Genomic DNA, 57,671 nt, shown 5'->3' on the forward strand with positions numbered 1-57,671 from the left:
GCGATGATACTTTCAGCAAATTTTAAAAACTGAGCGTTATCGCGCATTTTTATCTGTTTTATGATGATTAAATTGTCATTTGGCTCATTTTTTAGAAATTTAGCCAAAACTTCAAGCCTACGAGGCAAGCCGCCGCTTGCCTCTGGCACGTCAAAAATGTGAAATTTAAGCCTGCTCCACGCCTTTTCATCTGGGAATTTATCCATCACGCTTGCTTGGATTTCTTCAAATTTAAGCTCCTTTGCATAAAGCTCACCGTCAAGTGCAAATTTAGGGAAATTTTTAGTAAAACTTAGCGGTGCATTTAGCTTTTTGCCCTGCCTTGAGAGCAAATTCTCTCCGTTCCAGTAGGCACGCACGCCATCAAGCTTCTCGCTAGCTAGCCAACCACTGACGTTTTGATCTTTAAATTCGCTAAGGCGTAATAGTTCAAGAGAAAATGCAAAATTTAAAAGCACCAAAAGTGCAAAAATTATTCTAATCAAGCCTTGCACTTACAAAAACAATAGTCCATATGATCATCCACCACGCCCACGCTTTGCAAAAAGGCATAGGTGCTAACAGAGCCTAGAAATTTAAACCCTCGCTTTTTTAGCTCCTTTGCCACAAAGTCAGACATTGGCGTGGTTGCTGGCACTTGCTTGATATTTTGATAGTGATTGATGATCTGTTTGCCGTCAAATTTGGGGTCAAATTTCTTTAGCAAATGTCCCCACAAATAGTCATAAAAGCTGCCAAATTCTTGTGTTACTGATAAAAATGCAAGGGCATTTGTGGCAAGCGATTTTAATTTTAGTCTATTGCGTATCAACCCTTCGTTTTGCATAAATTTAGCTATCTCAGCCTCGCCATAGAGTTTGATCTTTTCAGGATCAAAGCCGTCAAACGCCGCTCTCATAGCCTCTCTTTTTTGAAGCACTCCATGCCACGAAAGACCCGCTTGAAAGCCCTCTAAAACTATCATTTCAAAAAATTTTCTATCATCTTTTATGACTTTGCCCCACTCATTATCGTGGTAGGCTATATCAAGCTCGCCCTTGGCCCACTCGCAACGTCTCATTTAAATTTTGATCCCGTAAAACTCGCTATACCACTCGACAAATTTAGCCACGCCGTCGTTTACTTTTGTGTTTGGCTTGTAGTCAAAGTCAGCCACCAAATCACTCACGTCTGCAAATGTCGCTGGGACGTCTCCTGCTTGAAGTGGGAGAAAATTTTTCTTGATCTCACGGCCGATCTTTATCTCAACTGCCTTGATGTAGTCCATGAGCTCAACTGGGCTGTTGTTGCCGATGTTATAGACCTTAAATGGCGCTTTTGAGGTGGCAGGGTCTGGGTGCTTTGCGTCCCAAGCTGGGTTTGGCTTAGCAGGGTTGTCGATGCATTTAATTATGCCCTTTACGATGTCGTCTACGTAGGTAAAGTCGCGCTTCATCTTGCCGTAGTTAAAGACGTCGATGGTTTTATCTTTAAGCGCAGCATCAACAAACAAAAATAGCGCCATATCAGGGCGTCCCCATGGTCCGTAAACCGTAAAAAAGCGAAGTCCAGTCGTTGGCACGTTAAATAGGTGGCTATAAGTGTGCGCCATCATCTCGTTGCTCTTTTTGGTCGCTGCGTAGAGGCTTATAGGGTGATTGACCCCCTCGTGCGTAGAAAATGGCATGTTTTCATTTAAGCCATAAACCGAGCTAGAGCTTGCATAGACTAAATTTTTGATCTCATTGTGGCGGCAGCACTCTAGGATATTCATAAAGCCTGTGATGTTGCTGTCGATGTAGGCTTTTGGATTTATGAGCGAGTAGCGAACGCCAGCTTGTGCGGCTAAATTTACCACTACGTCAAATTTCTCTTTAGCAAAAAGCTCTTTCATCGTCTTTTCATCAGCAAGGTCTGCTTTTATAAATTTTAAATTTGCATGCGTTTTTGAGGTGATAAGTTTGCCATAGTCTATCTCGCTCACGTCAAAACCAGCCGTTTTTAGGCGTGCAAGCTTTAAATTTACGTCGTAATAGTCATTTATCACGTCATATCCAACGACCTCATCTCCGCGTGCCACAAGGGCATTTGCAAGGTGAAATCCTATAAATCCAGCTGTTCCAGTTACTAAAATTTTCATATTTTTCCTTTCATTTTGACTTATTCGTCGTCTAAATTTATCTCAGGCACTTTCTCTTCAAAAAGTGTCTTGCTCTTTGGCTCTTTTGGCTTTAGATCGCTTGCTTTTTTAAGCAGACCGCCCAGCATATCGCGATTTAGCTCCTCTTTGCTAATCGGCCTTACATCATCAAATTCGCTAAATTCCAAAGCCTCTTTATCTACCTTTATCTCGTAGTCTAGCTGTCCGCTAAGCCTTGCTAGCTCGTCGCTTATCGCAGAGCAAAAGACCTCAGCGTATCCCCTGTGAGCGCAGTTTTTAGCTAGAAATTCACTCATCACATTTAGGTGATTTACATAGTCATCTTGCAAGATATTTGCCTGCAAAAGCTCAAATTTTAAAAATAGCCAGTAGGTGTTAAGTACGTCGCTTTCGCAGTATTCGTTTATCTTATCAAGCTCGCCTGCGTAGTAGAGCTCAAGCACCTGATCGCCGTGCACGTCGTATTTGCCAGGTAAATTTAAGCTAGCACAAAGCGTATCGAGCTTTAGCCCTCTTACGCTTCCAAAATCGCTTATAAAATCAAGCAGGTCAAGGTGAAATTTAGGCGAATACCTCGCTCTATAATTTTCCCATTTGTTTTTGTTTAGCTCTTTGTTCTCGCTCTCGTAATATGCCGCCGCGTTTAGGTTGTAGCGCATTGCACGCACCATTATCATTGGCAGGTCAAAACCACGGCCGTTAAAGCTAACAAGCCTTGGGTTATAATCATTTATAAATTTTAAAAATTTAGCGATGATCTCGCGCTCGTCCTTGCCCTCCATCGTGCTGACTTTTAAAAATTTGCCGTACTCATCGGCCATCACCGCAGAGATCGCCACAACTCTATGAAACATCACAGGCAAAAACTCACTCCCACTGGCCTCTTTTTGCAAGGCCATAGCCTGCACGCTCACATCTTCGTCGCTTCCGTCGATGCCGTAAATTTTTCTTATCAAATTTGCATCAGGTATCGTCTCGCAGTCAAAGACGCAGATGTAACTTTTCGCCATTTTAGCCCTTTTTTAAGCATTTTTTTTTAAAATCATACCAAAAATTTATATTTAAAGTAGCCAATGCAAGATAAAAATCAACTAAAAATAGCCATAGTAAAGCTTTCGGCACTTGGGGACATCGTCCATGCAGCCATCGTGCTTCAGTTTATCAAAAAGCACTGCCCAAATGCTCACATCACATGGCTAGTTGATGCCCGTTTTGCAAGCCTTTTAAAAGACCATCCCCTAATCGACGAACTAGTCATTTTGCCGCTTAAAGAGAGCTTTAAAAAGAGCTACAAGATCATAAAAACACTTGGCAAATTTGACAAGATCATCGACCTGCAAGGACTTTTCAAATCAGCCGTCGTCGCAAAACTACTTGGCAAAGAAATTTATGGCTTTAGCAGAGAGAGCGTCAAAGAAAAGATCGCAGCCAGGCTTTATAGGCATAAATTTAAGATCGACTACAACGAAAATATCATAGTTAGAAACCTAAGCCTCGTTGGATATGCCTTAAATTTTAGCTTTGATAGAGATGAAATTTTAAAAAAGTCACCCTGCTTTGAAATTTGCAAAAAATTTAAAAATGAAAGCGGTAAAAAACGCGTTTTAATCGCTGCCTTTGCAAGCGAAGAGAGCAAAATTTATGACAAATTTAAAGATGTGATCAGGTTACTTGATGGTTGTGAAATTTACCTTTGCTACGGGAGTGAGAGCGAAAAAGCAAGGGCTGAGGCGATCATTTCAGGCACCTTTGCAAAACTGCTTGAAAAACTAAGCATAAAAGATATGATAGATTTTATCGCAAGCTGCGATCTGGTAATCGGCAACGATAGCGGTCTAACGCACCTTGCATGGGCTGTAAATAGGCCTTCTATCACGCTTTTTGGCAACCGCCCAAGCCACCGCAATGCCTACGTCACGGACAAAAATCTTGTCGTTGATATGGGCAAGGAGATAGATGCTAGAAGTATCGATAAAAACGACTTTTGCATAAGAGAAATTTACCCTGAAACGGTTGCAAATTTCGCAAAAAGGCTGCTAAATGGATAGGCTCTATCTAGCTGGCTTTTATACATTAAAATTTCTTATATTTATATTGCCAAGCTCGCTTCAAAATATGCTTGCTAAATTTTTAGCATTTGCCTTTATGAAGCTTAAAAAAAAGCGTTTTCATGTCGTTATGACAAATTTAGACCTTGCATTTGGCGAGACAAAGAGCAAAGAAGAGAAGCTAGAAATCGCTAAAAAATGCTACTACAACTTCGCAAAATATCTTGGCATAAATTTCATCCTCAACCAAAACACGACAAAACAAAAGATACTTGAACAAGTTGTTTTTAAAAATGAGCACTTTTTGCTTGATGCGATAAAATCTGGCAGACCCATCATCGTCACAACGGCGCACTTTGGGCAATGGGAGATATTTGGCCTAGCTGTCGCGGCTCGCTTTGGAGCTTCTTCAGCGCTTGGCAGAAAGCTTGATAGCAGCGTCATGGATAAAATTTTAAGAGCAAACAGAGCGCAGTTTGACGTGGAGCTAATCGACAAAGATGGCGGCGCAAAAGATATCTTAAAAGCACTAAAAGCTAGACGCTTAGTAGGAATTTTAGTCGATCAAAACACCGCGCCAAAAGATGGCATAAAGGTGCAGTTTTTTGGCAAAGATGTGCTTCACACGCCAGCTGCAAGCGTGCTAGCGCAAAAGACAAATGCCCTTATCATAAACGCATTTATCTACCAAAAAGGTGAAAATTTAAATGAAATTTGCTTTGAAGAGCCAATAGACATAAGCACGTTTGACAAAGAAGATGCCGTGCAAAAAGCGACGCAGATGCAGTGCAGTGCGTGCGAAGAGATGGTTAGAGCAAGACCAGAAGAGTACTTTTGGTTTCACCAAAGATTTAAGAGATTTTATGAAAATGAGTACAAATGCTAAGCGTTGTCATTTTGACTTTTAATAGCGAAAAGTACCTAAAAGAGGTGCTAGAAAGCGCTAAATTTGCTGATGAGATCATCGTGGTTGATAGTGGCTCAAAAGATAGCACAAGGCAAATTTGTGATGGCTTTAGAAACGTGAAATTTCACGAGCAAGCTTGGCTTGGATTTGGCGCGCAAAAGCAAAAGGGTGTGGATCTAGCCAAAAACGAGTGGGTCTTTGTGCTTGATAGCGACGAGATGATAACAGACGAGCTTAAAAACGAGATCATTAACACGCTAAAAGAGCCTAAATTTAGTGCTTACAACGTTGCTAGGCTAAATTTTTTCTTTGGCAAAGCGATAAAAAATATGGGGCTATATCCAGACTACACGGTGAGGCTTTTTAATAAAAATTTTGCCAAATTTGATGGCAGAGCTGTACATGAAAAGGTCGTTTTAAATGACGGCTCGAAAAGGCTTGGAGCGCTTAAAAATCACTTCTTGCACTACGCGTATGAGAGCATCGAGCAGTTTATCGCCAAGCAAAATCGCTACTCAAGCATGGGCGCAAAAAGAAATTTGCTAAAGGCGCTTACAAGCCCTGCTTGGACATTTTTTAAACTTTACGTGCTAAAAGGTGGCTTTAAAGAGGGCTTTGCTGGCTACGTTATCGCTAGACTTTACGCCCAGTACACATTTTGGAAATATATAAAATGAAAATACTTGTGATTAAATTTAGGAACATCGGCGACGTGCTTTTGACAACGCCACTCATTGAAAACCTGCACCACTACTACCCAGATGCGACCATCGACTTTGCCCTAAACAAAGGGACAGAAGCGATGATAGAAGGCAACCCTTACATAAATAAAATCCACATTTACGATAGGCAAAGTGCAAATTCTGGCTTTTTTAAAAAGCTAATGACCGAGCTAAAATTTATAAGAGCGATCAAAAAAGAGAAGTACGATATGGCGGTGCAAACGACCACTGGAGACCGCGGCGTCATCATCTCAAAGTACGCTAAGATAAAAAAGATAGTTGGTTTTTTAGGCAAGCATAAGGCGATAAACAAGCTTTTAAGCGTAAAGGCAAAATACTACGAAAATTTCTCCCACACGGTTGATCTAAATTTAAACGCGTTAAGAGCTTTGGGCTTTGAGCCAGTGAGTAAAAAGGTGAGCGTTTTTTCAGATGAGAGCGTGGAGGATTTAAATTTACCAAAACGCTTTGTGCACGTGCATCTAACAAGCCGCTGGATGTTTAAATGCGCAAACGACAAGAGCATGGCGGAGCTCATCGACTACTGCGAAAACGAGCTAAACGCAAAAGTCGTGCTAACAAGTGATAACAAAGAAAATGAGCTAAATAAGCTTGCAAATGTGCTAAAAATTTGCAAAAGTGAGCCTATAAATTTAGGCGGCAAGCTAAGCCTCAAACAAACGATCGCCCTCTCAAAGCGCTCAAGTCTCTTTATCGGCGTAGATACTGCCATCATGCACATAGCTGCAGCAAACGACGTACCAGTGATCGCCTTTTTTGGCCCAAGTAACGCTTTTGAGTGGGGACCTTGGGATAATAGCTTGATGCAAAATGGCTACACAGCGCAAAATGGCATCCAAAGCATGGGCAAACACATCGTCTATCAAAAGGACTGGGACTTTGTGCCTTGCGACAAAGAGGGCATAAAAGAACACGGCATTGAGAATACTTTAATGGACTTTAACGATGAAATGGGACAGATAAAGGCGAAAATAAGATCAAATTTGGAGCTAGCGCAATGAACATCCTCCACACGCAAACGCTTTTTAACTGGGGTGGCGAGCAAAACAAGACGCTAAACGAGATGCGCTTTATGCGTGAAATGGGTCATGAAGTGATGCTATTTTGCAACCCAAATTCGCAGATCGAAAGCATCGCAAAAGAAGATGGATTTAAGATCATCACACACGAGATGAATAAGAAAAATTTTCACAAAAGCGTGCCAGCACTTTGCGAAGTGATAAGATCAAATAAGATAGATGTCGTGATCACACATGGCTCGACTGATAGCTGGGTCGGCGCCATAGCTGGGCTAAAATACCGCAAAAAAGGCGTTAAATTTTATAAAGAAAGACATAATCTCTTTCCGATAAAGGGGCTGGTTTCTAAATTTATGCATAAAAAGCTTTTTGACAAAATTTTATACATCTCAGGTAGCGTCAAAGAGTATCTCCTAAGCATCGGCGTTAGCGAAGATAGGCTCTTTTTTATGCCAAGCACGGTTGATGTCGAAAAGATTGATAGCACAAAAAGCACTTTTAGAGATGAGTTTCATATCGCCAAAGATGAGCTAGTCATCGGTACTTTCACCTCACTTTACCGCAAGAAAGGGGTCTTTGACTTTGCAAGTGCCGCAAAAGAAATTTTAAAGACAAAGGATGCGACTATTGTATTTTCTGGCAACATTAGTGATGGCACAAAAGAGCAGATCGCCTCTATGTTTGATGAAAAAGACAAGATCATCTTCACTGGCTTTAGAAATGACGCGGCAAATGTTATAAAAAGCTTTGATATCTACGTATTTGCCTCGCACTCTGAGGGGCTTGGTACGGTCTTGCTTGAGGCGATGAGCTCAAAGGTGCCAGTCGTGGTCTATGATAACGCGCCGATGAACGTGCTGGTTAAAGATAAAGAGCGTGGGCTTTGTGCTAGAAATTTAGATGAAATTTCACTAAAAGAGTGCATTTTAGAGCTGATAAATGAGCCTGAAAAAGCCAAAATTTACTCTCAAAACGCCTTTAAATTTGTGGATGAAAACTTTAGCCACAAGGCGCTAAAAGAGGCTATAAGAAATTTACTGGAGCAAAAATGAACTACCCAGTTTGCGTGCTAACGATGCACCACTGCAATAACAATGAAAATGACTTTGCTATAAGGCCTGAGCTATTTAAAAAAGCGCTTCTTATGGCAATTGACGAGGGCTATAAATTTATAAAATATGACCAGTTTAAAGATATCGTTGCTGGCAGGTCAAAAGCCTCCAAAAAGAGCATTTTGCTAACTTTTGATGATGGATATTTTGACAATTATAAATTTGCATATCCCATCTTAAAAGAGCTAAATATCCCAGCCGTTTGTTTTTTGATAACAGATAAGATCAAGGATTTTAAAAGGCAGGATTATGATTTTTCGTTTAAAAAACACAAAGAGATCGACTACGACAAAGATATAGAGTATTTTTTAAATTTAGATGAGATCAGGCAGATGCAAGAGAGTGGGCTCTTTGAATTTGATAGTCACACAGCGAGTCACTTTTCTTGCAGAAGCGACGATGAGACAAGGCTAAGAGAGGAATTTTCTAGCTCACTTGCTAAGATAAAAGAGCTTTCCCCAGAAAAAAAAGAATTTGGCTTTTGCTTTCCAAAAGGGCATTTTAACGAGCTTTCGCAAAGGATGGTTAAAGAGTATTACAGCTTTGCTTTTAGCGTGATAGATGGTGGATTTTGCGCGGGAGATGATAAATTTAAGATAAGACGTATCGATATCTCAAACAACGCAAAGAGTGAAAGCGACTACATTTTTAGGATTAAAAAGAAGCTTTTTATCTATTCAACGCCAATAATAGGAAATTTATATTCAAATTTTAGGAATAGAGGCTATAAATAATGCTAGAAACGTTAAATTCAGCTTGCAAAGAGATATTAAAAGTAAAAAAACGGGTGCTTATCGCTCTTACTGGGCTTCATGGTAGCGGCAAAAGCACACTTGGTAAAGAGCTAAGACGCAAAGGCTTTGGCGACTTTAAGCCATATCAGATCGCCGTAATAGATGATGGAGTAATGAGTATAAATCACCCAAGAGTAAAAATCAAGAGTGATCAAAGAGATGAGTTGAGGCCATTTTTTAAATTTATCATGCCATTTTAAAGGTTGTGATATATGCAAGCGCCAATCCTCTTTCGCATATCAGAAAATGCGATATACTCTATATTTTGAGCATGGACGAAGAAGATAGGATTGCTGAAATTTACAAAAGAAACTCCAGTGAAGATCCAGACAACACTCAAAAGCATATAGATAAAAAGGAGCTTGATCTAACAGGCCTTGAGTATAAAATTAAATTAGAATTTAAATCACCAATAAAACGAAATATTTAAAATTGGAGTAAAAGTGAACTATCATCCTATATATGTCATATCACTAAAAAGAGATGAAGAGCGAAGGCTAAATTTACAAAAACAATTTAGCAGATATGATGAATTTAAAATAATTGACGCAGTTGATGCCAAAAATTTTAGTGCTAGCGAATACTATAAAGCAATGATCGATTGCTTATTAAAATCATGCGACGAAAAGTACAAATTTAAAATACCTCCATTAGTGGCGACTCCAGGAGAGCTAGCCTGCACAATGTCACACATAAAAGTCTATGAGGATTTTTTACAAAGCGGCGCAGAATTTACACTTATATTAGAAGATGATGTTATAGGTGATGATAGTTTGATAGAAAAAGCCTTTTTGCTGTGCCAAGATATAAGTAGTGACAGCATTTTGATATGTGGCGTGCAAGATGGACTTAGCAGTAGATTTCGTGCATTTGGTAAAAAAATAAAGCCAGATTTGTATCTAGTATCACCCTATTCGTATGCTAGCATTTATAGAACAGCAGCTTACATACTAACAAAAACCAGCGCAAAAGCTCTTTTGGAGTTTTATAAAGATGGCCTTTATGGAGCCGATAAATGGGAAGCTATCCTAAGAAATAGTGAGTTAAAAATGTACTTTAGCGATATCTTTTCTCATCCAGATGAGCTTGGCAACTCAGGTCTAGAAGAGCAAAGAAAGCAAAAAGAGAAGATAAATTCTCTTTTTAAAAAATGTAGTAAAAATCTCTCATATAAAATCTCTAGATCTTACGAAAAGCATCTAACAAAGAATGAGAAAATTTTTACTAAATAGCTTAGCCCACTAGGACCTTATAGCCGCGTAGATCGATCCCAAAAAGTCATTTTGGTAGATAAACATGGTCTTTTTAAGCCATTTTTCATCACGTTTTGTCACTATTCGTTTTATCTCTTCTAAGTTGCCATCGGCCTTGTTTATGCCACGCTTTGTCGTGAAAAACGCCTTGTAGCCATGCTTTTTGGCAGCACTTAGATACTCGTCATTATATTTGCCTCTTGGCCAGCAAAGTGCGTCATCTTCAAAGCCAAAATTTTTCTTCATAAACTCACGGCAAAGCCCAAATTCTTCATCCAAGCTAAGCTGCCCAAAATATCCATCAAAATGGCCGTGCGTATGCGAATGAAAATAAAAGCAGTCCTTCATCTTCTCGATCTGTTCTAAATTTAAGATCACATCTTGCGGCCTACTTGGAGCAAGCCTCTTGCACTCGTTGTGATCGACGTTTAAAAAGCTAGCGGACCTCAGCTCATGGGCCTTTTGCGCTGCCTCTATCCAGCCAGTTATTATAAATATATTTGCTTTTAGTCCAAATTCTTTCACGATAGGATAGGCATAGATGTAGTTATCCATCCAGCCATCGTCAAATGTTATGCAAACACTCTTTTTAGGCACCTTAAGCTCACCCTTTTTGTACGCGATAAATTCATTTATGCTTAGCGTTTTATAGCCATTTTCGGCTAGAAATTTCATGTGCGATCTAAACTCATCCACGCTACTAGCGATAAATCCGCTCTTTTCAAGCACGTGGTGATACATCAAAACTGGTACGCTCATTTTACAAGCTCCATATATAAATTTTGTGTGTTTTCTATCATTTTTTCGATACTAAATGTCTCTTTGACGTACTCTCTGCCAAATTCACCCATCTGCTTTCTTAAATTTTCATCTAAAATGAGCCTTTCAAGCACCTTTTTTAGCTCCTCTTTGTTGCCATTTTCAAACAAAAATCCGCTTTTGCCATTACTCACTGCCTCGCCAAGACCGCCTACATCGCTTCCGATGGTAGCTAGCTTGCACGAAGATGCCTCAAGTAGCGCCCCGCCGATAGCCTCCATGTCTGAAGGTAGCACGCAGATATCAAGCGAGCCCAAAAAGTCGCTCACGTCGGTTCTGTTGCCAAGCATGAAGATATTTTTCTTATCTTTTATATACTCGTGTAAATTTTTATTTTGAGGACCGTCGCCCACGATAAAAAGGGCTGATTTTTCTAAATTTAGCTCGCTAAATGAGTCGATTAAGAGCTTGTGATTTTTAGCAGCTCTTAGCACTGCCACGATACAAACGCCTACTACGTCGTCACTTAGGCCAAATTCTTTTTTCATATTTATCTTAAATTCTGGCGTGTATTTTTGCGTATCGATGCCAGTGTAGATTTTTAGCACCTTCTCTTTTTTTACACCTCTTTTGATAAGATCAGCGCAGACTGAGTTGCAAACGCCGACCACTTTGGTGCTTAGGTTATATGGCAAGGGCGATGTTATAGGTAGCTGCAAATGCCTAGTGCGAACCACATTAACGCCACAAATTTTGCCCACAAGCGCGCCTATGGTGCCGTCTTTGCCTGAGTGAGTTGAGATGATTTTTATATTATTTTGTTTTACAAATTTGCAAATTTTTAAAATTTCAAAGATATTAAAAGATTTTTTAAGGTTAAACTCGACAAATTCGCACTCTATCTGCTTTTCAAAGCTCTTTGAGCCAGGATTTAACCCATAAAAAACCTTAAATTTGATCTTATCTAGTCCATTTATCACACGCTGTGTGCGGTGCTCTTGCCCACCAAATCCTAAAGAGCTTTCAAGCTCAAGTATGTTTATCATTTTCTACTCTTTAAATTCTTTCATTTTTTTATTTGATAAAAAGCCATTTATTGTATTAAAGATTTTTAAAATTTTTGATACATTTTCGTATGATTTTACATTTTTTAGCATTTTTATCAAAATTCTATGTTTTAGTCTAAGCTTTAAAAAACCAGCTGAACTTATAATGCTATCAATATCCTCATAAAAAAGATCAAGTGCCTTTACGTAGCTACTATTTTTGAGATTTGGTATCGCCGAAATAGCTGGCATATAGACACTTTTGATCTTTCTAAACTCTAGATCAGGCACCATCTCAAGAGCTAAATTTTTATTTTTTAAAATTGAGATTATGTCCTCATAGACAAATTTATGATCTACCACAGCTTTTAGCTTTTCGAAGCCACCTGTATTATTTTCTCCAATATTGTAGTTATAAAATGTCCTATTTAGCTTTACAAGAGTCTTTGAAGCGATAACATTTCTCACCACAGTGTGAAAATCTTCAGCCTGTGTGATCCCGATTGGAAACAAATTTTCTTTTAAAATTTTAGTCTTTATTGCCTTGTTTGCAGCATTGTGTAAAACTTTGTTGTGTCTTGATGCTAAAAGCCTTTTTAGATACTCATCTTTATCGATAATGCCATCCTCTTTTGTCTCAAAATCTTTAAAGAATAGCTTTTTATCACCATAAATCTTACACATATTTGTTATAACTATATCGGCATCAAATTTTTCAGCGATATCGTAAACAGATGAAGCATAGTCTTTTTCTACGTAATCATCAGCGTCAATACAGATAGTGTATTTTCCTTTAGCTAGCAATATACCATCATTTCTGGCAGCACTTACACCTGCATTGCTCTTTGTTTTTAAAATTATTTTATCTTCATACTCTTTTAAAATTTGTGGTGTATTATCACTGCTTCCATCATCTACAACTATGATCTCAATATTATCCATATCTTGAGATATCAGCGAATTTAAACAATCTCTAATATGCTCCTCTTTGTTAAAAACAGGCACTATAAAGCTTATTTTCACGCCAGGCACGATACTTCCTTTTAACTTTTTATTTAATTGTATATTATTTTTAGTTCATCAATGATAAAATACAAGCTTAAATTTCAAAGGATACGCATGAAAAATGACATTATGTCAAAACTTTACAATCTTTTTTTAATTATTGTTTTGTTTACACTGCCAGTAACTGAGGGCTTAAAACAAATTTCACTCATACTTTTTGTTTTAGTTGGAATTTATATCTGTGTTAAAGAAAAAAAGCAATTTAAATTTGATGTTATCAACATATCACTTTTTATCTTTGTTTTGTCCGCTTTTATAAGCTGCCTTGTAAACGGGATTTCACCTTCAAGAGTGCTTGATCCATTAAGATGTATGTTATTTTTCTTTGTAGCTAGAACTGTTGGAACAGAAAAAATAAATTTTAAATTTATGTTTTATGCACTATTTGCTGGATTTATCGTCGCCTTTGTACCTGCTTGTATTAAAAAATTTACATCAAACGATCCAATGGCATTTTTTGAACTTAAATCAATAGGGCATGTAAATCATAGTGCTATCTTTATGCTACTAGTTTTTTGTGTGGCACTAATGTCAATGGCTAATTTTAAAAAACTATATGAAAAATACATAAGCATAGCAGTAGCTGGAATTTGTGTGCTTGGTATTATGATAGCTGGCTCTAGAGCCACCATGTATCTTTTACCTGTTATTGTTTTTGTAATTTTAATTTATCAAATTTCAAACAAGCAAACTAATATTAAAAAATCTCTTGGTTTAATAATTGTATTTAGCGCCATAGCTATTTTTTATACGTATATATCGACAAATATTACACAAGATGAAAGAATTTACAGCCAACTAACAAAGGGTGTAACAGGTTCAGAGACAAGGTATCCTATCTTTGCAAGTGCCTTTTATACTTGGCTAGAGCATCCATTTTTTGGCATAGGATCTGGAGAGTTTAAAGTTATTGATATAACAAAGTATTTTCCAGGCAACTACGAGGTTCATGTTAGCCATTCACATAATACCTTTTTAACATTTTTAACCGAAAAAGGCATCATCGCCCTGCTTGCATATTTAGTATTTCAACTATCGCTTTTTATTAAATTTATTAAAAACTTCAGGCAAAACAGCATAGTTTTTCTAGCGCTTTTGATGCTTGTTTTTCAAAACGTAATTTCACTTGTAAACACGACATTTCACCATGAAAACGCACTTTTGATGCTCTTGTTTTGGGCACTGGCTTTAGGAGTTATAGATGAAAAAAATAGTATTTTTAAGAACTAATCCAAACGCAGTTGGAGGTGCTGAAAGATACTTAAGAAGGCTTGTTAAGGCCATAAATGAGCTTGGTATCCAAACAGAAATTCGCTCATATCTTGGAGATGCTGGCATATCTTCTTGGAAAAAAGCTCTAAATTTTAACCGCCAAGTAAAACGCCAAAAAAAAGAGGACGAGTTTTATTTTAGCCTAGAGCGAGTAAGCTGCGCCGATATCTACAGGGCTGGAGACGGCGTGCACAAGGTTTATAGGGCGACAAAGAGCTTTTGGTGGCTAAACCCCCTAAATTTCGTCTATCCATACTTAGAGAAAAAGTGCTTTAAAAACTCCCAAAAGATCATAACAAACTCAAATTTCATCAAAGAGCAGATCATCGCAACTTACAGCATAGAGCCTGAAAAGATCACGACCATTTATAACGGCGTAAATTTACCCCAAAGGGTGCAAAAAGCTGAGGCAAAGCTCGCGCTTTGTGAGGAATTCGGACTTAAATTTGAGCTTGCGACCCTGCTTTTCGTGGGAAATGGCTTTAAAAGAAAGGGGCTAAAAGAGTTTTTACTCCTTGCTTCAAAGCTAAAAACGCCCGTAAATACGCTCATTGTCGGCAAAGACAAAAACATCTCAAGCTACAAACGCCTAGCTAAAAAACTTGGGCTAAACGCCTATTTTGTCGGCGAGCAAAAGAGCACGGCTAAATTTTATGAAGCAAGCGATATCTTTATCTTTCCAACGCACTATGAACCATTTTCAAATGTCGTGTTAGAGGCACTTAGCTTTAAAAACGTGGTCTTTACGACGGCTCAAAATGGAGCTAGCGAGATTTTAGAAGATAAATTTGTGCTTCAAAGCCCAAATGACGAGAGCGCGCTGGAGTTTATAGATGAAATTCTCACAAACCATGAGCTTTTAGCGAGCCTACAAGAGAAGGCTTACGAGCTTTCACTAAATTTTAGCATCGAAAAAAACGCCGCTCTTACGCTTGAAGTGATAAAAGACGCCTTAAAATGAGAGTTTTTATCGAGCTTCCAACCTGGCTTGGTGATAGCGTAATGGCAAGCGCTGCGATCGAAAATTTGGTGCAAAATGAGAAGAATTTACAAATCGTTTTTTTTGGCTCATTTGTAGCTTGCGAGCTTTACAAAAGCCACCCAAACTGCGAAAAAGTGGTCATTGATGAGAGCAAAAAGGCTAAATTTAGACTTTTATCTCTTGCAAAAAGTGCAAAAAGTCTTGGCAAATTTGATCTAGCACTTAGCTTTAGAAGCTCGTTTGCTAGTAAATTTTTGCTATTTTTTATAAACGCTAAGAAAAAAGCCATATTTAAAAAGAGCAAAACCGTCCTTCATCAGGTGCTAAAATATGCAAATTTTGTAAAAAATACCCTTGGCTTGGGCGAAATTTCTACTCAGCTAAAGCTACATTTTACACCTCAAATTTCAACCAAAAAAACACTAGCACTAAATCCAGGTGCGAGCTACGGAAGTGCGAAAAGATGGTACCCAGAGTATTTTGCGCAGGTGGCACTAAATTACAAAGATGAGTTTGAGATAGTCGTCTTTGGCGGCAAAGGCGAACAAGAAATTTGTGAAAAAATAGAGCAAATTTTAAAAGAAAACGGCGCAACTTGCCAAAATTTAGCTGGCAAGACCACTGTCAAAGAGCTTTGTGAGCGCATAGCTGGGCTTAGTAAAAATGGTATTTTCGTCACAAACGATAGCGGTCCCATGCATGTAGCTTCCGCCTTTCATGTGCCAACGATCGCTCTTTTTGGACCGACAAAATTTAGCGAAACCTCGCCATGGGGAAATGAATTTGCAAAGATAGTGCATCTAAATTTAGCTTGCATGCCCTGTATGAAGCGAGTTTGCCCGCTAAAAACACATGCTTGCATGAAAGATCTCAAGCCACAAATGGTAATAGATGAGATAAATTTACTAAGAAAAGAGAGTGGGATTTAGGTAAAAAATAAAACGAGGCAGTTGCCTGCCCCGCTAGTTAGCATTAAGCCGACTTTTCTTTGAGATATTTGTTTATAAGAGTTGTGATCTCTTCGCCGTGTGGGAACCTTGACTCATCGTTTCCGATGCGATCCTTTTTAGAAAAGATAACGTTTCCATCAACCTCGACGATGAAATTTCCACCATCTCCTACAACCAACTCGACTCTTGCATCACTAAAGTTCGCTTTTATTTCATCTTCTACACGAGAAGCTACCGGACGATAGTTTCAAGAGTTGCAGTAAATAATTTTTACTTGCATGCTCTGTCCTTTCTTGTGAAATAAGCTTTGATTATATAAAATTTATCCTAACAAACAGATAACACGAGAAAGGACGATTTTATGAAAAAGGTAGCCGTAATCCTAGCTGATGGTTTTGAGGAGATCGAGGCGCTAACCTCCGTCGATGTTTTACGTAGAGCAGGCGCGATAGCATCTATCGCTAACTTGAAGGACGTGCAGATCAGAGGTGCTCACAATATAAATGTAAAAGCTGATGTCACACTTCGTGAGGTGGAGGAGCTAGGCTATGATGCGATCGTGCTTCCAGGGGGTCTGCCTGGTGCAGAAAATCTTGCAAATGACGCCAAGCTAAGAGAAATTTTGCAAGAATTTGATAAAAAAGGTAAGCTAATTTGTGCCATTTGCGCCGCTCCTATGGTGCTTGAGCGAGCTCGTGTGCTTAAAGAGCATTTTGTCTGCTATCCTGGATTTGAAGAGAACGTAAGAAGCGACAAAAGAGGCTACGTGAGCGATAAAAACGTGCTAAAAGATCAAAACATCATCACTGGCAAGGGACCTGCTTTTTCTATGGAATTTGCACTTTTTATAGTGAAAAATTTGCTTGGCGAAGAGGCTTATCTTAAAGTAAAAAATGATTTACTTTATAAATAGTTTATAAAAAAATTGTAATTTTTTATTTAATTATTCTACTTAAACTTAAGGATAAATTTTGTTTAGTGATAGATATTATAATACCGTATTGTTGCGATTTGTTGCATTTAAGGATATTTTTTAAAAATTTGTAATATTTTTCTTGGTTTTTACATCTTTTTGACGGAAATAAGCTATTATTCCTCTAATCGATCAGATCGATAATTTTTTTAAGGAATAATCCTGTGAACATTTATGTAGGAAATTTGTCGTATAGAACGACAGAGGCAGAGTTGAAGGAAGCTTTTGCACAATTTGGTGAAGTAAGGCGCGCAAAAATCGTAAAAGATAGAGAGACAGACCGCTCAAAGGGCTTTGGCTTTGTTGAAATGGACGACGCGAACGAGGGCCAAAAGGCGATCGACGCACTAAATGAAAAAGAACTTGGCGGACGCACTTTAAGAGTAAATGAGGCTAGACCAAGGGATTAATGGCTATTTGCCACCATCTGGTGGCATAGTCTCTCGCATAGCTCCGACGCCAAGCGGCTACCTGCACGCTGGCAACGCCTACAACTTCATCTTGACTTATCTTTTGACGCGCTCACTGGGCGGCGTTTTACACTTAAGGATTGATGATTATGACCTTGGCAGATACCGGCGCGAATTTGTTCAAAATATCTTTGACGTGTTAGAATTTCTAGGGCTTTGCTATGACAAAGGCGCTACAAGCGTTAGCGACTTTGAGCAAAATTTTAGCTTCAAAACAAGAGCCAAAAGATATGAAAACGCACTTGAAAAGTTAGATGAAATTTACATTTGTGAGTGCACAAGAGCTACCAAAGATGCCTATGAAAACGGCATTTACACTAAAATTTGCAAAGATAAAAAGCTAAATTTTATAAAAGATAAAACCGCTATTAGACTAAGCGTGGATGAAAACGATGAGCTTGGTAGGCAAGTGGCAGCGCAGATGGGCGATTTTGTCATTTATAAAAAGGATTTTACCCCAGCTTACAACTTCGCAAGCGTCATAGACGATGAAGATATGGGGGTAAATTTGGTCGTTAGAGGCGAGGACTTGCTGCCTTGCACGCTAGCTCAAAGATACCTTGCAAAAAGGCTAAATTTTAGCTTTTTAAATGCTAAATTTATCCATCACAAGCTACTTTTAGACGGAGCTAAAAAGCTTTCTAAAAGCTCCAAGTCGCCGCCTATTTATCTAAGCCAAAATCCTCAAATTTATTACAAAATGCTAGCAAATGATCTTGGGCTAAATTTAAACTCAGCAGATAAAATTTCAAACCTATTTTATGAATTTAGGCTTAAAAATATGGCTGAATTATTGCTAAATCGCACCTGAAATATTTACAAGCCTATTAAGATCATCAAATTTAAAGCTAAGTTCATCTTTAAACTTAGCTACTATCTCATCTTTGTTTTCGCTAAATTTTATCTCGCTGCCCAGCAAAAGCCCTTTTACAAAAAGCCTGTGATCAAGCTCATAGGCGCTTATGCACTCATTTACTACGCTTACTACTTCGCTTGCAAAAACTGGCTCTTTAAAGATAGTCTCCGCCCTAAATGCCACGTACGCAGCACCTCCGTCGTAATCGATCCTATAATAGCTAAGCTCCTCGTCAAGCGCCACGCAAGCAACCATACTGAGCGTATGACCATTTATCTCTTCATCTAGCTCAAACTGCGTCGTGCTAAACGCTTCAAGCCCAAATTTCTCGCCAAACTCACGCGCCCTATTTGCAAGGCCAAGCAAGCGTTCATCAAAGCCATTTACATTTTCATAGCCCCAAAGCCAAGTGTTAGACGAAAAGCTCTCAGAGCCGATAAACTGCATATCAAACTCCTGCTTATCAAAGCAAATTTTGCCACTTTCAAAGTCAGCCTGCCACTTGCTAGCCTCAACCACTTGCTTAAAAAGCCGTTTTTGAAGCAGCATCGCTCTGCCAAGGCAAGCGCTAAAAAGCTCGCTCCAGTTACTTTTATCTATGCCAAGCTCATCTAAAAAATGGCTCTTTTTTCTAAAAATATCAAACATTTCTTGTCCTTAAATTTACGCTGATGCAGCGAGCTTTTCTATCTCTTCGCCCACATCGTCACTTATGATAAACTCAGTCTTATAGATGAAAATTTCGCCAGTTGCTTCATTTTTTATCTTCAAAATTAGCCGTTTTTGATTATTTGGAGCATTTTTGCTAAAAACTAGCGAGTAAATTTGCTCCAGCTTTTGCCTGCTAAGCTCACTAAGGCTTAAAAGCACCTCTAGCTCGGCATACTCTCTTACTTTTTGAGGGGTGCTCGCCTCTTCGTTTTTGCTAAATTTAGAGTTTTGCTTTAGCTTTCTTGTCTTAAAGTCTAAATTTTGCGCATCTTCTAGGCTATAAACCTCATTTAAATTTGTCCTTACAAACTGATCGTCGCGCGAGATATTTATCCTAAAAGCGTAAGGCAGATCGCGCTTTGCCTCGTCTTTTACGATATCTTCGATGTTGCCAAGCTCCCTTTCAAAGACGGCGATCTCGATATTGCCGTGAAAGTCCAGCACATTTATAGTGCCCATTTTTTTGCCGCTTTTTGTGATCCTTGTGTTAAAGTCCTCGATCTTGCCAACCACCAAAATTTCAGCACTTTGCGGCAAGGTCTCAAACTCCGAGCTTAGCGTGTATTTGATCTTATTTATCTCGTCTTTATAGTCATCAAGTGGGTGGCCTGAGAGGTAGATGCCAACGCTCTCTTGCTCAAATTTCAAGATCTGTTTGATGTCAAATTCATCATCTATAGTGACGAAATTTATCTTCACATCATTCATACTATCATCTTCGCCAAAGAGGCTCTCAGCCGCATTTTTACGTATCTGGGCTGCATTTTTGCAAGCTTCTACGATATTTTCTACATTTTGTAAAAGCATCTTGCGACTAAAGCCAAACTCATCGAAGCAGCCAGCTTTTATAAGGCTTTCAAAGACCTTTTTATTGACCTTAAATGGATCGATCCTTGAGACGAAGTCGTCCATGCTCTTAAACTCGCCCTTTGCGTCGCGCTCAGCGATGATGTTCTCAATTGCCGCTCCGCCAACGCCTTTAATCGCTCCAAGCCCAAATATAATGCCGTCGTGATCACCATTTTTAACGACGCTAAATTCTTTGGTTGATTTGTTGATAGATGGTGGCAAAGTATCGATGTTTATGCGTTTTATCTCATCGATGTAGCGAACGATCTTATCGACGTTGCTCTCCTCGCTTGTTAGAAGTGCCGCCATAAATTCAGCCGGATAGTAAGCCTTCAGATAAGCAGTTTGAAACGTGACATAAGCGTAGGCTGCGGAGTGAGACTTGTTAAAGCCATATCCTGCAAATTTAACGATCAGCTCGAAAAGATCGTCCGCTTTTTGACCATTTAGCCCCTTTGCCTCAGCGCCTTTTACAAACTCGCCCTTTAGCCTATCCATCTCCTCTTTGATCTTTTTACCCATCGCACGGCGCACAAGGTCCGCCCCACCAAGACTAAAGCCACCTATGGCTTGCACAATCTGCATGACTTGCTCTTGATAGACGATGACGCCGTATGTTGGCGCAAGGATCGGCTCAAGCTCCTTAAATGCGTATGTTATCTCCGCCTCGCCATGTTTTCTCTTGACGAAGTCATCAAGCATACCACTCTCCATCGGTCCTGGTCGGTAGAGCGCCAGCATCGCGACGATATCCTCAAAGCAGTCTGGGCGCAAGCTGGTTCCTAGCTTTCTCATGCCCTCGCCCTCTATCTGAAAGATGCCGATAGCTTGGCCACTTTGTATCATTTTATAAACGCCAGGGTCGTTTTTATCGACCTGCTCCCAGATGATGTCTCTGCCAGTGCGCTGTTTGACGAGCTTGATCGCATTGTCGATAACCGTTAGCGTCTTTAGACCAAGAAAGTCAAATTTTATTAAATCAACGTCTTCAAGATATTTGAGGCTATACTGAGTGACAAAGCGATCTTCTGGGCTGTTTGGCTGGCGAAATAGCGGGGTTTTGTTCCAAAGCTCTTCGTTTGAGATGACGACGCCTGCTGCGTGCTGACCGGCGTTTCTGTTTAGCCCCTCAAGATCAAGGGCAAATTTCCAAATTTTTGCCGCCTTTGGGTTTTGACTGATTAGCTCAGCTATCTTTGGCTCTTTCTCGTAGGCGTCTTTTAGCGTGATGTTAAGCTCATCAGGGATAAGCTTTGCCATCGCATCAGCCTCCGCGTAAGGCATATCACAAACCCTAGCGACATCTCTGATGACACCTTTTGCGAGCAATTTACCAAATGTAATGACGCCAGCAACGTTAAATTTGCCGTATTTTTGCGTGACGTAGTCGATGATCTCGCCGCGTCTGCTCTGGCAAAAATCCACGTCTATATCTGGCATGCTAACGCGCTCTGGGTTTAGAAATCTCTCAAAAAGCAGGTTGTATGGGATAGGATCAAGGTCGGTGATCTTTAGCGAGTAAGCGACCAAGCTACCAGCCGCAGAGCCACGTCCTGGGCCAACCGGCACGCCTCTGCGCTTGGCTTCATTTATGAAGTCCCAAACGATCATCATATATCCTGGGAAATTCATCTTATTGATGATGCCGATCTCTATCTCAAGGCGTTTTCTATACTCCTCATGTAAATTTTCAGGGACAAATTTCAGTCTCTCCTCAAGCCCCTTTCTACACTCATGCTCAAAAAAAACAGCGTCATTTTTGAAGCTATATCTGTTTTCTGGCTCTGGGAGGGTCAAATTTCTCTCCTTGGCGCACTCAAGAGTAAATTTAAAATTTGGCGGAGTTGGGTTGCCAAGCTTGATCTCAAGGTTGCACTTATCCACGATCTCTTGGGTATTTTCTATCACTTCAGGGATGTCTAAAAATAGCTCATTCATCTGCTCTTTGCTTTTGACAAAAAACTCATGGACGCTGTGGCGAAGTCGGTTTGGATCATCTAGAGTTTTGTTCATCGCGATGCACATGAAAACCTCGTGCGCAGCGGCTCTTTCTTTAAAAGTGTAGTGGGTGTCGTTTGTGGCGATGACCTTGATGCCAGTCTCTTTTGTGATACGCAAGATGTCATCGTCTATGCGCCTTTGATCGCCGATACCGTGGCGCATGATCTCAAGGTAAAAGTCATCGCCAAAAATTTCTTTATACTCAAGCGCGACCTCTTTTGCCCTCTCGTAGCCTTTAGCGCCAAATTTGACGTTACGCTCGCTTAAATTTAGATGCCAGCTCACCTCGCCCTGCAAGCAAGCAGAGCTGCAAACTAGGCCCTCGCTGTGCTCTTTTAAGATTTTTTTATTGATACGAGGATAGTAGTAAAAGCCCTCGATGTAGCTCATGGAGCTAAGATACATCAAATTTTTGTAGCCAGTCTCGTTTTTGGCAATTAATATGAGGTGAAAGCGCTGTTTGGTGCTCTTGTCGTCAAGCTGCTCGCCGTTATGCACGTATGCTTCGATGCCAATTAGCGGTTTTATCCCATTTTTTTTCATCTTTTTGTAAAAATCAATCGCGCCAAACATGTTGCCGTGATCCGTGATCGCTGCTGCCGTGTCGCCTCTGTCATGGAGCGTGTGAGCTAGCTCTTCTATCTTGTTTGCTCCGTCTAGTAGGGAGTATTCGGTGTGTAAATGTAGGTGTGTAAAGCCAGAATTTTCACTCATTTTTTATCCTTTTTAATGAGCGGATTTTACAAAATTTTGGCTAATAAGGCGCTTGATGAAAGCTTAACAATAGCTTTAAAATTTAGAGATTTTTTAGTCTGTGGCAAGAATAAAGCGCATGGTTAAGCTGTCACGCTGCGCTATTTAACGTTTGATAAATTTTAAAATTAGAGCTGGCAAATCACATTGTCAAATTTAACCTCGATAAAATTTTAAACTGCATGCGCTGCGCTAGCACAATCGCATGCAGTTAAAAAACTCTAGCAAATTTTAAAATTTCATGAGCGAGTAATTTCGGCTCTAAAATTTGAGCTAAGCTACAAGCGAAGCCAAATTTTAGTAGTCAATTCTTACGAGTGAATGGAATTTTAAAATTTGCTCTGCGATATAAATTTATCAAAAGGGAGACAAGGGGACTTGAATTACGAAGCCGTCCCCTTATCTCCCTTTATATCCCACAATCCCCTCGCACGTTAGAGGGGCATGCTTTAGTGCTACGCACTGCATGCGTTTTATTCAAAAAAGCCTCCATCAAATTTTAAAATTTATGAGTGAGTATATCACGCTTCTAAATTTAGTGGTGAGTTTTACGAAACCTAAATTTAGTAAGTTGCTAAGGCGAGTGAGTAAAGTTTTAAAATTTACAAAATAATAAATTAGATCGCGGGCTAAGCCGCAATCCATTATAGATAAACTGGGATATTTGTGTGTTCTAAGAAAAATCTTGATGTTCCGCCAAGGACCATCTCCATTAGTCCGTTTTCGCCGTATCTGCTAGCTACGATAAGGTCTGCGTTTCTATCATTTGCAGCTTTTAAAAGTGCCTCGCCAGGTATCGTTGTAGTTGCTATAACTTCAAAACTAGCACTGATATTATGAACCTTAAAGTACTCTTCAAGTTTTTTAAGATTTAGCTCAGCATTATCACCAAGGCTTGCTTTTGAAGTGATGCACTGAACTTTTTTAGCGCTCTTTAAAAGATCGATCGCGCCAGTTAGGGCTCTTGAGCTTTGAGTAGTGCCTGTCCAGCTTACAAGGATATTATCAGCTTTAAAATCACGCATCTTTCTAGGGATAACGATCGCATTTTTGCCGCTTTTTAAAACAGCTGACTCAAATGTGCCAGTGATCTTGCCATCAAGTGGCACTGCAGCTACGACTAGATCGCAAAATTTACTCTCTTGCTCAACTATGGCGCTTCTTTTTCCATTATGGATCGTGAAATTTGCAGTGCAGACATCTTCGATGACCTCGTCGCTCACTTTTATGCCTAGCTCTGCGCAAATTTTATTAAAAAGCTTTTCGTTCTCTTCGTGCTCAACCGCAAGCTCTGACTTGGCTGATTTTAAGAATTCCTCAAAAAGCACTCCACCACGAAGCGTCATTTTCATATTATAAACCACGCTTGGATCTAGTTGGCAAGTTAGTATCTCCATGTGAGCTTTAAACCATTGTGCAACCTTTAAGGCACCGTAAATTCTTGGTTCGATATCGTCCCCTGCTCCTATTGGAAAAAGCAACTTTTTGTATTTCATCATCTATCCTTTAAAAATTTATTCAACCAAAGAGAGCGAAATTTTATTTCCTTTTTGCTCGCTCACACACACTTTTACCTGATCGCCTACGTTTAATGGGCTCTTTATCTTTGAGATATGAAGCAAACCATCAACTCCGTCTTTTAGCTCGATAAATACTCCAAAATCAACCACGCTTTTTACGCTTCCAACAAACTCATCTCCGATATTAAATGTCGGTTTTACACGGTCTTTGTCGTGTTTAAATGGCTTTTTGCCAAATGAACGAGAGTTCTCTTTTGAAGTGATCGAGATGATGTAGTCTTTTGCCGCATCGACATTTTTTTTAGCGCCACCTGCGATTTTAACCTCGCCTTTTTCTCTATCAAGGTCGATTGAGACTTCAAATTTCTCGATGATCTCTTTTATAGTCTTGCCAGCTTGACCGATGATATCTACGATCTTGCTTGGATCAACGCTAAATAGCTCAAGCTTTGGAAGCACATCTTCGTTTATCTCTATATTTTTATCAGCCTGTGTCATTAGAGTAAGGATATGCTCTCTGCCGCGTTTTGCTTGATAAAGTGCCTCTTTTAGCACTTCTAAGCTGATGCCTCCAAGCTTGATGTCCATCTGAAGCGCTGTGATACCATCACTTGTGCCAGCAACCTTAAAGTCCATATCGCCGTCGTGGTCTTCAAGTCCCATGATGTCAGTTAAAACTGCGTGCTTATCGCCTTCAAATATAAGACCCATCGCAACACCTGCAACTAGTTTTTGGGTATTGACCCCAGCAGCTCTAAGTGCGAGCGAACCACCGCAAACGCTAGCCATAGAGCTTGAGCCGTTGCTCTCTAAAATTTCTGAAACGACTCTTATCGTATATGGAGAAGCTAGATCGATGCTTGGTGCAAGGGCACGTTTGGCTAAATTTCCATGTCCAAGCTCACGTCTGCCTGGAGCTTTAAGTGGGCTTGCTTCACCGACGCTAAAGCCTGGGAAGTTGTAGTTAAACATAAATTTCTCAACCAAAGGAGCTTTTTCAGTTAGGATGTCATACATCTGAGCATCGCTATCTGTGCCAAGAGTGGCGACAACTAGCGCTTGAGTTTGCCCTCTTGTAAAGAGGCATGAGCCGTGAGCGTTTGGAAGGACATTTGTCTCGATGCTAATAGGCCTAACCTCTTCAAGTCCGCGTCCATCGGCTCTAACGCCCTCGTTTATGATCTGCTCTCTTACTATTTTCTTTTTATATTTTCCAAGGACATTTGAGATGACAGCCTCGTCCCAGCCCTCTTTTTGAGCTACTTCATCGCTTGAAATTTGTTTAGCGATCTTGCCAAGCTCGCTAGCACGCTCACTCTTTGCCATTTGGTTGATCGCGTTTTTAACCTCTGCTTTATAAAATTTATCGATGTAAATAGCGATATTTTCGTTTTCTATCTCTGGTTTTAGCTCAAGTGCAGCATCCTCTTTTTTATGCTCTTTAAATGCCTCTTCATAAGCGCTGCTAGCTCTTAGTATAGCTTTGCCAGCAAAGTCGATCGCCTCAACCATCTTATCTTCACTAAATTCATTCATCACTTGCTTTTGTGCCATGCTATCGCTTAGGCTAGGATCTATCATCGGCTCGATCGCTACTATTGGTATGAGCTGCGTAGTTTGCTGAGGCAAGCTTCTCATCTCGATCATCAAAAGTTCATCTTTTGTACCAGCAACATATAGATCGATCGCGCTTTGTTTTAGCTCAGAGTTGCTTGGATTGATAACAAATTTATCATCTATATAGCCAACTCTCACACCGCAAACTGGGCGATTTACTGGGATGTCGCTAAGGTAAAGTGCAACTGAAGCCGCATTTAGGCTCACAACTTGCAAATCAACTTCAGGATCAGCTGAAAGCACCATGACAACGATCTGTGTTGGGTATGCGTAGCCTTTTGGGAAAAGTGGGCGAAGTGATCTATCAATGATGCGAGCCGTTAGTGTCTCAAAGTCGCCTGGCTTGGTCTCGCGCTTGACGTAACCGCCTGGTATTTTGCCAGCAGCGTAAGCTTTTTCGATGTATTGCACCGTTAGAGGCAAAAAGTCCTCTTCAACTTGCACATCTTCTCTTGCCACAGTTGCTAAAACTACGGTGTTTTTCACCCTTAAAAGCACTGCCCCACTAGCTTGTTTAGCTACTTTATTAAGGTCAAAAATTTCGACCTGATTATTGACTTCTATACTATATTGCATTATTTTTATCTCCTTGTTGTTTTTGTAACGGTAAATAGTGAGGGCTCTCTTCTAATATCGACATGATGCGCTCGCTCGTAGCCTCGATCTTTTTCTCATAATACGAATCCACATCGATAAAATCAACGATCTTGTTTATCGTGTAAATTTCATCGACCATATCATTTAAATTTGCAAAGACATCAGTGGCTATCATCGGCGTTGCGTATGAGATGGATTTTACCTTCACATCAAGCAGCGTCTTTATGCAGATGAGTGCCGTCATGCCAGTCTCACACCCCTCATCGATCAGTAAAATATTCTTGCCCTTTAGCTCTCCTATCAAATTTCCTTTTCGGTATTTATAGACATTTTTTAAAATTTTCTCTTCATATTTTCTATGCGCTTCGCCGTAGATGTAGTCATAGCTTATGTTAAAAGCTTTTATGAGAGGATCGTTTAGCACGATATCCTCAGTTTCACTAACTATCGCTACGTCACATTCACTGTTGTTTGGCGCAGGGATTGGCTCGCTAAAGAGCATCTCATAGCTTAAATTTAACCCCCTGCAAACCACATCAGTCAGGATAACTGACTCAAGCGACATGCAAAGAACTATCGTCTTAGCGTCATTTAGCTCTTTTTTTGGCAAGATCTCGATGAGCTTGTTAGCTGCATCTAGTTGATCTTTAAATTTAACGCTTGCCATTTATCTAGCCATCTTATTTGCTACTTGATGAAGTGGTGCTGCTTTGTGAAAAGTCATAGTGCAAGCCACCCATCGGATAGAAATTTATAGTAAAGTAGATGCCGCTTTTCTTAGTTGAGGCTGAGCCATTTGTCGTTGTTGTCGGCTCGACATCGTGTTGATAAATTAGCCCGTAGTTCCAGCACTTTCTTTGATGTAGCACGCCAACTCTCCAGCTCTTTGTGTAGCTTCTCTCAAGATCGTATTGCCAGCCGCCAATTAGGCTATATTGATGCGGGAGCTTCACACCAGCACTACTTGTAAAGTAGCTATCTTTTGTTGCGCTATTTTTAGCAAGGCTGTCGCTCTTTTTCATCGTGTGGAGCATATTTATCCAAAATAGATCGTGCGTATAGTAAAGTCCGTTTTGCACCTTTTTAAGCTCTCTATCTTTGTGCGAGTATTCAAGCTTGTTATAAAGGCTAAAATTCTCAAACGGATATAGGTAGATGGCATTTTTTAAATTTGAATACTCATCATCTTTTGTGTAGTAACCTTGTGAGATGCTGTGTTTGACAACCTTTCTGCCGCTGCCGTTAAAGAAATACTGCGTCAAATAGCCAGAAACTTCCTCTTTGCTCTGATCTTGAGCTAAGAAATTTTCATACTCATTTAGATCTTTATCGTAGATAAACTCGTCGTCTAAATTTCCTTTTCTATAGCCCGGCAGCAAGTACTCAGCACCAAAATTTAAAGTGTGATAAAAGCTCTCATACGCCTTTGCAAGGTCTGTGTGAAGGGTAAATTTATGGTAGTTATTTACAAAATTTGCGTGTTTATCTTCTCTTTTGTCATCAAATGAATTTATCTTGTTTTCGTAGTTTATCCTTGAAGCGTAAAGATACTCGTAAAATGAAAATGTTAAGCTATCATCAAATAGTGGCACATGCACTGAAGCTGGGAGCGTAAATTCATACTGCGTCGCCTTTACGCCTATCTTTCTATCATATCTGTGTGATTGAAGGTCGATTGAATATAAGATATTTGGCAAGACTATGTCATCTGTAAATTTATGATACTGAAGCGATGGAAGCTCTTGAAGCGTATCTTTGTTTTCGTTCTTTGAGCCGATCTTTTCGGTGTCTATGTAGTATTTCGCATAGGCACCAAAGTAGTGATCGTCATTTGCGATAAAGTAGTTAAATTTAGAGGTCACAAGTGAGTCATAGTCATCGTCTCTGCCCTTTAAATTTAGATAGTCTATGTCATTTAACTTGGTTGCATCTATCCACATACCCTCTTGCAGATCAGCCTCACTAAGGTATTTTATTAGCTTATCTCTTTCGTATTTTAGACCGACACCTTTGTGAGTTTTGTTTTTTAGCTCAGCTCTGTTTGAAGTCTCGCTTTTTTGCTTGGCTCGGTAGCTATTTTTATCAGTAAATGAACCAAAGCTGATCTCACCTCTTGAATCAGGCGAATCAGTAAATCTAAAAGCACCGTAAATTCCAGCGCCTCTGTTTGTTCTTATCTGCGGGTCAAACTCTAAATCCCACTCATTATAAGGTGCAAAATAGACTGGTTGTTTGTAGTAAAAGCCCTCTGACTTGCCATATCCAAGCTCTGGTGGCAAAAGTCCTGTCCTTCTTGTAGTATCAGTTGAGAAGCCAAAGTATGGCAGGTAAAAGACTGGCACGTTTGCTATGCGAAAGACTGGGTTAAAAAGATGCAGAAATTTACTCTGTTTGTTTAGCATGGCTGAGCTTGAGGTGATGCTCCAGTCAGGATCTTGGACGTTGCAGCTTGAAACCATCGCCTTTCTTACTCTGTAGTACTCGCTATCAGAGCTACTCTCATCGCTTCTCATCCACACTTCCATGTCTTTGTTCATCATAAAGAGCGACTCAAAGGCAGCGTTGTTATTTTTTAAATTTAGCTTAGCGTAGTTTGAGCGAGAGACCTCATCTTTACCCTTCATCATATTGACATTACCAAAGAGCTCAATGACTGAGTTGTTTTGATCATAAACAGCACAATCAGCCGTCACAAGATACTCTTGCGAATATACAACGACGTTTTTGTTTGCCGTTACGATGCCCTTATCTTGCTTCACATCATCAGCTAATAGCTGCACATCTTGCACTGCTGCACTTAAACTAAAAACACAAACCGGAATCAAAAATAAAATTTTACGCATTTATCACCACTGTTTTTGCTATTTTGTCTTGCCACGTCTGCCTTGCAGGGTTTGAAAGCGCCCAAGCAAAGCCAAGATAAAAACAAGCTTCACTAACTATCCTAAATATCGCCCTAACAAGACTTTTAGTTAAATTTGGCTTATCTAAAATTTCTACATTTATACACATCGTCTTTGTTATCATCTGCCCGGGGCTTGCACCATAATACCAAACAAAAAATGTGTGGTAGATGACTTTTAGTAGGTTGATCTGCCAAAATAAATTTAACACTAAATTTCTAGCATCATCAAAGTTAGTGCTAGTAGAAAGTGACTCCCAATAGATGATCATAAAAAGAAATACAACTATGATCTCATCGATAGAAAACGCCATGATCCTCTTAGCAAAAGGAGCAAGTGAAATTTCTTCGTTTTGAAGCTTCTCTTCTATCTGCATACTCATTTTAGAGCCTGCCAAGCGATATCTTTTCTAAAGTGCGCTCCGTCAAATTTGACATTTTCGCAAAGCTCATAGGCCTTATCACGTGCCTCTTTTATACTCTTTGCAGTCGCCACGCAGACTAGTACTCTACCGCCATCTGCGTAAATTTCATCACCCTCTTTGCTTACACCTGCGTAAGCTATATGGGCGTCTTTTACATCATTTAAAACTGAAATTTTAGCCTTTGGGCTGCTTTTATAAGGATAGTTTTTGCTAGACATCACCACGCCAACTGCAAATTCATCTTTTAAGCTGATAGGCTTTAGCTCGCCTTTTGCAGCATTTAGTAAAATTTCACTCAAATTTCCATCTATCAAAGGCATCAATACCTCGCACTCAGGATCGCCAAATCTCACGTTAAACTCAAGCACATAAGGCTCATTTTTCACGATCATTAGCCCCACAAAAAGCACTCCACAAAACGGACTGCCCTCGTTTTTCATCCCTTTTAACGTAGGTTTTACCACCTCTTCTTCGACCCTTTTTATAAGCTCTTTTGAAGCAAGCGGACTTGGAGCATAAGCGCCCATGCCGCCAGTATTTGGACCCTCGTCGTTATTAAGCAAGCGTTTGTGGTCTTGTGCCACTGGCAAGCTTACAAAATTTTCGCCGTCACAAATGGCAAAAAAGCTTAACTCAAAGCCGTCCAAAAACTCTTCAACCACCACAAATTTACCAGCATCACCAAAGCTAGCTCCACTTAGCATGTCGCTAACTGCTTCTTTGGCTTCTTCTTTGGAATTTGCGATGATCACGCCTTTCCCAGCGCAAAGTCCATCAGCCTTTACAACCATCGGAGCGCTTAGGGTATCGATAAATTTAAATGCTTTTTCTTTGTCGTCTGTGTTTAAATATTTTGCAGTTTTTATATTATTTCTAGCTAAAAAGTCCTTCATGTAGGCCTTGCTAGCCTCAAGTCTAGCAGCTGCTTTGCTTGGTCCAAAGATGAGCAAACCCTCTTTTTTAAATATATCCACTACGCCTTCGCTAAGAGGTGCTTCAGGTCCCACGATAGTTAGCTCGATACTATTTTTTTTGGCAAAATTTGCTAACTCATGAAAGTCTTTTATGTTTAAATTCTCACCAAGGCGTGAGGTCGCACCATTTCCGGGCGCAAAGTATAAATTTATATTTTTTTCGCTTTTTAGTTTTAGAGCAATGGCGTATTCGCGGCCGCCACTTCCTATTATGAGAATGTTCATATTATCTCCGTAAATTTAAAAACCCAAGTGGGCGTCGCATAGAAGAGTGGCCCATAAACAAAGCCAATCTTGCAAATAGATGGATACCAAAAGGTTGCAACTTCTCGCTGTTTAAGGCTCAAACGAAGCCACATCGCAAGGCACCCATACCTTTTCGCTAACAAAAAAGTGTTGGACCCCGTAAAATGCTGACTCGCTTCACTCAGGCAATAAAATTATATAAATTCTTTGCTTAAAGTAACGTTTTGGCAAGTGCGATACAAGCGTTTATATCTTGACTTTGACTAACAAGTGGCGTGCTAAATTTTAGCTCTTTTGCAGTAATCTTTCCGATGCTTATCGTCTGGTAGCTCTCGTCCCAGCCAAAATTACTAAGAAAATTTCTCACATTTATCGGAGATGCGAATATTAAAATGCTATCTTTTGGTGGTTTTAGCTCCATTTTGCAAGGGTTTAAGACATTTTCATAAGCGATGATCGCCTTTATATTTACGCCGCCATCTTGCAAAATTTCTAAGAAATTTGAAGCGCTATCTTTGCCCTTTAGATAAAGCACCTTTTTGCCTTTTAAAAGTGGCAAAATTTCTCTTGCAAAGTCATCTCCGTGTGCATTTTGCCCAGTGTAAATTTCACTAAAGCCAAACTCTCTTGCAGCCGCTGCGCAACTATTTGCGATAGCAAAAACTGGTAAATTTACACATGAAATGCCATTAAATTTTAAAGCTTTAAAGGCATTTTTTGAGGTTGCTACAAGCGCGTCATATTCGCTTAAATTTATCTCAAATTTCAAAAACTCTATCTTACTAACGCTTAAATTTATAACGCTCTCATCAGCCGTTTTTGTGTTTGAGACAAGATAAATTTTACGCAACTCTTTTTAGCCCTAAAAATGAGATAAAGGCAAGCACGCTGCAAGCTAAAATAGCTATTGACGTCGAGTAAAAAATGTCACCAAGCCCAACTAATGGAGAAATGACGCCGCCTAAGAAAAATGGGCAAAATCCAAGCACTGCTGAGGCCGAGCCAGCATACTCTCTGCCCTCATTCATCGCAAGTGATGAGGCCGTTGGTAAGATAAAGCCAGTAAAGAGCAAAAGCAAGAAAAATGCGATGATAACGCCGATCACTTCAAATTTAAAGCAAAGCATGAGTGCAACAAAAATACTAGCAAACAAGGTGCCAAAAAGCCCAGTTTTTAGCGCTTTGCGTTCATTTATTAGACTTGCAAGCCTAGCACCTATGACGATGGCTAGACCATTTGCCCCAAAGCAAAAGCCATAGCTTAATGGACTTAGCGAGTAAAAATCCTGAAATATAAAAGAAGATGCCGCGATATAGGCAAACATCGCAGCCATCGTAAATGTCTGAATCGCAATAAAGAGCATAAATTTCTTTTTTCTTAAAATTTTGCCAAAGACGCCGTAAGTCTGAAGCAAAGGCACTTTTAGGCGATCTCTCTGGTTTAGACTCTCTTTGAAGTAAAAATTTGCGATAAATAGCACAATGCCAATGATAGTTAGTGCCATAAAGATGCCGCGCCAGTCGGTAAATTTAAGCAGCAAGCTGCCACCTATGGGCGAAAGTATCGGAGCAAGGCCATTTACAACCATCATAAGGCTAAAGAATTTTGTCATCTCGTGACCCTTGTAAAGGTCGCTCACGACTGCTCTTGAGATGACGAGACTGCCCGCACTTGCAAGGCCTTGGATGATGCGCATGAAGATAAAAAACTGGATGTTTTGCGCAAAAAATATAAAAATCGTGCTTACCGTATAGACGATGAGCGAGATGGTAAGTGGCATTTTTCGGCCAAATTTATCGCTGATTGGGCCAATTATTAGCTGGCCGATCGCAAGGCCTGCCATCGAAGTAGTTATCGTTAGCTGCGTGGCAGAGATACTTGTGCTAAACCACTCAGTTATGGCTGGAAGTGCTGGCAAGTAAAGGTCTGTGACAAATGGCCCAAAGGCTGAGAGCACGCCTAAAAATATCAGTAAAAATAGTTTGGAATTTTCTTTTCTCATCGCTCTTCTTTTTTAAAAACGATTATATTATGGCTTTGCTTTTTTGATTATTAAAGGTAAATTTAAAGTTAAATTTGTAGTTTTTGATATGAGAAAAAGCCCTAAAATATGGCTTATTTTACATTTTGTCTTTTGTGACGATTAGAAGCATTTTGAATTTGTCTTTCACTTTTAGGCCGTGTGGGATCTTACCTGGAAGCACGATACTATCGCCCTTTACAAGATGAAAGCTCTCGTCAGCTATCTTTAAATCAAGCTCGCCATCAAGCGCGATAAGTAGCGCATCGCCTGGTGCTGCGTGGGTCGAGAGCTCTTGGTCTTTGTCAAAACTAAGTAGCGACATCGAGCCATTTTCGTTTTTGACAAGCGTCTTGCTAACTATCTTGCCACTCTCGTAGCTAACGGCATCTGCGAGGCTAAAAACGCTCGCCTTTTCTAAATGATCTATCATAACATTCTCCTTAAAATCTATTAGTAAATATTTTGTTTTCTTTGTAAATTTGAGCTTTCGCCAAGTTTTTGCCTCGATAAGGCAGGCTTCGTCGCGTCCAAGCCTCATCTGCTTTTCGCCGTATTCAAGCTGCGCTTCGCCGTCAATGACGAAGGCAAGGCTGTCTATAAAAAGCATCTCGTGATCAAGCTCCTCGCCCTCGTCAAATGCGTATATATCTACACTTGCGTTTTTGTTTTGAAAGAGCCTTTTACTAACAACGCTTTTTTCAACTATCTTTGTGTCTTTATCGAGATTATAAATTTGACTCATTTTTTATCCTTTTTTTGCGAGGGATTATAATGCAAGTTTTGATAACAGTTCTTAACATATGTTAAGGAATTTGACTATTTTAGTCCTTTTTTTAACTTTCTTATCAAAAATCTAGCAGGATGAAGCTCAAAAAATAGCGATCTTTCTATGCAAAGTGGGCGGGCAAGCACAAGATCCATTATCAAATTTGCTCCAAGTATCGCCGTACCAAGTCCCCTTGAGCCGTGAGCGAAATTTACAAAGACATTTTTTTCGTAGCTTGCTCTTGGATTATTATCTTTATTTTTACTCCAAAATAGCCCCTTGTAGTTTTGCTTGTAAAACTCTTCATCGTGCAAGGCGCCGATTATCGGAAACCTATCTCCGCTATAACTTCTATAACCCACACGTGAGCCGATAATGGTTGCTTCTCTAGTGTCAAAAAACTCGCTCAAGTCGCTTAAATTTTTAGCATTATCCTCAGCTTTAGGCGTATCGCAAATTTCATTTCTAGCGTAGGTTGCGCCGATGACTTGCACACCTTTGACGGCTGGGCAGATGTAGCCTTTTGCGCTTAGTGGCATTGTATTTTTTAAAACTGACTTTAGGTGCGTGACTTGACCTCTGACACTGCTTATTTGCATGTCATAGTCTTTAAAAATTTCACTGCTCTTGCTGCCTACGCAAAAGATCAAGATATCTGTTTCTATGCTTTTGTTGTTTTTAAATTTGACTTTGATCTTGCCATTTTGTAGGTGCGCCCTGCTCTCGTACTCGTGGTTAAATAAAATTTCAAATTTGGTTGATAGAAATTTACAAATTTCTTTTGGCCTAGCATAAGCCGCCTCTTTTATAAATATCCCAGGATATGGCTTTAAGCTCTCGTCAAATTTAAAGATTTCCTCTGCGTTTTGACCCCGCCATGAAGCGTATCTTTTAACGAGCTCATCATCAAACGCATAGTCGATGCAGCCATTAAATTTGATAAGGCTTTTTGGCAAATTTGCCTTGTAAAATCTCACTGCTTGCAAAAACGCATTTATGTGCATGCGGCCTAAATTTACCCCAGGCTTCGTAACTAATGGCATCAAGGCGCCGCAGTGATTACCCGAGCCATTTGTCGCGACCTCGCTCTTTGCCTCGGCGATCACCACTTTAAAGCCGTTTTTAGCTAGCTCGCCAGCTGTTGCAAGTCCAGCCACACCTGCTCCTATAACAAGCGCTGTTTTGCCCTTTGGACTGCCAACAGGCTCGCACCTCGCAAACCAAGCGTCCTTTAAATTTTCATCCTTTTTCTCTAGCACGGCGCTACTCATCTGGCGTTTTCTAGCGTAGCCCTCTTTTAGGCTCAGCAAAAAGCCAGCATTTTTTAGCCCAACTTTCACCATTTTTGCGCACGAGTAAGTTCTAACTATGGTGCCAACCCTGCTTAGCCTTGCGATCTCTTTGAAGACATCCTCGCTCCAGATCGAGCCATTTTTACTTGGGGCAAAGCCGTCTAAAAACCAGATATCAGCACTAAAATCAAGCTCAGGCAAAATTTGCTCTGCCTCGCCGTAGCAAAGATCAAAGGTGATATTTGGTGCGAAATTTATGCGGTGTATGCCAAAAATTAGCGGTGGATAGAGCGAAACTAGCTTTTTGACATAAGCTTTAAAAATGCCTAAATTTTCATAAATTTTTAAAAGATCATCTTTTTTGATAGGACTTTTTTCGATGCTAACGAAGTGAAGTTTTTTGGGGCTATTTTTAAATTTCTTACAAAGTGTGAAGAAATTTAGCCCAGCGCCAAAGCCAGTCTCGGCGACTATAAAGCTATCTTTGCTCTGCCAAATTTCATCAAGTGCGCTCGCAAAGACAAATTCGCTCTCAAGCCAGGGTTTTTCGGTATTAAAATAGATATCGCCAAACTCTTCGTTAAATGGAATTTGCCCTTTAAAGCTTAAATTTGCATTTTTCATCTATTTTTTGCAAAATATCCATCTATGCCGTTTGCGATGCCGTTTGCAAGGGCTTTTTGATAGGCCTCGTTAAATAGTTTTTCGCCCTCGACTGGATGTGTGATGTAGCCGATTTCTACAAGAACCGCTGGCATAAGAGCGCCCACGAGTACCCAAAATGGCGCCTCTCTCACGCTGCCGTCGCTGGCTGCATAAACCTTTCTAGCGCTTGCTAAAATGTCCTTTTGGATGTCGATACCAAGCTTGTTTGAAGCGATGATCTTCTCGCGGTTTAGCACGTTTAGAAACGTTTGCTGCGAAAAGTAGTTCATCTCTTCGATGTCTGATTTATTTTCAAGCGCGGCTGCGTTTTTGCTGCGCTCGCTTCTTGCAGGCGATAAGAAAAATGTCTCGATGCCGTGCATGCTCTTTGCTTTGGCAGCGTTTGGAGCGGCGTTTGCGTGGATGGAGACGAAAAGATCAGCCATCTTGTCGTTTGCAAATTTAGTTCTTGATCTTAAATTTATAAAAACGTCAGTTGATCTAGTGAAATATACCTTGTAGCCGCGAGCTTTTAGTATCTCGCCAAGCTTTTTGGCTACACCCAAAACGGCTGTTTTTTCTTGCAGTTTGCCATCTACCGCGCCTGGGTCTGTGCCACCATGACCTGGGTCGATGACGATCGTTTTGTTGCGTGAAAATTTACCCGCCGCAACTGGAGGCAAAGGCTCTTCTACTGGCTCGCTTTGTGCTGGCTCAGACTTTAAATTTGGCTCTACCTCGCTTTGTGCTGGCTTTTCATTTTTATTTTTAAGCTTATGAAGTGGCGCTCTTACATTTTCATTTGAGATGAAATTTTGAGCGCTTATTATTAGCAAGTCCCCAGTTGCATTTGCTTTTATCGTCTTTTGCACCTTGTCAGAAAAGATGATCCTGACGGTGTTTTTATCATACTGCGAGATGTGGATGTAGTCTGAGATGAAATTTTTATATGTTAGTGGGTTGCCATTTAGCCTGCCATCGATGTCCATGATGTTTTTATAGGCATTTTGCTGTTTGGCAAACGATGTTTTTAGCCTTGCGGTATCTAGCTTTGTATTAAATTTAAGCACCAAGGTATCATTTACCTTTGTGGCACTTAGTAGCGTTAAAGCTGGCAAAACTGCTGGCGTGCTAGCACCTTTTACGCCATTTATCGCATTTAGGTCTCTTATATATGCGCTTGAGTCAAAGCCAAGCGCCTTTGAGCTTGTTATGAGCCTAGTGAGTGCCTGCTTTTTCGTGTTTTTGTCGTTTTTAATGATCGCATCAACGTAGATATTTTTTATATCATTATGAAGCTTGATCTTAGCGCTTCTATTTAGAGCCATAAAATTTCTATCAAATTTGGCAAAAGTCTCTGAATTTGTCGCCGCAAAAAGAAAGCTAAATGCTAGAAAAAGAGATATTAAAACCCGTTTCATTCACCATGTACCAGCTTATGCATTAGCTCTTTTACGCTTATTAGCTCTTTTAGTTTATAGCCATTTGCTCCCGTGAAAAATAGCCCGCTCTCCTTTTTGCCGCTATATGCGTCAAATAGCCTATCAGCGATGCAATATCCCACCTGCTTTGCCTCTTTGCCTCTTTGGCAAGGGCTTACGCAGTTGCTTATGCACTGGATCTTTGGACCCATTCTTTTATCGACTAAATTTATCAAATTTGTTCTTATCCCGCGAGCTGGGTAGCCAACTGGGCTCTTTATAAGCTCGATGTCTTTCTCTTCAGCTGCTAGCAAGACCTCTTTAAAGCCAATATCAGCGTCGCACTCGTGTGTGCCGATGAAGCGTGTGCCCATCTGAACGCCATTTGCTCCAAGCGATATCGCCTTTTCGATGTCGTTTTTATCCCAAATTCCACCAGCTGCGATGAGAGGGAAGTCGCCCCACTCTTTGATCTCAGCTTTTACTTGTGGGATAAGGTTAAATAGTGAAAACTCAGGATCAAGGCACTGCTCATATGTAAAGCCCTGATGGCCGCCACTTAGCGGTCCTTCAAGTACGACAGCATCTGGCAAGCGCTCATATCTTTGAAGCCAGCGCTTACAGATGATCTTTAGTGCTTTTGCGCTTGAGACGATTGGCACAAGTGCTATCTCTTTAAAATTTTGTGTAAATTCAGGTAAATTTGTAGGTAGCCCTGCACCAGAGACTATGATATTTATACCAGCCTTGCAAGCGTCTTCAACCACCCTTGCATAGTCATTTGCAGCATACATTATATTTACGCCAAGTGGCAAGTCACCACAAATTTTACGTGCATTTTCTATGACTGCTCGAAGGCCTCTTGTAGAGTAGAAATTTTCGCTTCCAAAAGGCTTTGCATTTAGCTCTTTATCTATAAATTTGCGGTTTTCATAGTAGCCTGTGCCAACTGAACTAATTATGCCAAGACCGCCTTCTAAGCTTACATTGCCAGCTAGTTTATCCCAGCTGATGCCAAGCCCCATACCGCCTTGAAATATCGGATACTTTATCTCATATTTACCTATTTTTAACGGCTTTAACTCCATTTATTCAACCTTTATCTTTGCAAATTTACGCTTTCCAACCTGCAAGATATACTCGCCTGCTCCTAATTTTAACTGCTCATCACTAATTTTTTCTTGATTGATGCTAACTGCGTTTGCTTTTATATCTCGCCTTGCTTGAGAATTTGACTCACTTAGCCCACACTGAGATAAGGCTTCAACTATCCAAATTGGCGCTTTTAAGCTAAATTCTTTAATATCTGTTGGGAGCTGATTTTGCGCGTGGACGCTATTAAATTCAGCCATAGCAGCCATAGCAGCCTCCTCGCCGTGATACCTCGCTGTTATCTCATAAGCAAGATCCTCTTTCGCCTTTTTTGGATGATATTTGCCATTATTTACGTCATTCATCAGCTCTTCTATCTCGCCAAGAGTTTTTGTGCTTAGTAGCTCGTACCAGCGCCACATAAGCTCGTCACTTATGCTAAGCGTTTTTGCAAACATATCATTTGCATTTTCAGTTACGCCTATGTAGTTGCCAAGGCTCTTACTCATCTTATTTACGCCATCAAGCCCCTCAAGAAGCGGCATCATGATGACAGCTTGCTCTTTGCCGATATTATATGTTCGCTGTAAGGTTCTACCCATTAGAAGGTTAAATTTCTGATCTGTGCCGCCCATCTCGATGTCGCACTTCATCGCCACGCTATCATAGCCTTGAAGAAGCGGATACATAAACTCAGAGATTGATATAGGATTGCCCGCCTTTATCCTCTTTTCAAAGTCATCTCGCTCTAGCATTCTAGCTACTGAAAATGTGCTCGTAAGCTCGATCATCCCAGCAGCACCAAGCTCATTTGACCATTTTGAGTTAAACATTATCACCGTTTTTTTTGGATCTAAAATTTTAAAAACTTGCTCTTCGTAAGTTTTGGCATTTTTTAAAACAGTCTCTTGATCTAGTTTTTTTCTAGTGGCTGACTTGCCTGTTGGATCGCCTATTTGAGCGGTAAAATCGCCTATCAAAAACTGCACTATCGCGCCATGTTTTTGAAGCAAAGCCATCTTGTTCAAAACGACTGTGTGACCTAGGTGAAGGTCTGGAGCTGTTGGGTCAAAACCTGCTTTTACGTAGAAATTTTCGCCTTTTTCATAATAATTTTTAACTAAATTTTCAACTCTCTCAGCATCGATCATCTCGGCAACGCCGCGGTTTATCTCTTGTAAAATATCGTCTATATCTTGAACCATTTTTCTCTCCTAATTATGATATGGGTCACTTTGCGAAACAAAATCAATAATCTTATATCTATCTTTGATCTTCTCTTTGATCTCGTTTGCATCGATGTTTTCTGCTATTTCGACGCTTATTTCAAACGTATCTCCGCTAAGATCATTTGCTTCGTTTAGCGAGATTGTAGCTAAATTTATATCAAGTCTAGCAAGATATGTTAAAAATTCAGCCAACGCACCTTTTCTGTTTTCTAAATTTAATAAAATTTTATACCTATGTGGGGCATTTCTCGTCCATTTGACAAAGATGATCTCATCACCTTTATCCATTAGCTTGCCAGCGCGCTCGCAAAGCTTGTGATGCACTGTCACAGTGTGACCATTTTTAAAGCCAACTATGCTATCGCCCCTTTTTGGATTGCAACAATAATCAAACTCGACATTTGAAATTTTGTGATTTGAGTAGATCACTATGTTTTCAAATTTTTGCTTTTTGATCTGGTATTTGTCGCCCAAAGAGATCATAAATGGGCGCTCTTTTCTGATGTATTTTTTAAGCATATTTGCCACTTCTTGCAGATACTCGCTATCAGTTGCTGCACGAAAGACCTTTTTGCCTAAATTTTCGCTCTCTATCCACTCTAAAATTCTATCTTTTGAGACGTTAAATACTGATTTTAAGATATCTATCGCCATTTTGTAGTTTATATCTCTTATCTTTTGCTTGCAAAATGACCTCATCGTCGCCTTTGCCTTGCCTGTTCGCACGCTATTTATCCACGAACAGCGAAATTTAGCCTCTTCGCCAGTTACTATCCTAACGATGTCGCCATTTTTTAGCTCTGTTAGAAGCGGCATCCTAACGCGGTTTATATAAGCTTCTTTTGCGTAAAGTCCGATCTCTGAGTGAATCTCATAAGCGTAATCAAGCGCCGTAGCACCACGTGGTAAAGTAAAGACCTCGCCCTTTGGAGAATAAACTGCGATATCTTCGATATAAAGGCTATCTTTTGCGTATTCATATAGCTCTTCGACATTGCTCTCGTTCTCGCTATTTTGCATGCTGATGTCATTTAGCCAGTCAAGCTTTGGATTTAAGAGGCTGCCCTCGCCATTTTTATATTTCCAGTGAGCGGCAACGCCGTATTCGGCGGTTTTATGCATGTCATAAGTGCGAACTTGCGCCTCAAAGATGCTTTTGTTATCAAAAATAGTTGTGTGTATAGTTTGATAGCCATTTTGCTTTGGAAGCGCGATATAGTCTTTAAATCTTGAGATGAGAGGGTTAAAATTTATATGCAAATTTCCAAGCGCAAGGTAGCAATCAAGTGGCTTTTGCACGATGATCCTAATAGCAAGCAAGTCAAGCACCTCTTCGATAGAAATGCCCTTTCTTTGCATCTTTAGATAGATCGAGTAGTAGTGTTTTATACGTTTTTGTATCTCAAAAGTGCCCTCGATAAAGCCATTTTCAAGCAAAATTTGGCTTACCTTTTCGTGAAAAGCATTTAGTTTTAAGCTAAGCTGCTGCTTGTTTTTGTTTAGATAACTATCGATCTTTGCGTATTCTTCTGGCATCGCATACTTAAAGCTTAGATCTTCAAGCATGTTTTTGATCGATGAAATTCCCAGTCTATGAGCGATCGGAGCATAAACCATAAGCGTCTCTTCAGCTATGCGTTTTTGCTTTTCAGGCCTTAGCGCTTCAAGCGTTAGCATGTTGTGAAGTCTGTCGCAAAGCTTTACGACAAGGACTCTCACGTCTTCTATGGAGATTAAGAGCATCTTTCTAAAAGTTAGCGCCGAGCTTGCCAGTTTTTCGTTGCTATCTGAGCTTGCAAGCTTATTTTCTCTAATGGCAACTATCTTTGTAAGCCCTTCAACTAGCTTTGCCACCTCATCACCAAATTCAGCCTGAAGCTCACCTAACGTTACGTCGGTATCTTCGACCACGTCATGAAGGAGTGCAGCTATAACCATGCTCTCATCGCCGCCCATGTTTGCTACGATAGAGGCTACTAAGATGGGGTGGATGGCGTATGGTTCGCCACTTTTGCGGTATTGTCCAGCGTGAGATGTGACGCAGCTGTCGATAGCTTTGTCTAAAATTTCACTTCTTTCACAAAGAGAAAAGAGCAGTTTTATCGCTTCTGAAACGTTTTTACAAGCTAAAATTTGCTCTATCAGCTGCTCTAAAAAAAGACTATTTTCCTTCAACTATTGCCTCTAAGCCTATTTTGCCCTCAGCCACTTCAAGTAGTGCGATGTCTGCAAATTTCATCTTTGAAGTATCAGCATCAACTAAAGCTATGGCGCCATTTGCTAGCGCTTCTGCGCGCTTTGCAACGATAAGTGAAAGCTTATATCTGTCATCTCCTACTTGTTTTAGCGCTCTTGCTGTGATTTGTTCTGTTCTCATTTTTATCCTTTTTGAAATTTATTTTACAACTGAGTATAGGGCTGCTTCTTCTTCATTTATTATTTTTAATAAATTTCCAGCCTTAAACATATTACAAACTAAGATCGGCAGTGCGTTGTCCTTTGCTAAAGCTATGGCAGTATCGTCCATAACCTTGATATCATCGCTCATCGCCTTTTCGTAGTTTAGTGATTTTAGAAGTTTTGCATCTTTGAATTTTTTAGGATCTTTGTCATAAACGCCATCAACTTTTGTCGCTTTTATGATCATATCTGAGCCGATCTCGATAGCTCTTAGCGTAGCTGCTGTATCTGTTGTGAAGAATGGATTACCAGTGCCTGCAGCAAAGATGACAACTCTGCCCTTTTCTAAATGGCGCTGCGCACGTCCCACGATGAAAGTCTCACAGATCGCTTCCATCTTGATCGCACTTTGCACTCTTACTTCAAGTCCGCTTCTCTCCAAAGCTTCACGCATCGCGATCGAGTTGATGACAGTTGCTAGCATGCCCATGTGATCGCCACTTGTTCGCTTGATGATACCATCTTTTGCAGCGCTCACACCGCGCACTATGTTGCCACCGCCTATTACGATGCCAACTTCGATATCATTTTCTATAAGCTCTTTTATCTCGCTTGCTATAAATTTAAGCACAGCTGTGTCTATACCAAAACCATTTTCTCCAGCCAAGGCCTCGCCTGAAAATTTGACCAATACGCGTTTTCTCTTACTCATTGTCATGCTCCTTGAAATTCACGCATTTTAGCCAAAAAGGCTTTAAATTTAGCTAATAACGCTTACAAAGTGACTATTTTGAGATCATTTCAAGCGGGTCGATATGGTAGTTTCTTTGCGTTACTTCAAAGGTTAGATCATTTCTAACTCGGCCTATGACGTAGCCTTTTTGCACGACTGAGCCGACCTTTACAGTTGGCGCGATCTGGCTTAGGTGGGCGTAGATCGTGTGGATGCCGTTTTCGTTTTCGATGATGACGACATTTTCAAGCATCGGAGTTGCTTTTGCAAAGACGACCTTGCCATTTAAAACGCTTTTAACCTTCGCATCTGGCGTGCTTGAGCGAAGTATGACTGACTCGTTAAAAATTTTGATGTTATATATCGGGTCTACGTAGTTGCCAAATTTTTGCTTCACAGAGTAGCTATCAAGCGGAGCGATCGTCCTTGCGCCTGAGTACCTCTTAACAGAGCTTGTCTGATAGCCCCCACCCATTGGCTGGCTCTTTTCGCCCTTTTTACCACCTTTGCTAGCTGCTCTTTCTTGCTTTTCTCTGGCAGCTCTGGCTGCTTCATCCTCTTGCTTTTGCATGATAGCAAGCTGCTCAAGCGTCTTTCTTAGCTCGTCTTGTTGGGCTTGAAGTTTGGCTAGCTTTTTGCTGTAAATTTCTTTATCACGTTTTAGCCCGTTTATTGTATTTTTCTGCGTGCTCTCTAGGCTTTGTAGATCATTTTGCTTGCGCCTATAGTTTTTTATACTTGAGTTTATCTCATTTATCTTACTTGATTTGTTTTTTATCTTTTCTATCGTATCTTCGTAGTTTTGGCTAAGCCTTTTAAAGTCCTCTTTTGCTATGGCATTTAGCTTGGTTAAAATTTGAGATGAGATGATGCTCTCTTCGCTTTGTTTGCCCTCGCTTGCAGACATCATGAGATCAAATGAGAGATCTTCTGCGATGATCCTTATCATATTTTGCTCTAGCTCTTTTTGGGTGCGCTCTAGCTCTTTGTTTTGCTTTGTTAGATCATCAAGCTCAAGAAGCGCTTTTGAAGCATTTGTCTCAAGAACTGAAATTTGACCTTTTAAATTTGTGATATCGCCGCTTATGCCGCGAAGTTTTTTCTCGCCATTTACGATATCGCCAGCCAAGTCATCAAGCTTTTTACTAAGCTGCTCGCTCATCGCCTGCGTCGATCTTAGCGAGTTTTTGGAGTCTTTTATCTTCTCTTTAGTATTTGATGCAAAAGCTAGACTAAAAGCTAGCAAAAGTGTAAAAATTCCTTTTTTCATATCGTGCTTTTTCTAGCCTTACTCATCACTAAACTAACAGCAAAAATGCTTAAAACCACAGCCACGCCAAAAAGGATAAATATATCTCTTGAAAGATCAAGGCTAGGCAAGACTACATCTATGCTTGCGGCATTTTCTCTAAAAATTTCAATGCTAGGCAAGAAAAAGAAAAACGCACCAACAACAATGGTCGCAACTATGCTATCAACCATGGCTGATTTATATAGCATGGCTGATTTTAGCCAAAATGGCGCGCCAAAAAGCGTCATGATCTCGATGCGCTCTCTGTGCTCAAATAGCCAAATTTTGGTCTGCTTAAGCATAAGCATAAGCCCAACAACACAAAGTATCGCCATAAATGCATAAGATATGCTTTTGGCTAAATTTAGCATCTTAAAGACCTTGTCATGGGTCTTTGAAAATGTCTCGACCTTGCTTATGCCATCAAATTTCAAAAGCTTTTGCTTTATCTCCTCCATATACTCTGGCGATGGAAATTCGCTTAATCTTAGCGAGTAAAATCTAGGCAAGGCGTTTTGAAGAATGGATAAATTTTTAGCCGAGATGTCGTTTGATAGGCGGTCGATGATCTTTTGCGGGCTTAGTGGCTCAATGCTAGCTAGCGTGCTAACTACTGGCTTTAGCACTGGCTCGCTTAGCTCTTTGTTTGAGACCACCACGATGTTGTAGTCATTTCCCATAAGCCTCTCATACTCTCTCACGATCTTGTCCGCTGTGAGGCTAAACTGCACTGAAAATAAAAGCGCGATTAACGGCAGGATAAACCCGAGGTGGTTTTTAAGCGATCTCATGCACGCCTCCATTTTCTATTACAAAGTGGCGGTATGGGATGCGAAGCGTTGATGGGATGTGATGCGTCACCACAACCACGCTTGTGCCTAGAAATTCTCTAGCTGATTTTAGAAGCGACCAGATGACGTCGCTTGAGTATTCGTCTAAATTTCCTGTTGGCTCGTCGCATAAGAGCAAATTTGGATTGTGCGCGAGTGCTCTTGCCATGGCAACTCTTTGCTGTTCGCCGCCACTTAGCTCGCGAGGGTATTTATCGGCTTTATGAAGCATATTTACATGTTTTAAAAGTTTAGCGACCTGCTTTTTGCTCACATTTTGATTGACGCCTTTGATGATGAGGGGTAGCATGACGTTTTTTTCGACGCTCCACTCATTTATCAAGCGATAGTTTTGAAATATAATGCCAACTCGCTGCCTAAGCTCGCAAAGTCTTTTGTCGTCGATATCGTCCATTTGCGTCATGCAGACATTTAGCTCGCCAGCAAGGGGCGAAATTTCTCCGTAAAATGACTTTAAAAGCGTGCTTTTTCCGCTTCCGCTCTTGCCTGTAATAAAGACAAAGTCATTTGCGTAGATGTCTAAATTTACGCTATTGATCACAACCTCGTTGCGCTCATAAGCTAGGCTTAAATTTCTTGCGCTAATTATCTCTTGCATCAGCCAAATACTCCTTCAAAAGCTCGTGTGCTGCTAAATTTTCACGAATTAAGATCGGTTTTTTTATAAAATATTCGCTTTTCTCATCGCTTATTTTGATGAAACACTGCTCTGGTTTGTTAAACGCTCCAAAGGCAACTTTTAACAAAATTTCACTCTCGTTTATGGTATAAATTTCTTCAAAATGTAAAAAGTGATCCTCTTTTTTGATGATGAAATTTTTAAAATTTTTAATGATATTTTTTACGTTTGTCTTTTCTTTAAAGCTAAAATCTCCAGCCAAAACGCTCTCATCGCTTTTTGCCTCACAAGTATAAATGACATCATAGATATCCTTATCTTGGCGTCTCCAGCGGTCTTCATACTTGCTAGTTACTTCTAAATTTCTATTTTTAAAAGCTTCGATTTTTGAGTTTGTGGGCTCTAAAAATTTACTCAAACTAAAGTCACAATACTCCTTGCTATCAGTCCGTAGCTCAAATTTACCACCAACCTTTAGTATTCTCTCGCACTCAAGCGCAAATGCCGATGAGACCACGCGTCTATGCTCGGCCTTATCCCACGGCACCGGAAAGTGCAAAAACACTCTATCAACCAAATTTGATCCGATAAGCGAGAGTAAGAGTCTTGCGTCGGTATTTATCAGCCGCACGTTTTCTAGGGCATTTGCCCTAGCTAGCTTTGCTACTTGCTCGATGCTTGGTTTATAGACCTCTATGCCGATAACTAGGGCTTTTGGGTTATTTTTAGCCTGATAGAGCAAGTGCCTGCCAGAGCCAAAGCCTATCTCGATAAATATCTCTTCAAATTTATCTTTTAGCTCACAAAATGCTGGCGCAAACTCCTCAAGACTTAAAATTTCACTCACTTTTTTGGTCAAATTTGTCTTTTTGACGGCAAATGCTTGGCTGATGATACCGTTACAACTTTGCTCTTTAAAAAGCTCCAACGCCTCTTGCAAAAGGCCAACTTTAGCAGGCTTTGTAAGTTTTTCTCCCTTTACGACGGTGCCAGTTTTACCAGGCTTTACGACTAGAAAAAAGCCTTCATCTTCATTTTTTGTGTAGATGAGCCTCTCGTTTCGGCCACTTGCTTGCCAAAGAAATTTAATTTTGTCATTACCAAATGGAAACGAGAGCTCTTTTAAGGATGAAGCGATGAAATTTGGCATTATTTTATGCTAACTTCTGCTTTTGATGACTTATCAGAGGCGATGCCGTATTCATCGACTGCTACGACGCTATAAGAGTAGCTAGCACCAGCTTGAACGCTGTCATCTCTAAGCCCAGTATCACTTATACCGCTAAAGACTTTCTCGCTAGCACCGCTTCTATAAACTGTATATGAGCTAGCTCTATCAACTGCACTCCAGCTTACATTTACACCGCTGCCATCGTAGCTAGCGCTTATGTTTGGAGTTTTTGGTGCGCCAAGCGTGCTACCAACGATCGGCTCTTCTTGCTTCAAGCTCTCAAGACCGTCTTTATCGACAGCTGTGACTCTATAATACCTTGTCGCTGCGTTTGTGTTTATAAGATCCTCATAGGTGTTGCTAGTCGTTTTTGCTAGATATGTGTAAGGCAAAATTTTACTTGTCGTTCTATAAACCTTAAAATAAGCAAAATCCTCAGCTGGCGCGTAATCCCACGTTAAGATGATCTTTTTTGGAGCATTTTTTGTCGCTTGGACGTTCGTTACTGATTTAGGGTAACTCCTTTGTTGTGGCGCTTATGTTTTGGCTTGGTTTTGAGATGACGCCAGAAGAAGTTTTAACTAAGATCCTATACTCATAAGACCTGCCAGGTTTTACCTCGGTATCGATATACTCGGCATTTAGTCTGCCATTTACCTCTGCTACTTGGCTAAATTTATTAGCTCCTGCATCGCTTCTTTGGATGATGTAGCTTGCTACTGTGCTATCAGGATGTGGTCTCCAGATCACTTTTACGCGGCCTGGAAGCCCTGTGATAGCTTGCGCAAATGGCACAGAGTCAAGTAGTGGCTTAGTTGTCGCAGTTGCAATTGCACCTGGTTGAGAGATGGCGTTACTTGAGTAGGTTCTCATTTGGTATGAGTAAGTCGTCTCTGGAGCTAGGTCGCGATCCACGTAGTGCGTAGCAAAGCGGTCTTTTATATTTGCAACTAGTTGCATTTTTGAGTTTGCATCGTTTGGATTTGAGCGGTAAAGGTAGTAGCCAACGACGCTCTCATCGGTCACTGGGTTCCACTCGAAGCCAACTTCTGTCATATCTGAAATAGTTTTTAAGCTTGTAATCGTTGGTAGTGACGTGCTTTGCTGAGTCGGTACGCTAGAGCCGCATCCCGCTAAGAAAGCTACTAAAAATGGTGTCAATATGCGTAGGGCAAATTTTTTCATCAAAAATCTCCTTGGGAATTTTTTTGTAAATTATTTGGTTAAAGTCATCATACGTTTTTGCGGTAAATTCTACCCTTTTGCCAGTTCGCGGATGGATAAAATAGAGCATATAAGCGTGAAGCATAACCCTGCTTATTTTATCGCCTTGGCTCTTAAATCCGTATAAATCATCGCCTAAAATGTGGCGATTTATGCTAGCAAGATGCACTCTTATCTGGTGCGTCCTGCCTGTAAAAAGCTTTGCTGCTATCAAATTTACTCCGCCTTCGCTTAGCAAATTTACAAAGGCACTTTTTGCAAATTTAGCGTCTGCGACGATCGCTTTTTTTAGGCGGTTGTTTGGATTTCTGCCGATTGGCTTGTCGATGATGACGTCCTCTTTTAGGGGCAGGTCGATGAGTGCTAGATAAATTCGTCCCATGCTCTTATCGCTTAGCTGCTCGCTTAGTTTTGCGTGGGCGAAGTTGTTTTTAGCAACGACGATAGCGCCGCTAGTACCTTTATCTAGGCGGTGAACGATGCCAGCTCTTACGTCGCCGTTTAAATTTGAGAGCATAAAGCCCTTTTTGTTTAACCACTCAACAAGTGTCGCCTCTTTGACGCTTGGGGCTTGGTGAACGACAATTTGAGGTGGTTTATTAAGCACTATGAGATCGTCGTCTTCATAGATGATAGGGATATCGAAATTTACTTCGTATTCGTTTTGCACCTCTTTTTTTGGGGCAAAATTTACGCAAATTTCATCGTTTTCGCTCAGTAAAAAGCTTGGTTTTGAGACTGGTTTTAAATTCACGCTTATAAGGGAGTCTTTTATCAAATTTAAAGCTTGATTACGTGAAATTTGAAGCTCATGTGCTACTGCAACGTCTAGTCTTGAGCTATTTAAAACATTAAATTTAACCAAAATCAAAGCCTTGTTTGTGATATAATCTAGCCCAAAAAACAAGGTTTGCTTCTTGATAAAACTAGATCGGCGTATTTTAACACATTTTGATTTTATTCAGCCGTTTTTAATCATCCCAATCATAGCCATCTCATACATCTTAGTCTCCGAAGCAAACGACATTTTGGCAAACAAACAGCTTGTATATTTTGGCATAGGATTTGTCTCATTTTGCATCGCTTTTTTGCTGCCTATTAGACGCATCGACTGGATCATCCCGATGTTTTACTGGGTTTGCATCGTGCTGCTTTTAAGCGTTGATATCTTTGGCGTTAGCAAGCTTGGAGCTAGGCGCTGGCTGGAAATTCCATTCGTTCACTTTACTCTTCAGCCCTCAGAGCTGATGAAGCCAGCCTTTTTGCTGATGCTAGCCTATCTAGTTAAGCAGCGCCCGCCAGAGGCCCAGGGATACGGACTAAAAGACTTTTTAAGGCTTAGTTTTTACATACTTTTGCCATTTGCGCTCATCATGAAAGAGCCTGATCTTGGCACCGCGCTCATACTTTTGATAGTTGGCTACACAATCCTTTTTGTCATCGGCGTAAATAAGAAAATTTGGACATGCATCATCCTTGCCATAGGATTTTCGGCGCCGGTTTTGTATGAAAATTTGCATGATTATCAAAAAAAGAGGATCCACGACTTCATCGCCGAAGAGCCAAGCTACCACGTCAAACAAAGTATCATCGCCATAGGTAGCGGCGGGCTAAAAGGCAAGCCAAAGGACGAGGCGACGCAGACACACTTTAAATTTTTGCCAATCGCCACAAGCGACTTCATCTTTGCCTACAATATCGAGCGTTTTGGCTTTTACGGCGCGCTTCTTTTGCTGGGGCTTTATGGAGCGCTTATAACGCACTTACTTAGCCTAAACTACGGGCTTAAGAATGATTATTTCACGCAGGTGACCACCACTGGCATAGCCGCGCTCATCTTTGTCTACGTTGGGGTAAATGTCTCGATGACGATCGGCTTTGCGCCGGTTGTGGGCGTGCCGCTGCCGTTTTTTAGCTACGGCGGAAGCAGCTTTGTCACCTTCATGGTACTTTTTGGGATGCTGCAAAATCTGCTAACTTTTAGGTTTGATCAGACCTACCGCTCAGTGAAATTTAAATTTTAGAAATTTATGAGCGAGTATATCACGGCTCTAAATTTAGTGCTAAACGAAGTGCAGCCTAAATTTAGTAGTCTGCTAAGGCGAGTGAGTAAGATTTTAAAAATTTATTTTGTCAAATCAGACAAGCGTCAGGCAAATTTTAAAATTTCATGAACGAGTAATTTCGGCTCTAAAATTTGAGCTAAGCAGTAAGCAAAGCCAAATTTTAGTAGTCAATTCTTGCGATTGAATGAAAGTTTTAAAATTTGTAAAGCAATCTAATCAAATTTAAATGTTTACTTCTTTGTTAAGAGGGAAGAGGCTTGATCCCCTTAACGATCCCCTAACTCCGACAACGTTAGAAGTGCATGCTTCAGTGCTGGCGCACTGCATGCGGTTTTGTTACAAAAAACTCTATCAAATTTTAAAATTTGTAAAATAGTTTTTTAGAAATTTAAAGTTTTGTTTCTTTGTTAAGTTGCTAAGGTGAGTGAGTAAGATTTTAAAATTTGCAAAAGCCGAAATTTACAAAATCAATCCTATTTCTCCCCCTTAAACAAAGAGGCAAAATACTCATCGATATTAACGCCATCTTTTTTCATATCTTTTAGCCTCGCCCTTACGTCGGCGTCTTGCCAAAGAAGTGGTGGTAGCGCAAACATCGCTCTATCAAGGCTAAAATTTCTTACATCTTCGCGCCAGCCATCCCAGCGGTAAAGCTCGTAAAATTTAGATATATCGCCACTTAGCGCCCAGTATAAAAACTGCGAGTAGCCAAGCTTCGTATCCTCCCATTTGCCGCTATCTGGTGCGTAGTAAAAGACGTTGCCAGCTTTGCCACCAAAGGCGCCGCCATTTACCGCAAAAAATCCACCCAAAACATCGTCCGCAACGAGCAAATAACTAGGCATCTGCCCTGCTTCGATAAAGCTTTTGCCAAGGTTGAAGCTGTAAATTCCGCGCTTCATCTGCTCACATCCTGAGCCAAGCAGGCGTAGCCAACCACCATCTATCACAATGCCACCGCACCCATAAACAAGCGCTCCCATCGGCGAACGAGTGGTGACTTGAAGCCCTAAAAGCTCGCTTTGAGCCCTGCTCTCATCTCGAGGCAAAATTTCATAGCTATTTTTGGCCTCTTTTAGCCACTCTTCGATCAGCGCCCAGCCTGGCTCATTTGTGTCTATAAGCTCATCTAAAGCCCTCATTTTCTGTCCTTGCGATAAATTTGGTGAAATTTAAAAGAAGAATTTGGCGAGTCGCCCCGCCAAATTTATATAGATAGGTTATTTTGCGTCCCAAGCTAGAATCGTGTTGCCCTCGGCATCGGTAGCCACGTCGCCCATACCCATGATGTTGTAGCCGCAATCTACGTAATGAACTTCGCCTGTTACGCCGCTAGCTAGGTCGCTAAGCAGATACATAGCGCTGTTGCCGACATCTTCAGTGGTGACGTTGCGTTTTAGCGGGCTATTTACTTCGTTGTAGCGTAAAATCATCCTAAAGTCGCCTATTCCGCTTGCGGCAAGCGTTTTGATAGGGCCTGCGCTGATCGCATTTACGCGGATATTTTTAGCACCAAGGTCATGCGCTAGGTAGCGAACCGAGCTTTCAAGTGCGGCTTTGGCAACGCCCATGACGTTGTAGTGTGGCACAAATTTTGGTCCGCCAAGGTATGTAAGAGTTAGCACCGAGCCGCCCTCTTTTAGCACCGGTAAGACCGCGCGAGTAAGGCTTAGTAGTGAATAAACGCTAGTGCCCATCGCTATGTCAAATGCCTCTTTTGTTGTGTTTACAAACTCGCCCTCAAGTGCCTCTTTTGGTGCGTAAGCCACTGCGTGCACGACAAAATCGATCTCGCCAAGGTCTTTTTTGATTTGATTTGCAAGCCCGTCTAGGTGAACTTGGTTATTTACGTCAAGCTCATAGACAAATTTACTACCAAACTCCTCAGCGATCGGCTCTACACGCTTTTTAAGAGCGTCATTTAGGTATGTAAACGCCATCTGCGCACCTTGATCGTGACAAGCTTTTGCAATGCCGTAAGCGATTGATTTCGCATTAGCAACACCGACGATCAGACCCTTTTTTCCTTTTAAAGTCATTATTTCTCCTTTAAAATTTTGCAATTCAAATTTTAAACCAAATTTAATAGTGGCAGTATCGTGAGATGAATTTTAATGTTGTGTAGAAATTTTAGGTCAAGACTAGGCAAATAGCCTGTCGCAGACTTAAAATTTCGAACTCATTAAAAAGCGCTCACGAGACAACGCGTATCAAATTTAAAAAATTATTCGCATCCCAGCTGGCTGTCCCTACCAAAACCCCATCGCAGCTTTTTATACCTGCGATATCAGCGATATTTGCTGCATTGACGCTTCCGCCGTAAAGTAGTGGCACGTTTGCCTTTGTCTTTAAAAAACTTAGCACCTCATCTATCTGCTCTATGTTAGCGCTTTTACCGGTTCCTATCGCCCAGATCGGCTCGTAGGCGATGACTAAATTTTTATAGCCCAGGTCTATATTTTCAAGCTGGCGGCTTAGAAATTCTTTGGTCGCTCCGCTTTCATTTGTGCTTAAATTTTCTCCGATGCAGTAGATCACATTCCAGCCATTTTTTGCGGCAAAGTCAAATTTTGCTCGCAAAAACTCCTCGCTTTCATTTAAAATTTCACGCCTCTCAGAGTGGCCGATCAGCACGTCTTTGATCTCAAATTCATCAAGCATCGCCTTGCCGATCTCGCCAGTATATGCCCCACTCTCGCATGGGTAGAAATTCTGCGCCCCAAGCCTAAAAATATGCCTTTTTTCATCAAAGGCACTAGCAGGAGCAAATACGCTCACATCGTCGTTTGCGCTTAAATTTTCGTCTAAAATTTTCGCGTACTCTCTAAAGCTCGCTCTTGTGTGGTTGCACTTTAAATTCGCTAGAAATTTCAAGGCCTACTCCTCTTTTCTAAGCGGCTTTATGCCAGGCAGCTCTTTGCCTTCTATTAGCTCCAAGCTCGCACCGCCGCCAGTCGAGATAAATGTCATCTCATCAGCGTCTCCTGCGCGCTCGACCACGTCAGCCGTATCGCCACCGCCAACGACGGTTGTCGCGTGAGTGTCGATGATAGCGTGGCTCATTTTGATGCTACCCTTGCTAAATTTATCCATCTCAAAAACGCCCATAGGTCCGTTCCACCAGATGGTTTGCGCATCTGCGATGACCTCTTTAAATAGCCTAATCGACGCTGGCCCGATGTCAAGCCCCATCCAACCATTTGGGATCTCTTGAGCTGGGACATATTTTACGGCACTTTCAGCTGAAAATGTCTGAGCAGCGACGACATCTACTGGCAGGTAAATTTTCACACCTAGCTCTTTGCCTTTTTGTAAAATTTGCCTTGCATCTTCGATGAGCTCTTCTTCAAGGAGCGAATTTCCGATGTTTTCGCCAAGTGATTTTAAAAATGTAAATGCCATACCGCCGCCAATTATGAGCTTATCGACGCGTGGCAGAAGGTTATGCAAGGCTTGAAGCTTGCCACTTACCTTTGAGCCGCCCACGACTGCGACAAATGGACGAGATGGATGTTTTATCAAATTTTGAGCGAAATTTATCTCTTTTTGTAGTAAAAATCCCGCTGCCTTGTGCTTCTCATCATAAAATTTAGTTATTGCTTCGACAGATGCGTGAGCTCTGTGGCAAACGCCAAATGCGTCATTTATGTAAAATTCGCCAAAACCTGAAAGCTCTTTTGCCAAAGCCTCATCGTTTTTGGTTTCGCCCTTTTCAAAGCGTAAATTTTCTATCATTAAAATTTCGCCTGGCTTTAGAGCTGCAGCCTTTGTTTTAGCGTCATTTCCGATCACATCTTCAGCAAATATCACCTCTCTATCAAGCAGCCTTGATAGCCTCTTAGCCACGCCTTGAAGTGAAAATTTCTCTTCATAGCCGTTTTTTGGACGCCCTAAGTGACTAGCCAAAACCACGCTGCAGCCATTATCTAGGCAGTAGCGGATAGTTGGTATCGCTGAGCGGATCCTGCGGTCATCAGTGATGTTTAAAAACTCGTCCATAGGCACGTTAAAATCGCACCTTATAAAGACTTTTGCACCATTAAGCTCAAGGTCGTTGATCGATAAAATATCACTCATTTTTCACCCTTTAAATTTACTTTGTAGCCACGATCTTAGCAAGATCAACTAGCCTTGTTGAGTAGCCCCACTCGTTGTCGTACCACGCAAAGACCTTCACCATATCATCAGCGATAACCTGCGTGGTGTCGCTCGCTACGATGCTGCTAAAGGTGCTTGTGCAAAAGTCGCTGCTGACTCTGTAGTCGTTATCGACGAATAAAATTCCCTTTAAATTTGACTCCGCAGCCGCCCTAAATGCCTCGTTTATCTCCTCTTTGCTAGCTGGTCTTTTTAAAACCGCCGTTAGATCGACCATTGAAACGTTTGCCACTGGCACACGCACTGCTTGGCCGTGCAGCTTACCACTTAGCTCTGGAAGCACTTTAGCGATCGCTTTTGCAGCTCCAGTTGTCGTAGGTCCGATATTTAGCGCTGCTGCACGTGAGCGGCGGAAATCTTTAGCTTTTACATCAACTAGGCTCTGACCATTTGTATATGCATGGATCGTAGTCATTAGCCCCTTTACGATGCCAAATTTATCGTTTAGCACCTTTGCCACTGGAGCTAGGCCGTTTGTGGTGCAGCTTGCGTTTGAGACGATCGCTTCGCCTGCGTATTTATCGTCATTTACGCCAACTACAAATGTGGCTGTGTCATCTTTTGCTGGAGCGCTCATGACGACTTTTTTGACGCCGCGAGCAAGATATGGCTCACATTTTTCAGTGGTTAAAAACTTGCCAGTGCACTCTAAAACCACGTCTGCACCGTAGTCTGCGTAGCTAAGCTCGTTTAGATCTCTTGTAGAAAAAACTCTTATTTTTTTGCCATTTACTTCTATAAATTCGTCGCTTATCACCTTAACGTCTTGCTTAAATTCGCCATGCACGCTGTCGTATTTGAGCAAGTACCTCGTCATATCCCTTGTTGCGGTGTCGTTAATAGCGACAAGCTCAACATCGTCTCGCTCTAAAATAATACGCGCAGCACACCTACCGATACGCCCAAAGCCGTTTATTGCTACTTTAACTGACATCTTAGCTCCTTTTGATATAATTACGCCTAATTCTACAAAAAAGAATTTTAAAACAAATATAAACAAGGCACTTTAATAGATGAAGTTAGCACTTTTTGGCGGGAGCTTTGATCCGGTTCATTTAGGACACGATAGCATTGTGAAAATGGCACTAAGCGGCCTTGATATCGACAAGCTCATCATCATGCCAACTTTTATAAGTCCCTTTAAGAGCGAATTTTCAGCTCCACCAGAGCTTCGCCTAAAGTGGATAAGAGAAATTTGGGGCGGCCTAGAGAAGGTCGAGATCTCAGACTATGAGATAAATTTAGCCCGCCCAGTGCCTACCATAGAGACGGTTAAGTATTTGTATAAGAAATTCAAGATAGAGAAATTTTATCTCATAATAGGCGCGGACCACCTAGCCACGCTTGATAAGTGGCATGGCTACGAGGAGCTAAAAAATTTAGTGCAGTTTGTGATTGCCAAGCGCAATCACATAGAAATTCCGCAAAATTTACAAAAAATGGACGTGCATGTGGATGTTAGCTCGTCGCAGATCAGGCATCAAAAGGGGCTTGATGAGCTGCCTAGCGAGATAAAAGATGAGATTATAAATTTTTACCAAGGATTAAAGATGCAAGAGAGATCGATGCAAGAGCGCACCGAAAGTATAGTTAAGGTTTTAGACGCAAAAAAGGCTGAAGAGATACAAGTGTTTGATATGAGCGGGGATGATTATTTCGTAAAGGCCGTAGTTATCGCTACTACGCTTGGCGAGAGGCACGCTTACTCGCTGGCTGAGGATCTAAAAGAGGAGCTTAAGCCTCTTGGAGAGAGATTTATAGGTACGGAGAGCTCGCCTGATTGGATCGTGATGGACCTTGGCGACATTTTGATACACCTTTTAAGCCCAGCTTACAGAGCAAAATACAACATCGAAGAGTTTTTGCAAAAACTAAAAACTAGCAAAGAGTCTTAACAAAGACAAGCGATGAGCAAATAAGCCATAAAAATATAAAAAATGCTAGCAAAAATGGCTTTTTGCCCGTCGCTTTAAATATACTCCTATCTATCCCAAAACCCAAAGCACACATCGCAACGCAAAGGCAAATGCTAGCGGCTAGCTTTAAAATTTGCACCAAATTTTCAGGGAAAAATGGCAAAGATCTAACGCAGATCGCCACTAAGAAAAATAGCGCAAACCATGGTATGCTCTTTAGCTTTGAGCCACCGCTATTTTGGCTTAAATTTAAGAAATTTAGCAAAAACAAAAATGGCACAAGCATGATGACGCGAAGCATTTTTATGATGACGGCGGTGCTACTTGCTGTGCTATCAAATGCTGCTGAGGCTGCCACTACATGGGCTACTTCGTGAAGTGAGCCACCGATAAAAAAGCCAGTTTGGTGCGGCGTAAGAGCTAGAAATTTAGCGATAAATGGATAGATAAACATGCCAATCGTTCCAAAGAGCACCACCGTGCAAATGGCGATAGCAAGCTTGTTTGCGTCTGCTTTTATCTCATTTTGAGTAGCCATAACAGCAGCTGCGCCGCATATGCTAGCCCCTGAGCCAATGAGCACGGCGCTATCCTTGCTAAGCCCCAAAGCTTTAGCGGCAAAAAGCGCAAAGCAAAAGGTCGCAAAAACCATAAAAGCTGCGTATATCACGCCAATGGTACCGACACTTGCGATCTCGCTAAGGCTTATGTTAAAGCCAAAAAGTATGATGCCTAGTCTTAAAATTTGCTTCCCAGCGATCGCTACGACGCCACTACTTTTTAAAATTTGAGTCTGTTTGGTGAAAAGATTTGCAAAAATGGCACCTAAAATGATAGAGATGATGAGCGGACTTGTGTGAAATTTAGCCAAGACCGTGTTTGAGAGCGCAAAAGAAACGCCGCATATGAGCGCTAAAACAAGCACAGCAAGAAATTTATGAGACATATTTTAACCTTAACTCTTTTTTTAAAAATGCAATTAGCACGTTTGGGTATAATTAGACGAATTTTATAATGCAAATTTAAAATAAAGATAAAGGGATAGGCCTATGATCATCCTTGGCGAAAAATATACTTTCACCAAACTCGAGCTAGAGAAGCTTAGGAAGAAATTTGGCCAGGTGAATTTTTTATCCCCTGAAAATAGCGACGCAAAAGCTTTGCGAAGTGCGCTAGAAAATCTCATAAAATCAGGCGATCAGAGGCTAATAGTGCTAAATACCCAAAAGCCTGTCGATAGCAAACTAGTGAGATTTCTCACGCTTTTGCAGTTTAAGACGAAGTATAAAAAGATCAAATTTCTAAATGTGGAGAGCTTTTTAGAAATTTACTTGCAAAAGTGCTACATCCCAGAAAATGGCGAAAATTTAAACTTTTTAAACGACATAAAGCCTTACAATGCCTTTGAATACGCCTTAAAACGCGTGATCGACTACGCAAGCTGCTCACTGCTTCTTGTAATACTTTTTGTGCTTAAATTTTACGTAAAGAAAAAGATAGACGAGCAGTCCCCTGGCAGCCTTTACTTCTTGCAAAATAGGGTTGGGCTGGGCAACAGAGAATTTGAATGCATCAAATTTCGCTCGATGGTGGTTGATGCTGAAAAAGACGGGGCTAAATTTGCTAGCAAAAACGATGAGAGAGTCTTTGAATTTGGCGAATTTATGCGTAAAACTCGCATCGACGAGGTGCCACAGTGCATAAATGTGCTTCGCGGTCAGATGCACCTAATAGGCCCAAGGCCTGAGCGAAGATACTGGATAAATTTCTTTGAAAAAGAGATCCCTTA

General features: G+C 40.8%; 58 protein-coding genes (2 of these 58 cut by a window edge). 19 read left to right on the top strand and 39 right to left on the bottom strand.

The window, feature by feature from the left end:
- The 4 genes in view from B9N65_RS03250 to B9N65_RS03265 are tightly spaced (at most 20 nt apart) and all read right to left on the bottom strand, a layout consistent with a single transcriptional unit that may run on beyond the window.
- On the bottom strand, positions 1-482 hold the 5' portion of the coding sequence (locus tag B9N65_RS03250; RefSeq protein ID WP_087582847.1) for a DNA ligase. Its footprint begins 367 nt before the window's first position; only the first 482 of its 849 coding nucleotides appear in the window; the start codon lies at positions 480-482; its stop codon lies beyond the left edge, outside the window.
- Positions 482-1,060: a DNA-3-methyladenine glycosylase I gene (locus B9N65_RS03255; protein WP_087582781.1), complete on the bottom strand. Its 579-nt coding sequence runs from the start codon at positions 1,058-1,060 to the stop codon at positions 482-484. The genes B9N65_RS03250 and B9N65_RS03255 overlap by 1 nt, the downstream gene beginning before the upstream one ends.
- Positions 1,061-2,119, bottom strand: a complete 1,059-nt coding sequence (locus tag B9N65_RS03260) for an NAD-dependent epimerase (RefSeq protein WP_087582782.1) — start codon at positions 2,117-2,119, stop codon at positions 1,061-1,063. It lies immediately after the preceding gene.
- A gap of 20 nt (positions 2,120-2,139) precedes the next feature.
- Positions 2,140-3,150 carry a 3'-5' exonuclease gene (locus B9N65_RS03265; RefSeq protein WP_087582783.1) on the bottom strand — a complete coding sequence of 337 codons (1,011 nt, stop codon included), beginning with the start codon at positions 3,148-3,150 and terminating at the stop codon, positions 2,140-2,142.
- Positions 3,151-3,213: 63 nt separating this feature from the next.
- Between B9N65_RS03265 and waaC the strand changes: the two genes are divergently transcribed.
- The 9 genes from waaC to B9N65_RS03310 are packed head-to-tail and all read left to right on the top strand — an operon-like array spanning position 3,214 to position 9,995.
- Positions 3,214-4,188, top strand: coding sequence for a lipopolysaccharide heptosyltransferase I (gene waaC / locus B9N65_RS03270; RefSeq protein WP_087582784.1), 975 nt, complete (start codon positions 3,214-3,216; stop codon positions 4,186-4,188).
- Positions 4,181-5,074 (top strand): lipid A biosynthesis lauroyl acyltransferase, encoded by an 894-nt coding sequence (locus B9N65_RS03275; protein WP_087582785.1) that lies wholly within the window; start codon positions 4,181-4,183, stop codon positions 5,072-5,074. Before waaC ends, B9N65_RS03275 begins: the two co-directional genes overlap by 8 nt.
- A complete protein-coding gene (locus tag B9N65_RS03280) occupies positions 5,068-5,772 on the top strand; it encodes a glycosyltransferase family 2 protein (protein ID WP_087582786.1) in 705 nt (234 codons plus the stop codon). The genes B9N65_RS03275 and B9N65_RS03280 overlap by 7 nt, the downstream gene beginning before the upstream one ends.
- Positions 5,769-6,839 (top strand): putative lipopolysaccharide heptosyltransferase III, encoded by a 1,071-nt coding sequence (gene rfaQ, locus B9N65_RS03285; protein ID WP_087582787.1) that lies wholly within the window; start codon positions 5,769-5,771, stop codon positions 6,837-6,839. The genes B9N65_RS03280 and rfaQ overlap by 4 nt, the downstream gene beginning before the upstream one ends.
- Entirely contained in the window at positions 6,836-7,909 is a 1,074-nt protein-coding gene (locus tag B9N65_RS03290; RefSeq protein WP_087582788.1) for a glycosyltransferase family 4 protein, read from the top strand. The genes rfaQ and B9N65_RS03290 overlap by 4 nt, the downstream gene beginning before the upstream one ends.
- Positions 7,906-8,703 carry a polysaccharide deacetylase family protein gene (locus B9N65_RS03295; protein WP_087582789.1) on the top strand — a complete coding sequence of 266 codons (798 nt, stop codon included), beginning with the start codon at positions 7,906-7,908 and terminating at the stop codon, positions 8,701-8,703. Before B9N65_RS03290 ends, B9N65_RS03295 begins: the two co-directional genes overlap by 4 nt.
- Positions 8,703-8,963, top strand: a complete 261-nt coding sequence (locus B9N65_RS03300; RefSeq protein ID WP_087582790.1) for a hypothetical protein — start codon at positions 8,703-8,705, stop codon at positions 8,961-8,963. The genes B9N65_RS03295 and B9N65_RS03300 overlap by 1 nt, the downstream gene beginning before the upstream one ends.
- Positions 8,964-8,968: 5 nt before the next feature.
- On the top strand, positions 8,969-9,193 hold the full coding sequence (locus B9N65_RS03305) for a hypothetical protein (RefSeq protein WP_087582791.1): 225 nt from the start codon (positions 8,969-8,971) through the stop codon (positions 9,191-9,193).
- A gap of 13 nt (positions 9,194-9,206) precedes the next feature.
- A complete protein-coding gene (locus tag B9N65_RS03310; protein ID WP_087582792.1) occupies positions 9,207-9,995 on the top strand; it encodes a glycosyltransferase family 25 protein in 789 nt (262 codons plus the stop codon).
- A 9-nt stretch (positions 9,996-10,004) separates the two neighbouring features.
- Here B9N65_RS03310 and B9N65_RS03315 read toward each other — a convergent pair whose 3' ends face one another.
- The 3 genes from B9N65_RS03315 to B9N65_RS03325 are packed head-to-tail and all read right to left on the bottom strand — an operon-like array spanning position 10,005 to position 12,853.
- The gene (locus tag B9N65_RS03315) at positions 10,005-10,775 is read right to left on the bottom strand and encodes a polysaccharide deacetylase family protein (RefSeq protein ID WP_087582793.1); all 771 of its coding nucleotides are present in this window, start codon (positions 10,773-10,775) and stop codon (positions 10,005-10,007) included.
- On the bottom strand, positions 10,772-11,821 hold the full coding sequence (locus B9N65_RS03320) for a glycosyltransferase family 4 protein (RefSeq protein ID WP_087582794.1): 1,050 nt from the start codon (positions 11,819-11,821) through the stop codon (positions 10,772-10,774). Before B9N65_RS03320 ends, B9N65_RS03315 begins: the two co-directional genes overlap by 4 nt.
- Before the next feature lie 3 nt (positions 11,822-11,824).
- A complete protein-coding gene (locus B9N65_RS03325) occupies positions 11,825-12,853 on the bottom strand; it encodes a glycosyltransferase family 2 protein (protein ID WP_180385120.1) in 1,029 nt (342 codons plus the stop codon).
- Between the two features lie 87 nt (positions 12,854-12,940).
- On the opposite strand from B9N65_RS03325, the gene B9N65_RS03330 reads away from it, so the two are divergent.
- Genes B9N65_RS03330 through waaF form a run of 3 tightly spaced genes read left to right on the top strand, consistent with a single transcriptional unit; the run spans position 12,941 to position 16,069 of the window.
- Positions 12,941-14,116 carry an O-antigen ligase family protein gene (locus B9N65_RS03330; RefSeq protein ID WP_087582796.1) on the top strand — a complete coding sequence of 392 codons (1,176 nt, stop codon included), beginning with the start codon at positions 12,941-12,943 and terminating at the stop codon, positions 14,114-14,116.
- A complete protein-coding gene (locus tag B9N65_RS03335) occupies positions 14,088-15,119 on the top strand; it encodes a glycosyltransferase family 4 protein (RefSeq protein WP_087582797.1) in 1,032 nt (343 codons plus the stop codon). Before B9N65_RS03330 ends, B9N65_RS03335 begins: the two co-directional genes overlap by 29 nt.
- Positions 15,116-16,069: a lipopolysaccharide heptosyltransferase II gene (waaF, locus tag B9N65_RS03340; protein ID WP_087582798.1), complete on the top strand. Its 954-nt coding sequence runs from the start codon at positions 15,116-15,118 to the stop codon at positions 16,067-16,069. Before B9N65_RS03335 ends, waaF begins: the two co-directional genes overlap by 4 nt.
- A gap of 43 nt (positions 16,070-16,112) precedes the next feature.
- Here waaF and B9N65_RS03345 read toward each other — a convergent pair whose 3' ends face one another.
- On the bottom strand, positions 16,113-16,370 hold the full coding sequence (locus tag B9N65_RS03345; protein ID WP_257639680.1) for a SelT/SelW/SelH family (seleno)protein: 258 nt from the start codon (positions 16,368-16,370) through the stop codon (positions 16,113-16,115).
- Between the two features lie 81 nt (positions 16,371-16,451).
- Between B9N65_RS03345 and B9N65_RS03350 the strand changes: the two genes are divergently transcribed.
- The 3 genes from B9N65_RS03350 (at position 16,452) to B9N65_RS03360 (ending at position 18,344) form a co-directional block, all read left to right on the top strand.
- Entirely contained in the window at positions 16,452-17,003 is a 552-nt protein-coding gene (locus B9N65_RS03350; RefSeq protein WP_087582799.1) for a DJ-1 family glyoxalase III, read from the top strand.
- A gap of 224 nt (positions 17,004-17,227) precedes the next feature.
- On the top strand, positions 17,228-17,473 hold the full coding sequence (locus B9N65_RS03355) for an RNA recognition motif domain-containing protein (protein ID WP_009294719.1): 246 nt from the start codon (positions 17,228-17,230) through the stop codon (positions 17,471-17,473).
- Positions 17,451-18,344: a glutamate--tRNA ligase family protein gene (locus B9N65_RS03360; protein WP_087582800.1), complete on the top strand. Its 894-nt coding sequence runs from the start codon at positions 17,451-17,453 to the stop codon at positions 18,342-18,344. Before B9N65_RS03355 ends, B9N65_RS03360 begins: the two co-directional genes overlap by 23 nt.
- On the opposite strand, the gene B9N65_RS03365 is transcribed toward B9N65_RS03360, so the two are convergent.
- From B9N65_RS03365 to B9N65_RS03490, 25 genes are all read right to left on the bottom strand, one after another.
- Entirely contained in the window at positions 18,330-19,037 is a 708-nt protein-coding gene (locus B9N65_RS03365; RefSeq protein WP_087582801.1) for a DUF6882 domain-containing protein, read from the bottom strand. The two genes, B9N65_RS03360 and B9N65_RS03365, sit on opposite strands and share 15 nt — an antisense overlap.
- A 15-nt stretch (positions 19,038-19,052) precedes the next feature.
- On the bottom strand, positions 19,053-22,664 hold the full coding sequence (dnaE, locus tag B9N65_RS03370; RefSeq protein WP_087582802.1) for a DNA polymerase III subunit alpha: 3,612 nt from the start codon (positions 22,662-22,664) through the stop codon (positions 19,053-19,055).
- A 683-nt stretch (positions 22,665-23,347) separates the two neighbouring features.
- The gene (locus tag B9N65_RS03380; RefSeq protein WP_087582804.1) at positions 23,348-24,199 is read right to left on the bottom strand and encodes a universal stress protein; all 852 of its coding nucleotides are present in this window, start codon (positions 24,197-24,199) and stop codon (positions 23,348-23,350) included.
- Positions 24,200-24,217: 18 nt separating this feature from the next.
- Positions 24,218-26,416, bottom strand: a complete 2,199-nt coding sequence (locus tag B9N65_RS03385) for a polyribonucleotide nucleotidyltransferase (RefSeq protein WP_087582805.1) — start codon at positions 26,414-26,416, stop codon at positions 24,218-24,220.
- A complete protein-coding gene (locus B9N65_RS03390; RefSeq protein WP_002941705.1) occupies positions 26,406-27,104 on the bottom strand; it encodes a sodium:proton antiporter in 699 nt (232 codons plus the stop codon). The genes B9N65_RS03385 and B9N65_RS03390 overlap by 11 nt, the downstream gene beginning before the upstream one ends.
- Positions 27,105-27,117: 13 nt before the next feature.
- Entirely contained in the window at positions 27,118-29,280 is a 2,163-nt protein-coding gene (locus tag B9N65_RS03395; protein WP_087582806.1) for an LPS-assembly protein LptD, read from the bottom strand.
- Positions 29,273-29,722 (bottom strand): RDD family protein, encoded by a 450-nt coding sequence (locus tag B9N65_RS03400; protein WP_087582848.1) that lies wholly within the window; start codon positions 29,720-29,722, stop codon positions 29,273-29,275. The genes B9N65_RS03395 and B9N65_RS03400 overlap by 8 nt, the downstream gene beginning before the upstream one ends.
- On the bottom strand, positions 29,719-30,963 hold the full coding sequence (gene purD / locus B9N65_RS03405; RefSeq protein WP_087582807.1) for a phosphoribosylamine--glycine ligase: 1,245 nt from the start codon (positions 30,961-30,963) through the stop codon (positions 29,719-29,721). The genes B9N65_RS03400 and purD overlap by 4 nt, the downstream gene beginning before the upstream one ends.
- A gap of 232 nt (positions 30,964-31,195) precedes the next feature.
- Entirely contained in the window at positions 31,196-31,834 is a 639-nt protein-coding gene (locus B9N65_RS03410) for a uroporphyrinogen-III synthase (protein WP_087582808.1), read from the bottom strand.
- Positions 31,827-32,987, bottom strand: a complete 1,161-nt coding sequence (locus B9N65_RS03415) for a multidrug effflux MFS transporter (protein ID WP_087582809.1) — start codon at positions 32,985-32,987, stop codon at positions 31,827-31,829. Before B9N65_RS03415 ends, B9N65_RS03410 begins: the two co-directional genes overlap by 8 nt.
- Before the next feature lie 118 nt (positions 32,988-33,105).
- Positions 33,106-33,750, bottom strand: coding sequence for a cupin domain-containing protein (locus B9N65_RS03420; protein ID WP_087582810.1), 645 nt, complete (start codon positions 33,748-33,750; stop codon positions 33,106-33,108).
- Positions 33,751-33,824: 74 nt separating this feature from the next.
- Entirely contained in the window at positions 33,825-35,690 is a 1,866-nt protein-coding gene (mnmC, locus tag B9N65_RS03425) for a bifunctional tRNA (5-methylaminomethyl-2-thiouridine)(34)-methyltransferase MnmD/FAD-dependent 5-carboxymethylaminomethyl-2-thiouridine(34) oxidoreductase MnmC (RefSeq protein ID WP_087582811.1), read from the bottom strand.
- Entirely contained in the window at positions 35,687-37,132 is a 1,446-nt protein-coding gene (locus B9N65_RS03430) for an N-acetylmuramoyl-L-alanine amidase family protein (protein ID WP_087582812.1), read from the bottom strand. Before B9N65_RS03430 ends, mnmC begins: the two co-directional genes overlap by 4 nt.
- Positions 37,129-38,220, bottom strand: a complete 1,092-nt coding sequence (locus tag B9N65_RS03435) for a nitronate monooxygenase (RefSeq protein WP_087582813.1) — start codon at positions 38,218-38,220, stop codon at positions 37,129-37,131. Before B9N65_RS03435 ends, B9N65_RS03430 begins: the two co-directional genes overlap by 4 nt.
- Positions 38,221-39,429, bottom strand: coding sequence for a tyrosine--tRNA ligase (gene tyrS, locus B9N65_RS03440; protein WP_087582814.1), 1,209 nt, complete (start codon positions 39,427-39,429; stop codon positions 38,221-38,223).
- Between the two features lie 9 nt (positions 39,430-39,438).
- Complete coding sequence (locus tag B9N65_RS03445; RefSeq protein WP_087582815.1) at positions 39,439-41,628, bottom strand: RelA/SpoT family protein; 2,190 nt, start codon at positions 41,626-41,628, stop codon at positions 39,439-39,441.
- Positions 41,615-41,830, bottom strand: coding sequence for a DNA-directed RNA polymerase subunit omega (locus B9N65_RS03450; RefSeq protein WP_004317259.1), 216 nt, complete (start codon positions 41,828-41,830; stop codon positions 41,615-41,617). Before B9N65_RS03450 ends, B9N65_RS03445 begins: the two co-directional genes overlap by 14 nt.
- A gap of 18 nt (positions 41,831-41,848) precedes the next feature.
- Entirely contained in the window at positions 41,849-42,565 is a 717-nt protein-coding gene (gene pyrH / locus B9N65_RS03455; protein ID WP_009294284.1) for a UMP kinase, read from the bottom strand.
- Positions 42,566-42,638: 73 nt separating this feature from the next.
- Complete coding sequence (locus tag B9N65_RS03460) at positions 42,639-43,856, bottom strand: murein hydrolase activator EnvC family protein (protein WP_009294285.1); 1,218 nt, start codon at positions 43,854-43,856, stop codon at positions 42,639-42,641.
- Positions 43,853-44,668 carry a cell division protein FtsX gene (locus B9N65_RS03465; RefSeq protein WP_087582816.1) on the bottom strand — a complete coding sequence of 272 codons (816 nt, stop codon included), beginning with the start codon at positions 44,666-44,668 and terminating at the stop codon, positions 43,853-43,855. The genes B9N65_RS03460 and B9N65_RS03465 overlap by 4 nt, the downstream gene beginning before the upstream one ends.
- Positions 44,655-45,326, bottom strand: coding sequence for a cell division ATP-binding protein FtsE (locus B9N65_RS03470; protein ID WP_087582817.1), 672 nt, complete (start codon positions 45,324-45,326; stop codon positions 44,655-44,657). Before B9N65_RS03470 ends, B9N65_RS03465 begins: the two co-directional genes overlap by 14 nt.
- The gene (gene trmB, locus B9N65_RS03475) at positions 45,310-46,497 is read right to left on the bottom strand and encodes a tRNA (guanosine(46)-N7)-methyltransferase TrmB (RefSeq protein WP_087582818.1); all 1,188 of its coding nucleotides are present in this window, start codon (positions 46,495-46,497) and stop codon (positions 45,310-45,312) included. Before trmB ends, B9N65_RS03470 begins: the two co-directional genes overlap by 17 nt.
- Entirely contained in the window at positions 46,497-46,910 is a 414-nt protein-coding gene (locus B9N65_RS03480; protein WP_087582819.1) for a hypothetical protein, read from the bottom strand. Before B9N65_RS03480 ends, trmB begins: the two co-directional genes overlap by 1 nt.
- 118 nt (positions 46,911-47,028) lie before the next feature.
- Positions 47,029-47,703, bottom strand: a complete 675-nt coding sequence (locus B9N65_RS03485) for a fibronectin type III domain-containing protein (protein WP_180385121.1) — start codon at positions 47,701-47,703, stop codon at positions 47,029-47,031.
- Positions 47,636-48,607 carry an RluA family pseudouridine synthase gene (locus B9N65_RS03490; RefSeq protein ID WP_087582849.1) on the bottom strand — a complete coding sequence of 324 codons (972 nt, stop codon included), beginning with the start codon at positions 48,605-48,607 and terminating at the stop codon, positions 47,636-47,638. The genes B9N65_RS03485 and B9N65_RS03490 overlap by 68 nt, the downstream gene beginning before the upstream one ends.
- 52 nt (positions 48,608-48,659) lie before the next feature.
- Between B9N65_RS03490 and B9N65_RS03495 the strand changes: the two genes are divergently transcribed.
- Positions 48,660-49,766, top strand: a complete 1,107-nt coding sequence (locus B9N65_RS03495) for an FtsW/RodA/SpoVE family cell cycle protein (protein WP_087582820.1) — start codon at positions 48,660-48,662, stop codon at positions 49,764-49,766.
- A 6-nt stretch (positions 49,767-49,772) separates the two neighbouring features.
- Positions 49,773-49,916, top strand: a complete 144-nt coding sequence (locus B9N65_RS10980) for a hypothetical protein (RefSeq protein WP_180385122.1) — start codon at positions 49,773-49,775, stop codon at positions 49,914-49,916.
- A gap of 365 nt (positions 49,917-50,281) precedes the next feature.
- On the opposite strand, the gene B9N65_RS03500 is transcribed toward B9N65_RS10980, so the two are convergent.
- The 5 genes from B9N65_RS03500 to gap form a co-directional block, all read right to left on the bottom strand.
- Positions 50,282-50,950: a DUF2625 family protein gene (locus B9N65_RS03500; RefSeq protein WP_087582821.1), complete on the bottom strand. Its 669-nt coding sequence runs from the start codon at positions 50,948-50,950 to the stop codon at positions 50,282-50,284.
- A 78-nt stretch (positions 50,951-51,028) separates the two neighbouring features.
- Positions 51,029-51,847, bottom strand: a complete 819-nt coding sequence (fabI, locus tag B9N65_RS03505; protein WP_087582822.1) for an enoyl-ACP reductase FabI — start codon at positions 51,845-51,847, stop codon at positions 51,029-51,031.
- Between the two features lie 154 nt (positions 51,848-52,001).
- Positions 52,002-52,682: a triose-phosphate isomerase gene (locus tag B9N65_RS03510; protein WP_087582823.1), complete on the bottom strand. Its 681-nt coding sequence runs from the start codon at positions 52,680-52,682 to the stop codon at positions 52,002-52,004.
- Positions 52,683-52,685: 3 nt separating this feature from the next.
- Entirely contained in the window at positions 52,686-53,885 is a 1,200-nt protein-coding gene (locus tag B9N65_RS03515; RefSeq protein WP_002941208.1) for a phosphoglycerate kinase, read from the bottom strand.
- 16 nt (positions 53,886-53,901) lie between these two features.
- On the bottom strand, positions 53,902-54,900 hold the full coding sequence (gene gap, locus B9N65_RS03520; protein ID WP_087582824.1) for a type I glyceraldehyde-3-phosphate dehydrogenase: 999 nt from the start codon (positions 54,898-54,900) through the stop codon (positions 53,902-53,904).
- 79 nt (positions 54,901-54,979) lie between these two features.
- Here gap and nadD point away from each other — a divergent pair, with 79 nt between their 5' ends.
- Positions 54,980-55,861, top strand: coding sequence for a nicotinate (nicotinamide) nucleotide adenylyltransferase (nadD, locus tag B9N65_RS03525; RefSeq protein WP_087582825.1), 882 nt, complete (start codon positions 54,980-54,982; stop codon positions 55,859-55,861).
- On the opposite strand, the gene B9N65_RS03530 is transcribed toward nadD, so the two are convergent.
- Positions 55,845-56,828, bottom strand: a complete 984-nt coding sequence (locus tag B9N65_RS03530; RefSeq protein WP_087582826.1) for a YeiH family protein — start codon at positions 56,826-56,828, stop codon at positions 55,845-55,847. The two genes, nadD and B9N65_RS03530, sit on opposite strands and share 17 nt — an antisense overlap.
- Before the next feature lie 103 nt (positions 56,829-56,931).
- Here B9N65_RS03530 and B9N65_RS03535 point away from each other — a divergent pair, with 103 nt between their 5' ends.
- Positions 56,932-57,671: the 5' portion of a sugar transferase gene (locus B9N65_RS03535; RefSeq protein ID WP_087582827.1), read on the top strand. Its footprint extends 196 nt past the window's final position; only the first 740 of its 936 coding nucleotides appear in the window; the start codon lies at positions 56,932-56,934; the stop codon falls past the right edge of the window.

Origin of the sequence: Campylobacter concisus (assembly GCF_002165815.1) — a bacterium.
GTDB classification, from domain to species: domain Bacteria; phylum Campylobacterota; class Campylobacteria; order Campylobacterales; family Campylobacteraceae; genus Campylobacter_A; species Campylobacter_A concisus_BH.

Bases quoted from the DNA above. Each gene is read 5' to 3' on its own strand.
- B9N65_RS03255 (WP_087582781.1), bottom strand. From the start codon at position 1,060: ATGAGACGTTGCGAGTGGGCCAAGGGCGAGCTTGATATAGCCTACCAC.
- B9N65_RS03260 (WP_087582782.1), bottom strand. From the start codon at position 2,119: ATGAAAATTTTAGTAACTGGAACAGCTGGATTTATAGGATTTCACCTT.
- B9N65_RS03265 (WP_087582783.1), bottom strand. From the start codon at position 3,150: ATGGCGAAAAGTTACATCTGCGTCTTTGACTGCGAGACGATACCTGAT.
- waaC (WP_087582784.1), top strand. From the start codon at position 3,214: ATGCAAGATAAAAATCAACTAAAAATAGCCATAGTAAAGCTTTCGGCA.
- B9N65_RS03275 (WP_087582785.1), top strand. From the start codon at position 4,181: ATGGATAGGCTCTATCTAGCTGGCTTTTATACATTAAAATTTCTTATA.
- B9N65_RS03280 (WP_087582786.1), top strand. From the start codon at position 5,068: ATGCTAAGCGTTGTCATTTTGACTTTTAATAGCGAAAAGTACCTAAAA.
- rfaQ (WP_087582787.1), top strand. From the start codon at position 5,769: ATGAAAATACTTGTGATTAAATTTAGGAACATCGGCGACGTGCTTTTG.
- B9N65_RS03290 (WP_087582788.1), top strand. From the start codon at position 6,836: ATGAACATCCTCCACACGCAAACGCTTTTTAACTGGGGTGGCGAGCAA.
- B9N65_RS03295 (WP_087582789.1), top strand. From the start codon at position 7,906: ATGAACTACCCAGTTTGCGTGCTAACGATGCACCACTGCAATAACAAT.
- B9N65_RS03300 (WP_087582790.1), top strand. From the start codon at position 8,703: ATGCTAGAAACGTTAAATTCAGCTTGCAAAGAGATATTAAAAGTAAAA.
- B9N65_RS03315 (WP_087582793.1), bottom strand. From the start codon at position 10,775: ATGAGCGTACCAGTTTTGATGTATCACCACGTGCTTGAAAAGAGCGGA.
- B9N65_RS03320 (WP_087582794.1), bottom strand. From the start codon at position 11,821: ATGATAAACATACTTGAGCTTGAAAGCTCTTTAGGATTTGGTGGGCAA.
- B9N65_RS03330 (WP_087582796.1), top strand. From the start codon at position 12,941: ATGAAAAATGACATTATGTCAAAACTTTACAATCTTTTTTTAATTATT.
- B9N65_RS03335 (WP_087582797.1), top strand. From the start codon at position 14,088: ATGAAAAAAATAGTATTTTTAAGAACTAATCCAAACGCAGTTGGAGGT.
- waaF (WP_087582798.1), top strand. From the start codon at position 15,116: ATGAGAGTTTTTATCGAGCTTCCAACCTGGCTTGGTGATAGCGTAATG.
- B9N65_RS03350 (WP_087582799.1), top strand. From the start codon at position 16,452: ATGAAAAAGGTAGCCGTAATCCTAGCTGATGGTTTTGAGGAGATCGAG.
- B9N65_RS03360 (WP_087582800.1), top strand. From the start codon at position 17,451: ATGAGGCTAGACCAAGGGATTAATGGCTATTTGCCACCATCTGGTGGC.
- B9N65_RS03365 (WP_087582801.1), bottom strand. From the start codon at position 19,037: ATGTTTGATATTTTTAGAAAAAAGAGCCATTTTTTAGATGAGCTTGGC.
- dnaE (WP_087582802.1), bottom strand. From the start codon at position 22,664: ATGAGTGAAAATTCTGGCTTTACACACCTACATTTACACACCGAATAC.
- B9N65_RS03380 (WP_087582804.1), bottom strand. From the start codon at position 24,199: ATGAAATACAAAAAGTTGCTTTTTCCAATAGGAGCAGGGGACGATATC.
- B9N65_RS03385 (WP_087582805.1), bottom strand. From the start codon at position 26,416: ATGCAATATAGTATAGAAGTCAATAATCAGGTCGAAATTTTTGACCTT.
- B9N65_RS03390 (WP_002941705.1), bottom strand. From the start codon at position 27,104: ATGGCAAGCGTTAAATTTAAAGATCAACTAGATGCAGCTAACAAGCTC.
- B9N65_RS03395 (WP_087582806.1), bottom strand. From the start codon at position 29,280: ATGCGTAAAATTTTATTTTTGATTCCGGTTTGTGTTTTTAGTTTAAGT.
- B9N65_RS03400 (WP_087582848.1), bottom strand. From the start codon at position 29,722: ATGAGTATGCAGATAGAAGAGAAGCTTCAAAACGAAGAAATTTCACTT.
- purD (WP_087582807.1), bottom strand. From the start codon at position 30,963: ATGAACATTCTCATAATAGGAAGTGGCGGCCGCGAATACGCCATTGCT.
- B9N65_RS03415 (WP_087582809.1), bottom strand. From the start codon at position 32,987: ATGAGAAAAGAAAATTCCAAACTATTTTTACTGATATTTTTAGGCGTG.
- B9N65_RS03420 (WP_087582810.1), bottom strand. From the start codon at position 33,750: ATGAGTCAAATTTATAATCTCGATAAAGACACAAAGATAGTTGAAAAA.
- mnmC (WP_087582811.1), bottom strand. From the start codon at position 35,690: ATGAAAAATGCAAATTTAAGCTTTAAAGGGCAAATTCCATTTAACGAA.
- B9N65_RS03430 (WP_087582812.1), bottom strand. From the start codon at position 37,132: ATGAAACGGGTTTTAATATCTCTTTTTCTAGCATTTAGCTTTCTTTTT.
- B9N65_RS03435 (WP_087582813.1), bottom strand. From the start codon at position 38,220: ATGGAGTTAAAGCCGTTAAAAATAGGTAAATATGAGATAAAGTATCCG.
- tyrS (WP_087582814.1), bottom strand. From the start codon at position 39,429: ATGGTTCAAGATATAGACGATATTTTACAAGAGATAAACCGCGGCGTT.
- B9N65_RS03450 (WP_004317259.1), bottom strand. From the start codon at position 41,830: ATGAGAACAGAACAAATCACAGCAAGAGCGCTAAAACAAGTAGGAGAT.
- pyrH (WP_009294284.1), bottom strand. From the start codon at position 42,565: ATGAGTAAGAGAAAACGCGTATTGGTCAAATTTTCAGGCGAGGCCTTG.
- B9N65_RS03460 (WP_009294285.1), bottom strand. From the start codon at position 43,856: ATGAAAAAAGGAATTTTTACACTTTTGCTAGCTTTTAGTCTAGCTTTT.
- B9N65_RS03465 (WP_087582816.1), bottom strand. From the start codon at position 44,668: ATGAGATCGCTTAAAAACCACCTCGGGTTTATCCTGCCGTTAATCGCG.
- B9N65_RS03470 (WP_087582817.1), bottom strand. From the start codon at position 45,326: ATGCAAGAGATAATTAGCGCAAGAAATTTAAGCCTAGCTTATGAGCGC.
- trmB (WP_087582818.1), bottom strand. From the start codon at position 46,497: ATGCCAAATTTCATCGCTTCATCCTTAAAAGAGCTCTCGTTTCCATTT.
- B9N65_RS03485 (WP_180385121.1), bottom strand. From the start codon at position 47,703: ATGAAAAAATTTGCCCTACGCATATTGACACCATTTTTAGTAGCTTTC.
- B9N65_RS10980 (WP_180385122.1), top strand. From the start codon at position 49,773: ATGAGCGAGTATATCACGGCTCTAAATTTAGTGCTAAACGAAGTGCAG.
- B9N65_RS03500 (WP_087582821.1), bottom strand. From the start codon at position 50,950: ATGAGGGCTTTAGATGAGCTTATAGACACAAATGAGCCAGGCTGGGCG.
- fabI (WP_087582822.1), bottom strand. From the start codon at position 51,847: ATGACTTTAAAAGGAAAAAAGGGTCTGATCGTCGGTGTTGCTAATGCG.
- B9N65_RS03515 (WP_002941208.1), bottom strand. From the start codon at position 53,885: ATGAGTGATATTTTATCGATCAACGACCTTGAGCTTAATGGTGCAAAA.
- gap (WP_087582824.1), bottom strand. From the start codon at position 54,900: ATGTCAGTTAAAGTAGCAATAAACGGCTTTGGGCGTATCGGTAGGTGT.
- nadD (WP_087582825.1), top strand. From the start codon at position 54,980: ATGAAGTTAGCACTTTTTGGCGGGAGCTTTGATCCGGTTCATTTAGGA.
- B9N65_RS03530 (WP_087582826.1), bottom strand. From the start codon at position 56,828: ATGTCTCATAAATTTCTTGCTGTGCTTGTTTTAGCGCTCATATGCGGC.